55 protein-coding genes, 1 other RNA gene and 1 pseudogene (2 of these 57 cut by a window edge) are annotated in these 57,208 nt (G+C 48.2%); 32 read left to right on the forward strand and 25 right to left on the reverse strand.

The window, feature by feature from the left end; translation table 11 throughout:
* Positions 1-27: the 5' portion of an alpha/beta fold hydrolase gene (locus tag ABD744_RS22765; protein WP_344800919.1), read on the reverse strand. The gene continues 828 nt to the left of window position 1, outside the view; the window shows 27 of its 855 coding nt (coding positions 1-27); the start codon lies at positions 25-27; its stop codon lies off the left edge, out of view.
* A 171-nt stretch (positions 28-198) separates the two neighbouring features.
* On the opposite strand from ABD744_RS22765, the gene ABD744_RS22770 reads away from it, so the two are divergent.
* On the forward strand, positions 199-825 hold the full coding sequence (locus ABD744_RS22770) for a class II aldolase/adducin family protein (protein ID WP_344800920.1): 627 nt from the start codon (positions 199-201) through the stop codon (positions 823-825).
* A 12-nt stretch (positions 826-837) separates the two neighbouring features.
* On the opposite strand, the gene ABD744_RS22775 is transcribed toward ABD744_RS22770, so the two are convergent.
* The gene (locus tag ABD744_RS22775; protein ID WP_344800921.1) at positions 838-2,106 is read right to left on the reverse strand and encodes an FAD-dependent oxidoreductase; all 1,269 of its coding nucleotides are present in this window, start codon (positions 2,104-2,106) and stop codon (positions 838-840) included.
* Between the two features lie 212 nt (positions 2,107-2,318).
* Between ABD744_RS22775 and smrA the strand changes: the two genes are divergently transcribed.
* Positions 2,319-2,894, forward strand: coding sequence for a DNA endonuclease SmrA (gene smrA, locus ABD744_RS22780; protein WP_344800922.1), 576 nt, complete (start codon positions 2,319-2,321; stop codon positions 2,892-2,894).
* A 43-nt stretch (positions 2,895-2,937) separates the two neighbouring features.
* Here smrA and ABD744_RS22785 read toward each other — a convergent pair whose 3' ends face one another.
* Positions 2,938-4,365, reverse strand: coding sequence for a PhoH family protein (locus ABD744_RS22785; RefSeq protein ID WP_344800923.1), 1,428 nt, complete (start codon positions 4,363-4,365; stop codon positions 2,938-2,940).
* Between the two features lie 377 nt (positions 4,366-4,742).
* On the opposite strand from ABD744_RS22785, the gene ABD744_RS22790 reads away from it, so the two are divergent.
* The 3 genes from ABD744_RS22790 (at position 4,743) to ABD744_RS22800 (ending at position 8,404) form a co-directional block, all read left to right on the forward strand.
* Positions 4,743-5,351: a hypothetical protein gene (locus tag ABD744_RS22790; RefSeq protein WP_344800924.1), complete on the forward strand. Its 609-nt coding sequence runs from the start codon at positions 4,743-4,745 to the stop codon at positions 5,349-5,351.
* Positions 5,352-5,438: 87 nt separating this feature from the next.
* Complete coding sequence (locus ABD744_RS22795; protein ID WP_344800925.1) at positions 5,439-7,841, forward strand: 7TM diverse intracellular signaling domain-containing protein; 2,403 nt, start codon at positions 5,439-5,441, stop codon at positions 7,839-7,841.
* Positions 7,838-8,404: a TIGR02444 family protein gene (locus ABD744_RS22800; RefSeq protein ID WP_344800926.1), complete on the forward strand. Its 567-nt coding sequence runs from the start codon at positions 7,838-7,840 to the stop codon at positions 8,402-8,404. The genes ABD744_RS22795 and ABD744_RS22800 overlap by 4 nt, the downstream gene beginning before the upstream one ends.
* 107 nt (positions 8,405-8,511) lie before the next feature.
* Here ABD744_RS22800 and ABD744_RS22805 read toward each other — a convergent pair.
* Positions 8,512-9,090, reverse strand: a pseudogene (locus tag ABD744_RS22805) (ParA family protein); the annotation flags it as partial.
* Between the two features lie 200 nt (positions 9,091-9,290).
* On the opposite strand from ABD744_RS22805, the gene ABD744_RS22810 reads away from it, so the two are divergent.
* The 3 genes from ABD744_RS22810 (at position 9,291) to ABD744_RS22820 (ending at position 11,268) form a co-directional block, all read left to right on the forward strand.
* Positions 9,291-9,890 carry a DUF4124 domain-containing protein gene (locus ABD744_RS22810; RefSeq protein WP_344800927.1) on the forward strand — a complete coding sequence of 200 codons (600 nt, stop codon included), beginning with the start codon at positions 9,291-9,293 and terminating at the stop codon, positions 9,888-9,890.
* A gap of 21 nt (positions 9,891-9,911) precedes the next feature.
* Entirely contained in the window at positions 9,912-10,610 is a 699-nt protein-coding gene (gene bamJ, locus ABD744_RS22815; RefSeq protein WP_344800928.1) for a BamJ family beta-barrel-assembly machinery protein, read from the forward strand.
* A gap of 184 nt (positions 10,611-10,794) precedes the next feature.
* Complete coding sequence (locus ABD744_RS22820) at positions 10,795-11,268, forward strand: DUF4124 domain-containing protein (RefSeq protein WP_344800929.1); 474 nt, start codon at positions 10,795-10,797, stop codon at positions 11,266-11,268.
* Between the two features lie 13 nt (positions 11,269-11,281).
* Here the strand turns inward: ABD744_RS22820 and ABD744_RS22825 are convergent, their stop codons facing one another.
* The 3 genes from ABD744_RS22825 to ABD744_RS22835 form a co-directional block, all read right to left on the reverse strand.
* Positions 11,282-12,259, reverse strand: coding sequence for a WD40 repeat domain-containing protein (locus ABD744_RS22825; RefSeq protein WP_344800930.1), 978 nt, complete (start codon positions 12,257-12,259; stop codon positions 11,282-11,284).
* A gap of 130 nt (positions 12,260-12,389) precedes the next feature.
* Positions 12,390-12,866, reverse strand: coding sequence for a sigma D regulator (gene rsd, locus ABD744_RS22830; protein WP_344800931.1), 477 nt, complete (start codon positions 12,864-12,866; stop codon positions 12,390-12,392).
* Positions 12,867-13,014: 148 nt separating this feature from the next.
* The gene (locus tag ABD744_RS22835; protein ID WP_344800932.1) at positions 13,015-13,527 is read right to left on the reverse strand and encodes a disulfide bond formation protein B; all 513 of its coding nucleotides are present in this window, start codon (positions 13,525-13,527) and stop codon (positions 13,015-13,017) included.
* A 124-nt stretch (positions 13,528-13,651) separates the two neighbouring features.
* On the opposite strand from ABD744_RS22835, the gene ABD744_RS22840 reads away from it, so the two are divergent.
* Positions 13,652-14,041 (forward strand): flagellar basal body-associated FliL family protein, encoded by a 390-nt coding sequence (locus ABD744_RS22840; protein ID WP_344800933.1) that lies wholly within the window; start codon positions 13,652-13,654, stop codon positions 14,039-14,041.
* A gap of 75 nt (positions 14,042-14,116) precedes the next feature.
* Here ABD744_RS22840 and rmf read toward each other — a convergent pair whose 3' ends face one another.
* From rmf to ABD744_RS22860, 4 genes are all read right to left on the reverse strand, one after another.
* Positions 14,117-14,305, reverse strand: a complete 189-nt coding sequence (rmf, locus tag ABD744_RS22845) for a ribosome modulation factor (RefSeq protein ID WP_344800934.1) — start codon at positions 14,303-14,305, stop codon at positions 14,117-14,119.
* Positions 14,306-14,436: 131 nt separating this feature from the next.
* Positions 14,437-16,005, reverse strand: a complete 1,569-nt coding sequence (gene gshA, locus ABD744_RS22850; protein ID WP_344800935.1) for a glutamate--cysteine ligase — start codon at positions 16,003-16,005, stop codon at positions 14,437-14,439.
* A 143-nt stretch (positions 16,006-16,148) separates the two neighbouring features.
* Positions 16,149-18,479 (reverse strand): Tex family protein, encoded by a 2,331-nt coding sequence (locus tag ABD744_RS22855; protein ID WP_344800936.1) that lies wholly within the window; start codon positions 18,477-18,479, stop codon positions 16,149-16,151.
* A gap of 164 nt (positions 18,480-18,643) precedes the next feature.
* Positions 18,644-19,102: an EVE domain-containing protein gene (locus ABD744_RS22860; RefSeq protein ID WP_344800937.1), complete on the reverse strand. Its 459-nt coding sequence runs from the start codon at positions 19,100-19,102 to the stop codon at positions 18,644-18,646.
* Positions 19,103-19,248: 146 nt separating this feature from the next.
* Here ABD744_RS22860 and ABD744_RS22865 point away from each other — a divergent pair, with 146 nt between their 5' ends.
* Positions 19,249-19,407, forward strand: coding sequence for a hypothetical protein (locus ABD744_RS22865; protein ID WP_344800938.1), 159 nt, complete (start codon positions 19,249-19,251; stop codon positions 19,405-19,407).
* A gap of 29 nt (positions 19,408-19,436) precedes the next feature.
* On the opposite strand, the gene ABD744_RS22870 is transcribed toward ABD744_RS22865, so the two are convergent.
* The 4 genes from ABD744_RS22870 to ABD744_RS22885 all read right to left on the reverse strand — a co-directional run bounded on the left by ABD744_RS22870 (position 19,437) and on the right by ABD744_RS22885 (position 20,947).
* On the reverse strand, positions 19,437-20,105 hold the full coding sequence (locus ABD744_RS22870; protein WP_344800939.1) for a 5-formyltetrahydrofolate cyclo-ligase: 669 nt from the start codon (positions 20,103-20,105) through the stop codon (positions 19,437-19,439).
* A gap of 14 nt (positions 20,106-20,119) precedes the next feature.
* A non-coding RNA gene (gene ssrS / locus ABD744_RS22875) (6S RNA) lies at positions 20,120-20,297 on the reverse strand.
* 113 nt (positions 20,298-20,410) lie between these two features.
* The gene (locus ABD744_RS22880; protein WP_344800940.1) at positions 20,411-20,740 is read right to left on the reverse strand and encodes a cell division protein ZapA; all 330 of its coding nucleotides are present in this window, start codon (positions 20,738-20,740) and stop codon (positions 20,411-20,413) included.
* Positions 20,741-20,947 carry a TIGR02449 family protein gene (locus tag ABD744_RS22885; RefSeq protein WP_344800941.1) on the reverse strand — a complete coding sequence of 69 codons (207 nt, stop codon included), beginning with the start codon at positions 20,945-20,947 and terminating at the stop codon, positions 20,741-20,743. It abuts the gene before it with no gap.
* Between the two features lie 212 nt (positions 20,948-21,159).
* Between ABD744_RS22885 and ABD744_RS22890 the strand changes: the two genes are divergently transcribed.
* The 11 genes from ABD744_RS22890 to ABD744_RS22940 all read left to right on the forward strand — a co-directional run bounded on the left by ABD744_RS22890 (position 21,160) and on the right by ABD744_RS22940 (position 33,745).
* Positions 21,160-21,753 (forward strand): UPF0149 family protein, encoded by a 594-nt coding sequence (locus ABD744_RS22890; protein ID WP_344800942.1) that lies wholly within the window; start codon positions 21,160-21,162, stop codon positions 21,751-21,753.
* A gap of 93 nt (positions 21,754-21,846) precedes the next feature.
* Entirely contained in the window at positions 21,847-23,169 is a 1,323-nt protein-coding gene (gene pepP / locus ABD744_RS22895; protein ID WP_344800943.1) for a Xaa-Pro aminopeptidase, read from the forward strand.
* A 100-nt stretch (positions 23,170-23,269) separates the two neighbouring features.
* On the forward strand, positions 23,270-24,478 hold the full coding sequence (ubiH, locus tag ABD744_RS22900) for a 2-octaprenyl-6-methoxyphenyl hydroxylase (protein ID WP_344800945.1): 1,209 nt from the start codon (positions 23,270-23,272) through the stop codon (positions 24,476-24,478).
* Positions 24,479-24,562: 84 nt separating this feature from the next.
* Complete coding sequence (locus ABD744_RS22905) at positions 24,563-25,828, forward strand: FAD-dependent oxidoreductase (RefSeq protein ID WP_344800946.1); 1,266 nt, start codon at positions 24,563-24,565, stop codon at positions 25,826-25,828.
* Positions 25,829-25,966: 138 nt separating this feature from the next.
* Positions 25,967-27,007 (forward strand): extracellular solute-binding protein, encoded by a 1,041-nt coding sequence (locus ABD744_RS22910; RefSeq protein WP_344800947.1) that lies wholly within the window; start codon positions 25,967-25,969, stop codon positions 27,005-27,007.
* A gap of 36 nt (positions 27,008-27,043) precedes the next feature.
* A complete protein-coding gene (locus ABD744_RS22915; protein WP_344800948.1) occupies positions 27,044-28,726 on the forward strand; it encodes an ABC transporter permease in 1,683 nt (560 codons plus the stop codon).
* A 46-nt stretch (positions 28,727-28,772) separates the two neighbouring features.
* Positions 28,773-29,858 carry a glycine cleavage system aminomethyltransferase GcvT gene (gene gcvT, locus ABD744_RS22920; protein WP_344800949.1) on the forward strand — a complete coding sequence of 362 codons (1,086 nt, stop codon included), beginning with the start codon at positions 28,773-28,775 and terminating at the stop codon, positions 29,856-29,858.
* A 26-nt stretch (positions 29,859-29,884) separates the two neighbouring features.
* Positions 29,885-30,277 (forward strand): glycine cleavage system protein GcvH, encoded by a 393-nt coding sequence (gene gcvH / locus ABD744_RS22925; protein ID WP_344800950.1) that lies wholly within the window; start codon positions 29,885-29,887, stop codon positions 30,275-30,277.
* A 117-nt stretch (positions 30,278-30,394) separates the two neighbouring features.
* Positions 30,395-31,765, forward strand: coding sequence for an aminomethyl-transferring glycine dehydrogenase subunit GcvPA (gene gcvPA / locus ABD744_RS22930; protein WP_344800951.1), 1,371 nt, complete (start codon positions 30,395-30,397; stop codon positions 31,763-31,765).
* Between the two features lie 18 nt (positions 31,766-31,783).
* Positions 31,784-33,241 carry an aminomethyl-transferring glycine dehydrogenase subunit GcvPB gene (gene gcvPB / locus ABD744_RS22935; protein ID WP_344800952.1) on the forward strand — a complete coding sequence of 486 codons (1,458 nt, stop codon included), beginning with the start codon at positions 31,784-31,786 and terminating at the stop codon, positions 33,239-33,241.
* Between the two features lie 129 nt (positions 33,242-33,370).
* The gene (locus ABD744_RS22940; protein WP_344800953.1) at positions 33,371-33,745 is read left to right on the forward strand and encodes a SirB2 family protein; all 375 of its coding nucleotides are present in this window, start codon (positions 33,371-33,373) and stop codon (positions 33,743-33,745) included.
* A gap of 95 nt (positions 33,746-33,840) precedes the next feature.
* Here ABD744_RS22940 and ABD744_RS22945 read toward each other — a convergent pair whose 3' ends face one another.
* Positions 33,841-34,731, reverse strand: a complete 891-nt coding sequence (locus ABD744_RS22945; protein WP_344800955.1) for an HDOD domain-containing protein — start codon at positions 34,729-34,731, stop codon at positions 33,841-33,843.
* Between the two features lie 138 nt (positions 34,732-34,869).
* Here ABD744_RS22945 and ABD744_RS22950 point away from each other — a divergent pair, with 138 nt between their 5' ends.
* Positions 34,870-36,069 carry a class I SAM-dependent rRNA methyltransferase gene (locus ABD744_RS22950; RefSeq protein ID WP_344800956.1) on the forward strand — a complete coding sequence of 400 codons (1,200 nt, stop codon included), beginning with the start codon at positions 34,870-34,872 and terminating at the stop codon, positions 36,067-36,069.
* Positions 36,070-36,084: 15 nt separating this feature from the next.
* On the opposite strand, the gene ABD744_RS22955 is transcribed toward ABD744_RS22950, so the two are convergent.
* Positions 36,085-37,200, reverse strand: coding sequence for an imelysin family protein (locus ABD744_RS22955; RefSeq protein WP_344800957.1), 1,116 nt, complete (start codon positions 37,198-37,200; stop codon positions 36,085-36,087).
* Positions 37,201-37,221: 21 nt separating this feature from the next.
* Positions 37,222-37,878 carry a histidinol-phosphatase gene (locus ABD744_RS22960; protein ID WP_344800958.1) on the reverse strand — a complete coding sequence of 219 codons (657 nt, stop codon included), beginning with the start codon at positions 37,876-37,878 and terminating at the stop codon, positions 37,222-37,224.
* A gap of 231 nt (positions 37,879-38,109) precedes the next feature.
* Here ABD744_RS22960 and ABD744_RS22965 point away from each other — a divergent pair, with 231 nt between their 5' ends.
* Positions 38,110-38,589 (forward strand): RNA pyrophosphohydrolase, encoded by a 480-nt coding sequence (locus ABD744_RS22965; RefSeq protein ID WP_344800959.1) that lies wholly within the window; start codon positions 38,110-38,112, stop codon positions 38,587-38,589.
* Positions 38,590-38,664: 75 nt separating this feature from the next.
* Complete coding sequence (gene ptsP / locus ABD744_RS22970; RefSeq protein WP_344800960.1) at positions 38,665-40,971, forward strand: phosphoenolpyruvate--protein phosphotransferase; 2,307 nt, start codon at positions 38,665-38,667, stop codon at positions 40,969-40,971.
* An 8-nt stretch (positions 40,972-40,979) separates the two neighbouring features.
* Here the strand turns inward: ptsP and mepK are convergent, their stop codons facing one another.
* The 3 genes from mepK to ABD744_RS22985 form a co-directional block, all read right to left on the reverse strand.
* Positions 40,980-41,528, reverse strand: a complete 549-nt coding sequence (gene mepK, locus ABD744_RS22975) for a peptidoglycan L,D-endopeptidase MepK (protein ID WP_344800961.1) — start codon at positions 41,526-41,528, stop codon at positions 40,980-40,982.
* Between the two features lie 181 nt (positions 41,529-41,709).
* Positions 41,710-43,518 carry a L,D-transpeptidase family protein gene (locus ABD744_RS22980; RefSeq protein WP_344800962.1) on the reverse strand — a complete coding sequence of 603 codons (1,809 nt, stop codon included), beginning with the start codon at positions 43,516-43,518 and terminating at the stop codon, positions 41,710-41,712.
* A gap of 108 nt (positions 43,519-43,626) precedes the next feature.
* A complete protein-coding gene (locus tag ABD744_RS22985; protein ID WP_344800963.1) occupies positions 43,627-44,445 on the reverse strand; it encodes an NRDE family protein in 819 nt (272 codons plus the stop codon).
* Between the two features lie 96 nt (positions 44,446-44,541).
* Between ABD744_RS22985 and ABD744_RS22990 the strand changes: the two genes are divergently transcribed.
* The 5 genes from ABD744_RS22990 (at position 44,542) to ABD744_RS23010 (ending at position 48,377) form a co-directional block, all read left to right on the forward strand.
* A complete protein-coding gene (locus ABD744_RS22990) occupies positions 44,542-45,327 on the forward strand; it encodes a sulfite exporter TauE/SafE family protein (protein ID WP_344800964.1) in 786 nt (261 codons plus the stop codon).
* Between the two features lie 46 nt (positions 45,328-45,373).
* Positions 45,374-46,180, forward strand: coding sequence for a prolipoprotein diacylglyceryl transferase (lgt, locus tag ABD744_RS22995; protein WP_344800965.1), 807 nt, complete (start codon positions 45,374-45,376; stop codon positions 46,178-46,180).
* 10 nt (positions 46,181-46,190) lie between these two features.
* Complete coding sequence (locus ABD744_RS23000) at positions 46,191-47,042, forward strand: thymidylate synthase (RefSeq protein ID WP_344800967.1); 852 nt, start codon at positions 46,191-46,193, stop codon at positions 47,040-47,042.
* A 58-nt stretch (positions 47,043-47,100) separates the two neighbouring features.
* Positions 47,101-47,604: a dihydrofolate reductase gene (locus ABD744_RS23005; RefSeq protein ID WP_344800968.1), complete on the forward strand. Its 504-nt coding sequence runs from the start codon at positions 47,101-47,103 to the stop codon at positions 47,602-47,604.
* Between the two features lie 167 nt (positions 47,605-47,771).
* Positions 47,772-48,377, forward strand: coding sequence for a CBS domain-containing protein (locus ABD744_RS23010; RefSeq protein ID WP_344800969.1), 606 nt, complete (start codon positions 47,772-47,774; stop codon positions 48,375-48,377).
* A 7-nt stretch (positions 48,378-48,384) separates the two neighbouring features.
* On the opposite strand, the gene ABD744_RS23015 is transcribed toward ABD744_RS23010, so the two are convergent.
* A complete protein-coding gene (locus ABD744_RS23015; protein WP_344800970.1) occupies positions 48,385-49,230 on the reverse strand; it encodes an HDOD domain-containing protein in 846 nt (281 codons plus the stop codon).
* A 335-nt stretch (positions 49,231-49,565) separates the two neighbouring features.
* On the opposite strand from ABD744_RS23015, the gene ilvD reads away from it, so the two are divergent.
* Positions 49,566-51,404, forward strand: coding sequence for a dihydroxy-acid dehydratase (gene ilvD / locus ABD744_RS23020; RefSeq protein ID WP_344800971.1), 1,839 nt, complete (start codon positions 49,566-49,568; stop codon positions 51,402-51,404).
* Positions 51,405-51,519: 115 nt separating this feature from the next.
* On the opposite strand, the gene ABD744_RS23025 is transcribed toward ilvD, so the two are convergent.
* From ABD744_RS23025 to ABD744_RS23035, 3 genes are all read right to left on the reverse strand, one after another.
* Positions 51,520-51,858 carry an Hpt domain-containing protein gene (locus ABD744_RS23025; RefSeq protein WP_344800972.1) on the reverse strand — a complete coding sequence of 113 codons (339 nt, stop codon included), beginning with the start codon at positions 51,856-51,858 and terminating at the stop codon, positions 51,520-51,522.
* 249 nt (positions 51,859-52,107) lie between these two features.
* Positions 52,108-53,421: an amino-acid N-acetyltransferase gene (argA, locus tag ABD744_RS23030; protein ID WP_344800973.1), complete on the reverse strand. Its 1,314-nt coding sequence runs from the start codon at positions 53,419-53,421 to the stop codon at positions 52,108-52,110.
* A 35-nt stretch (positions 53,422-53,456) separates the two neighbouring features.
* Positions 53,457-54,479: an adenosine kinase gene (locus tag ABD744_RS23035; RefSeq protein WP_344800974.1), complete on the reverse strand. Its 1,023-nt coding sequence runs from the start codon at positions 54,477-54,479 to the stop codon at positions 53,457-53,459.
* A gap of 165 nt (positions 54,480-54,644) precedes the next feature.
* Between ABD744_RS23035 and mrcB the strand changes: the two genes are divergently transcribed.
* A complete protein-coding gene (gene mrcB, locus ABD744_RS23040) occupies positions 54,645-57,038 on the forward strand; it encodes a penicillin-binding protein 1B (protein ID WP_344800975.1) in 2,394 nt (797 codons plus the stop codon).
* A gap of 46 nt (positions 57,039-57,084) precedes the next feature.
* A protein-coding gene (locus ABD744_RS23045; RefSeq protein WP_344800976.1) for a tetratricopeptide repeat protein crosses the window boundary here: on the forward strand, positions 57,085-57,208 show its 5' portion. The gene runs 428 nt beyond the window's last position; 124 of the gene's 552 nt are visible here — the first part of the coding sequence; it begins with the start codon at positions 57,085-57,087; its stop codon lies beyond the right edge, outside the window.

A 57,208-nucleotide genomic window follows, 5' to 3' on the forward strand; every position in this document is an offset into this window, starting at 1 on the left:
GAATTTGGGTTTCGCCGATGAACTCATAATAATCCTGTTATGATGTGTGTGTTCGTGGTTGTAGCCTAAGCCATTCTGATGGGATTGCCTAGTTACTGAAAGACTGGCCGTGAACGGAAAGCGTTGTCGAATACATAGCGTTGTCTAATACAAAGAAGTGGTCAGTGATAACTCTCAAGGAAGATCGGGGAACGTAGAATGTCAGAAATCGAAGGTGTGATTAAGTTTACGATGGATCATGAACCATCCGACCCGCCGGCGTGTGATGAGATACTGAATGAGTTGATGATGTGGCGGGATCTGTGTCGTAAGCTGAATTTTTTAGGGCAGGACCCAAACCGCTATATGGGCTACGGTTATGGCAACATCAGTGCTCGCCATTCTGGCATGCAGTTTCTGATCAGTGCTTCCCAGACCAGTGGTGTGGAAGCATCGCAGCCGAAACATTTTGCGTTGGTCTCTGACGCGAGCCTGGCAGAAAATCGTTTAACGTCGACGGGAGCGATGCCGCCGTCTTCTGAGTCGATGACCCATTCGGCTATTTACCAAATGTCAGACCGTGTTCATTGGGTGGTGCATGCCCATAATCCGGAGATATGGACGCATAGCGATCGACTGGATATGCCGTTTACGGCGGCAGACATCCCCTATGGAACGCCCGAAATGGCGGATGCCGTGATGACATTGTGTCAGTCTTTTGAACGGCCAGAGCAAGGCATATTTGTGATGAAAGGCCACCAGGATGGCGTTGTCAGTTACGCCCCCACCGGCAAGCAAGCTGTGCAGCTGATGATAGAGGCTTATTTGTCTGCACTGACGGTCTAAATCGAGACTGTTCTACCAGGGCGTTTCCACGCCTAGGGCATTGGCCACGCGTAATGAGGAACGAACCCCAGCTTCCAGTAATGGTATGCCTCCTCCCAAATAAGAGCCACAGAACCAGAGTGTATTTTGGTTTTGGGTCATAGTGGTTTGGATGTTTTTGATGCGACGAATTGACTCAAAATTCATTAAAGGTCGTTCGAACGTCGCGGTTGCCAGGATCTTATCGGGGTTGATTCTGATGGTTGGGTGCCAGGTCTGGAAGACCGGCTGGCAATCTTTCACAGAAGGCATGGACTTATTCAGACACACCGTCGCCATTGGCCGTTGTTGCTGTTTGTCGATGGAGTAACAGACCGGAGACAATTTTCGCCAATGCACCGGATAAATACTCTGATCCCGGTGCACCACCATGTCGCTTTGTTCAAAGGGAATCGCTGCCAAATCCTGCGCTGTTTCGGGCAGGTCGGCCTGAATCATTTGGGCTGCGTGTTGTGGCTGGGTTGCGACTACCACCTGATCAAAACTGAATTGTTCTCCGTTGGCCAGGGTTAAGGTGGGGGTCGGGCCTGCCATGGAGATGGCCTGAATGTCTGCTTCGGTCTTTACCTGATAGCCTGTGGTTAATCGCTTTACTATGTCGGGCACGCCGTATTTGGCTTTCCAGACTCCTTCCTTGGACACGCCGCAGGTGAGGTAATCAAGAATGATTTTGGCCGGGTATTGGTAAATGCTGTTGTAATCGCAAGTGCAAATGGTGGAAAGCATTGGCATCAGAACCCAGCGTACGAAAGACGAGTGCTTGTAGCCCGCTTGCTTTAAGAAGTCACCAAAGGTTTGGTTCGCCAGGTTCCAGTGAAAACCACGATCAATACGTTTTAAAAACTCCACCGCCTCCAAGGCATGGGAAATATTGCTGCGGGTAAACCGGTTGGGACCGCTGACAAACGAGTAGCTGCGTTGGCCGAACTGATAGTTTTTGTAGTGAAAAACCTGTTCCCCTGAAGCATCAAAAAATGCGCCAGCGTGGTCGGTTCGTTCAATTTCGACCCCAATGGTCTGATAGAGTTTGAATAGCTCATGGTAGTAACCAGAGGTTATGATTCGCAAAGGAATATCAATATGAACGGGGGTGTTTTCTTCGCCAACGTTGACCGAATACGCGCCCATTCCTGGGGCTTTATGTCGTTCAAACAGAGTAACCTGAAATTTATCTTTCAGTAACCAGGCGGCGGATAAGCCCGCAATCCCACTGCCAATGACGGCTAACGTTGGCTTATTCATTGATGTTAATCCCTTTGTGCAATGTTGTGGATGCTACCACCTTTTACTTTAAGGGTAACGATCTTAGAAACAAATGCGGTAAAATTTGTCTAACGGGTATGTTAAAGCCCTTATGTTAAGACCTTAATGATAAGGCGGTGTTGTTTTAGATCAGCGGTGGCTGGCTTAAACAGCGCACTCAATAAAAACAGCAATAAAGAGGAGGCGCGTCTATGGACGATATGAGTGATTTTATGAAAGAAGTCGGGGATGTTCAGCCTCTTAAAAAACAAAATAAAGCCCAGATAAAAAAAGAGAAAGAGATGACTCCGGGTCTGCTGATCCGCAAACAAGCGGCGGTGGCGGAGACTCCGAAAGACCTCAACTTTCTGACTTCAGAGACCGAGTTCATTGATTTTGTTGAGCCACACGACCCTTTGTGGTTCAAAAAAGACGGCGTACAGGAGGGAGTCTATAAGAAACTGCGCCAAGGTAAATACACCATGGATGCACGTTTGGATTTGCACCACCACACGGTGGAGCAAGCCAGGGTTGCGGTGTTTGAGTTCATAGCGGACTGCCTTAGATACGACATTCGCACGGGCATCATTGTCCATGGCAAAGGAGAGCGGGAAGAGCCCAGGGCGTTACTGAAAAGTTACACCAATAAATGGCTGCGTGAAATTCCTGAGGTTTTGGCATTTCACAGTGCGTTGCGTCAGAACGGTGGCGTCGGCGCTGTGTATGTGTTGCTCAAGAAAAGTGAGCGGGAAAAAGATAAAAACCGGTTAAAAAACCGCCCCAAGTAAGCGGCGGTTTAGCGGCTTACTTGGGTTGGTTCTCCAGGTGGGTTTATAAGTTCTGTTCGGCAAATTCGGCCAACTGGGATCTGGGGACACCTTGCAGTTGGACGGTGCCACCCAACGGGAACTGGCGGAATCGCGCCGTCAGATACGTTAAGCCTGAACTGATCGGGTTCATGTAAGCGGTATCGATTTGAGACAAATTGCCTAAGCACACGACCTTACTGCCTGTGCCGGCACGGGTAATGATGGTCTTGATCTGATGCGGTGTCAGATTTTGAGACTCATCAATTAATATAATGCTTTGCTGAAAACTGCGGCCCCGCATGTAGTTGAGGGATTTAAACTGCAGAGGCACTTTTTGCAGCAGATAATCCAGGCTGCCGTCGGTGCATTCGTCTTCGTTGTGCAGCGCTTCCAGATTATCCGAGATGGCTCCCAGCCAGGGTTCCATTTTTTCTTCTTCTGTGCCGGGAAGAAATCCGATGTCTTCGTCCAGTCCCTGAATGGTTCGGGTGACGATGATGCGTCGGTACAACTTGGAGATCATGGTTTGTTCGATGGCGGCCGCCAGCGCGAGAATCGTTTTTCCTGATCCGGCACTGCCGGTTAAGGTGACCAGATGTATGTCCGGGTCCAATAACAGGTTCAACGATAATGCCTGGTAGATGTCTCTCGGGGTGAGCCCCCAAGCCTCTCTTGCCATCAGTTTATCTTTGGACATGTCTTCCAGCGTGATGGTTTCAGGCGTGATATTAACCACTTTACCGATGAAACCGTAGGCATCCACCAGGAACTGGTTGTAATAAATATCGTATTCCAGCGTGTCTTTCGGAATGATGTGTCTGGTGCGCTTGCCCTCCGTCAGGGTTTCGACGTTACTGATGGAGTCCCAGAAGGAACCTTCCAGCTCAACAAAACCTTGCGGCAACAAGTCGATGTCGGAGACCAGTTGATCTGTATGGTAATCCTCGGCCTGTAAGCCGCAGCCCCGTGCTTTCAGACGCATGTTGATGTCTTTGGTGACCAGAATGAACTCTTTGTGGGGGGCGTGTTGTTGAAACTGGACGATTTGATTGATGATTTTGTTGTCGTTGAGGTCGTTCGGTAGAGGCTGGCTGAGCGAGGAAATGTTGGATTCCGGGGCGGTCATGAAGATGGCGATGCTGCCTTTACTCTGATGATCCGGCCGGTGAATCGGAACGCCTCGTTCGACCTGATCGGGTGGCGCATTACCGATCAGCTCATCAATTTTTCGTATCACTTGCCGGCAGTCAGCAGAGGCTGTGTGTTTGCTGGATTTGAGTTTATCCAGTTCCTCCAGCACTGTGATGGGGATGGCCACCTGGTGTTCATCAAAGTTCATCACGGAGTTTGGGTCATGAATCAGGACATTGGTGTCCAGAACGTAGATTTTCGACTTGAGATCAGGCGTGGGCGTTCGGTTTACAGAATTAAGGCGTGTTGTTTTAGTCATAATTAACGGCCCTGTTCGTTGAGATTCCTAACTGAGTCTGAAAGGCCGATGTGACGGTTTCATTACGATTTCATACAAAGATATGTACGACAGCTCAAAAAGTGACGAAACAATGAACATCCGCCAAACCATCAAATTTAATCCTTATAAATTTGATAACTTAACTATACTTTAGTTGTTACAGAATTTCGGTCAAGTTTTACACCCGTTCAGCGGAGTGTAACAAGGACGTCGGTCATCCGCTTATAAGCTTATTGTAAGGAAACTCATTTGAATGAGTCTCGGTGATGTCCTGCGTTTTTCATGGCTTAATTATAAGTCTATGGTCACACTGAGGAGAGGTTAACAATAGTCATATGTCTGCTGCAGGAACAGTCATGGAAGAAGATATGCTTAAAAAAGTGGCCAGCCGGGTTTTAAAAGAGGCTGGTCGTATTGACTCACTGGTTGGGGAGTTTTCTGAAGTTAAAGAAGAAAGTACCCGCTCTGTGGATTCGATTGAAAGTCGTTTGCAATCCATGCTCGGTGACTTTGAAGTCTTAAAAGACCGTCTACAGACGGTGGAATCTCAGCTTGAAGAAGCCCAGCAAGAAAACTCGGTTGAAAATCTGGCAGACAGCGCAGAAGTTGAAGCGATGCGACGTGAACTGGAGATGTTGCGCAGCCAGAACGATGATTTTGCTCATAAAAATGCGGTACTGATGGCGACGGTTGAGCAGTTAAAGAAAGAAAAAGCGGAGCTGACGGAAGTGTCGGGTGAGTTAACCCGGTTTAATGCCGAAACCAACGTCGGGTCAGCGGCGGTGGTGCCGCGTGAGAACCCAAAAGGCGATTGGTGTTTGCATAAAGAGGTCGTTCCGATCATTATCTCTTATAAACGCGACATTAAACAATTGGAAGCGGATTTAGTGAAGTTGAAAGGTCGATCTGCTGTAAATGAAAAGACAGAACCAGATACTAATGGTATGAGTGCTAAGTTCAGTTAAAAGCAGGTTTACGGATGTTTGAATAATACATCGAGGTTGTTCTTGCGTAGTTTAAAAAAAATAATAATAAGTAGTTGCTCTTTCTTGATGATTTTGTGGTTTGGTCTGGTGTTTAGCCATGCGGCCCTTGCTCATGATGCGTTGCAGGCCTCTGAGAATAACGCCGAACCACTGACCATCGGAGCGAGCGATGTATATTCATTGGATGAAACGTCTCAGTACATTGAAGATCAAAACGGTTCATATGATATTGACTTAGTGAAGGCCAATCGTGAACTCTGGCAACCCGCACCGGATGGTTCCCTGAATTTTGGTTACAGTCGGTCGTCTTTCTGGGTGCGTAGCCAATTTGTCAGTGCGCTTGCAGAAACCCTGATCATCAAAGGGGAGTACGCCTTGATTGATATGGTGGATGCCTGGATATACGTGAACGGAGTGCTGCATTCCAAATATCAAACGGGTGATTCGCGACCCTTTGAAACCCGACCCATCAGCCACCCCCAATTCATTTTTCAGGTGCCTGCACAACCAGGCGACAAGATTGATGTTTATTTCCGCCTGAAATCGGATGGCTCCATTACCTGGCCTGTGAAGGTCATGTCTCAGACGACCTTTAATGAACAACAGGCGGATGTGTTGGTCGTTCGGGGCGGTTACTTTGGCATTATGCTGGTGATGGTGCTTTATAACCTGTTTATCTACAGCATCATCAAGCAGCGAGCTTATGCCCACTATGTGTTGTTTGTCAGCTCGTTCTTATTTTTTCAACTGGTGTACGAGGGTTTGGCATTTCAGTACTTCTGGCCGAACATGTCTTGGTTCAATGCTTACGCAATTCCATTGAGTTACAGTTTGAATGAAGTGGCCATGATCAGCTTTATTCGGGTTTTTATGGAGCTGCCCGGAAAAAATCCGAAACTGGATTTGTACTTTCGGACGTTAATGATTTGTGCCATTGGCTTGGTTGTTGGCGTCTCTATTATTCCGTACAAGTATTTGGTGCCTATGGTGGTGATACTGGGCCTGCTGGTGACCGTCAGTGGTTTCAGTACCGGTGCTTATCTTTGGTCTAAAGGGAACAAGTTCGCGCATTATTTTACGGTCGCCTGGGCGTTGTTATTAATTGGTTTGGTTCTGGGTAATTTGAGAGCTTTGGGGGCCATTCCGAGTAACTTTTTTACCGCCCACGCTTATCAGTTCGGGGCCGTGTTAGAAGTACTGTTGTTGTCGTTCGCGCTGGCCCGTCGAATTGACATTGCCCAGAAAGAAAAGGCCAGAGCAGAGTACGAAATGATTCGGGCGCAAAGAGAGTCCATCATGAATCTGAAGCGTTATCAGGACTTGTACGATAACGCTGTGGCCGGGATGTTTCAGAGCAATTTACAAGATCGCTTTATTCGGGTGAATGCCGCATTGGCCAATATGTTTGGTTACGAATCGCCTCAGGAAATGGTGTCTCAGGTGTCCTTGATCTCCAAGGATATGGCGGTTGATCCGCTGGACATGCGAATCATGTTTAAGCAGTTGCTGCATGAACAAACGATCATGGATCGTGAGCTTAAATTGCGTTGTAAAGATGGCAGTTTTGTCTGGGCTTCAATGACCGTCAGAACGGTATTGGACGTGGCCGGTAATGTGGATCATCTGGAAGGTTCTGTGGTCGACATTACCGAACGCAAATACGCCGAGACTTATCGGCAGGAAGAAGAGCGGCGCCGTATGGCTGCGCTCGAAGAAGTGGTGGTGGGTGTGGCTCATGAAGTGAGCACTCCTCTGGGCATTAATCTGACCAGCTTGAGCCTGATTCAGGATCGGGAGAAAGAACTCAAGCAGCAATTTGAATCGGGTAGAATGTCCAAGCAATCGTTTCTGAACTTCATTGAAGTATTGGACGACGGGGTGACGTTAATGTCCCGCAACCTGAAACGCATCGATGACTTGGTTCATAACTTTCGTCAGGTGTCAGTGCATCATTTGGGCTACTCCCAGAATGAATTTGATCTGACCAGTTTGATTAAAGGCATTGCGTTGGGGGATGGTCCTGACCTGTCGGGAATTCAGCTTGACTTAGTGCTGCCGGAACAAGTGGATGCCTGCAGTTATCCTCAGGCCTTTATTTTGATTTTGAATAAATTGTTGGAAAACTCGATACAGCATGGCTTTAAAGAGGGGCAGATCAACAAATCGGTGATGATTGAACTAATTGTTCAGCCTTCCAGAGTCCGGCTTATTTATAAAGACAACGGCAGGGGGCTTGCTGAGGTCGATAAAGAAAAAATATTCATGCCTTTTTACACCACTCAGCGTGGTGCGTTGGGGCGCAGCGGGCTGGGCATGTATATTTTGTTTAATGTTGCTACTCAGTTGTTGCAAGGGCGGATTGAAGTGCTAGACCATGATGGTTTTGCCTTGTGTCTGGATGTGCCCCGCTATTTAGAAGTGGATGCAAAGTCCAGCGTTGTCCTGAATACTGATTCGGTTCGATTATGAGTTTGTGGTCTTTTGCGTGCGCTCTGTATGCTGAGCCAGGCGTAGAGCCCGCCTTACTCCAGTTGCAGGATGAGCACGGTGTTTCGGTCAATCACCTTTTAGCCGTGAGCTGGTTGCATGCTCAGAGGCGCAGTCCGGCTGACTGGTCAACGATACTGGTTGAGGAACGCCAGCTTGCCTTGAATGAAAAGGTCATCCTGCCGATTCGGGACTTTCGACGTTCGTGCAAGGGCGGGGTCAGCGATTTGCTTTATCAGCAGCTTAAAGCGCTAGAGTTGGTGGGTGAACAAGCCCAGCTGCGTTGGCTAGAAACCCGGTTACTCTCTCAAAGAAGCACGAATGAGCCGATGCCGCACACCGGAACAGCAGAAAAAGTGACGTTATATCAGGCCGTGACTGATTATGTGGTGGCAAACGCTTCGGTATCTGATGCGGATGTCGTTGTGGTGGATTCAGCAATCCTTGCCGATGGGGAGGCTATGTCTGAAAAACTGGATGCATCGTTGACTGAGTTTGCCTGTCTGGCAGAACGAGGCATGGAATCATTGACTGACGCCAATTGAATGCTTTCCGGAAAAACCCGTTGGTCAAGCCAGTGCGTCAGTAGGTGTAGCGCACGTCTGTCTGTGGGGCTCATACGGTTAAGTTCGGTGATGCCCAGTCCCTGTTCATAAGCCTTAATAAACTGCTGGGTGTCTCGAATGATGGTGATGACGGGCAACTCCAATGAGGTTAAAAATCGGCTGAGCGTGTTGAATATTTTGGTATTTTGCCTTACCCGGTTGGCTACAATGCCCACAGGTATACGTTTTTCCCGATAAGCCCGGGTTTGCAGCAGTTTGTAGATGAATTGCTCTGCCGCTTTGATGTCTATCACCGAAGGCAGAACAGGAATAAGAATAATGTCTGAGTATTGAATCACCTCTTCTAATGCGTAATCCGGCATCGCAGCCGGGGTATCCATAAAAACCAGATCGCATTGTGGGGGTGTTCTGAGTTGCCAGCTGCGTGTCTGATTCAGCTGATTTGGCTTATATCCGGGCAGGACTTGTACCGGCTTTAAGTGCGCCCCCCGGAGCAAAGCCCAGTGGGTACTGGATTGCTGGGCATCAAAATCCATGACGACTACATTGCGTTGTTGCGCGTAGAAAGCCGCCAGGTTGGTGGTTAAAGTGGTTTTACCGCTGCCTCCTTTGGCGTTTGTAATAAGAACTCTCGGCGTTTTAATTCGTGTGTATTGCCTTGCCATAAAGTTTAAGTTCCTGTTACGAGATTCTTTTGTAACTTTTTTTGTTGAATGGTTGTTTAAAAACAAATTAAGCGTAAAATTTCGGTATCAGAACCTTTGAATTGAGAAATGCGAAACCGAACGTTTTTATTGTATAAATGTAGACTATAAAGTATACATCGTTCATTGGACTTAATTTCTTTAGACAGGATGTCGATATTATGAAAATTATGATCAAACTATTGATGTTGGCTTTGGTGGGCGCAATCGTTGCCCCTATGTTCATTAAAGGCCCGGATGGCCGACCTATGATGTCATGGCAAGACTTATTTTCATCCTCTCCTGAATCTGCATACGTCCGACCCTCACAAGGTGCTTCACAGTTAACGACCGTCTACAAATGGAAAGATGAAAATGGCCAGTGGCATTTCTCTGACAGCCAGGTTGAGGGCGATGCCCATGAAACGCTTAAATACAACCCGAAAGCCAATATCATTCAATCGTTAGCCAAAAAAGAAGAACCTCAGGACTATCAGGTGGTGGCAGCGGCGCCGGGCATGAATCGCCATCTGGCGGCAAATGTGATGACGAATAAACCTCGTGATGAAGAAGAGGAATTGGCGTCAGCGTCAGAAGAGACGATCGTACAACGTCTTCGGGCTATGGGTGGCGGCGGAAATCAGAATGGAACTAGTTCGGGCGGCGTAGGTCTCACTACTATCCCATTATCCGAGGTGCCAAAACTGATTGAACAGGCGAAACAAGTTCAGGCATTGCTGGATGAACGTAATGAGGCGCTTGAAAAAGCACTTGGAAACTAATATTTAGAAAGGTTATCACCATTGAAAAAGTTAATTGCAGTCACTGCACTGGCTTTGTCTTTTGCAGTGAATGCAGAAGTTGAAACCAAAAGTGAGCAGGTAGAACTTACTTCTGACCAACAACAACTTAGCTACGCTATTGGGGTGGTGTTTGGTAAACGGCTCGCTATGGAAGCAGAAGGGCTGGATATAGATGCGTTTGACCAAGGGTTAAGAGACAGTTATTCCCAGCAGGCGTTGAAACTGACCGATCAGCAAATTAAGCAAGCGTTTGAGCGTTTCCAGCAGGAAAAGCAGGCGGCTATGGAGCAAGAGTTTGAGCAGGTGTCGGCTGAGAACCTGCAGCGAGGTCAGCAATTTTTAATGCTGAACGCGCAAGAAGAAGGGGTTAATGAAATTGTTAAAGGCCTTCAGTATAAAGTAATCACTGCCGGTGAAGGCCAAAGCCCAAACGCTTCGGATGAAGTTGAAGTCCATTATCAGGGGCAGCTGTTGAACGGTCAGGTGTTCGACAGCTCTTATAAGCAGGATAAGCCGGTTCGCTTTAAAGTGAATGAAGTCATACCGGGCTGGACCAAAGCCTTGCAGGAAATGAAAGAAGGCGATGTATGGCAGGTTTGGATTGCTTCTGATCTGGCGTACGGTCCAGGAGGCTCAGGGCCCATTGGCCCGAATGAATTACTTGAGTTCAAGGTTGAGTTGCTTAAAGTAAACCCTTAATTCGCAATAATTCAGATCGACTCGTTTGATGCAAGCCGTAGTGATGAATCAATCACTGCGGCTTTTTCATATTTGTTTCATGGTCTTCTTCCTTCATTCTGTATTCTCTGCTGTATACTTCTGAAATCTGAACCATAATTTAGATACCTGTTTTATGATGATCCGGATGAGGCGATAGAATTTTATGAAGTTGATGATCAAGCTGCTATTACTAGGCTTAGTCGGTGCCATTGTTGCCCCTATGTTAATTAAAGGGCCGGACGGTCGGCCGTTAATGTCTTGGCAGGACTTCTTCTCTTCCTCGGATTCAGGCGCTGCCAGCGTATCTTCATTGCCCCAGTCTTCTTCTGGTGTTACGACCGTTTATAAGTGGAAAGACGCAGAAGGGCAGTGGCACTTTTCTGATAAAGCCATCGAGGGTGAAAATCACGAAACGCTGAAATACAACCCGAATGCCAATATCATTCAGTCATTGGCCAAGAAGGAAGAAGAGTCTGAGATTGAAGTTAAGCCGGTTGCCGCCCTTAAAGAAACCTCCGGTCCGTCGTTAACCACGGTTCCGCTGACGGAGGTGCCTGAGTTAATGGATCAGGCTAAACAATATCAATCACTGATTGATCAGAGAAATAAAAGTCTCGAGCAGTTTAAACGTAACTGAAGCGGCAATCAGGTTACTGTTTAAAGCGGTTTAATAAGCCGTTTGAGCCCATGGCCAGAATTACATTGCCATTGCCGAAGGTTAAATCCGTAATGTGGCTTGCTTCCCGGTACACTTGCGGTCTGATGTGCGCTTTCCAGCGTTTAATCAGAGCGCCTGTATTGGCATCGTGCAGTTGTACATGACCGTCAAACAAACCGAGTAATAATTTGCTGTCGTCCTTTGAAAACCGGGCGGCTGAAATTCGGTTCCTTTCTGTGCCTGTTGTGGCAATTTGGTTACCGTTTTCCAAATCGTAGAGGTAGCCTTCATCCAGATAGGATGAAACAAATGCCGTAGTTCCCTGATTGTTACTGACCACCAGGTCAACCGGGTATTTGTGCGTCCAGCTCAGTACTTTTTCACCAGTTCGCCAGTTCCATAAGTGAGCGTTCAGGTCTTCAGATCCGGTGAGCAAGAAGTTGCTGTTGGCCACAAAACTCGCTGAACGAACGGTATCTTGATGTGGAAAGGAACGAAGGATTTGCCCGGTGTTTATGTCTAAGATACTGGCCAGATTATCCCGTCGGCCTAAGACGGCGATACTTCCTGAAGGATTTAAACTTAATGAATGCAAAATTGCAGGTGCAGTCCAAAAACCCAGTGACTTGCCGGTTTCAGCGTTCCAGGCCACCATATTTTTCTGGTCGGAAGTCATCGCCGTTTGGCCATTGGACGACATGGCTGTCAGGGTAAGATCAGAGAATGCGCCGGATTGATGGTTCCAGTTATACAGTCGTTGATTGTCGGAAATGGTCCAAAGAGAACCGCCGTGGTTGATGGATGAAATAACCACCTTTGACCCAGTGGCGTCCATCTTTCCATCCCGAACGCCCTGAATGGCGTATTCATTCGTTTCAGCGGGTGGCTCTTCGGCACAGCCGCTGAGAAACAGAGTGGTAAACAGCAATAGAAGAATGAGCTGTGCTGTTACGGGTAGTTTTGTTTTCATCCACTCTGCTCTTGGTTATCTTGGGGCATCATACGAAAAATACAGTTAATTAAGATATTTGTCGGCAGTAATGAAAAAGGCTTTAGTTTCAGATGTATAAATACGTGACGCCGGAAGAGCCAGGTTACCTTTAGGCAACCAGCTCTTTATGACTGTTATGAAGGCACTCGATGAGTTGGTCTTCAAGTACAAAACGCTCTTCTAATGCTTCGCCAAGCAAAGACAGTTTGTCCGGTAGTTCATCCAGTAAGTTGCTGCCGTGTTCACTGTTGTCGTACTGATCATTGAAGTCGAGTGCGATTTCGGTGGTTTCCTGAATTTTCGGGAACAAGCGTTTTGCCAATTCCAAACCACCATCGTTGAACTCATCGGCCTCTTTTAACAATTGCTCGTAGACTTCAAAGTGTCCGGCGGAGACATAATCCACCAGTAATTGACATAATTTCTGGATGTTTCGTGAGCAGGGGCCTTCGCTATCCGCTTCTCGAGATACACTGCTTAATTGACAGTAGAGAACGATCAACTCTTGTCGTTCTGCAATCCAACGATCAATGATGTCACTGACACCGCCCCACCGTTCTTTGGCTGTTTTACAGTTTTCAAGCATGGTCTTTTTCCCTTGTTCATCAGTCTAAAGCTGATGTCTATTTTAATTATGGGGCTATCCATTACCTTCTGAACAGGCCATTTTGATGGTCAGCTACTTGAATAACTCACCGGATGGCTTCTTGTTTATAACCTGACTCTAATGAGTTTCAAAGAGACTTGTCAACATTTTTACTGCGCCAAAGCAACGCTGAAAAAATTCCATAGCAGATAAATACGATGATCATCCAGTTTGGCATGGTCAGTCCTAAGAAATTCCAGCTGACGTCGGTACAGGAGGCCGTACCGGATAACATCGCGGTAAGCACTTCTTGAAACGGCATGATTTCAATCATGTATTCCAGTGGCGCGCCACAGCTTGGGATGTCTTCCGGAGGGAAGGCTTGAATCCAGCTATGACGGATGGAAATGGCAATACCGGCAAGGCTGGTCAGTCCGGCCAACGATGCATAAACTTTTTTGCCGGTGAATGATTTAGGGTTATGGACTAGGGTGATCAGAGCAATCAGGCCGATGGCTAATACGACGATGCGCTGCATAATACACATTGGACATGGCTCCAGCTCCATGACCAGCTCAAAGTAATAAGCGGCACCCAGCAGAGAAACAGAGGCAATAACGGTGAGGGCGCAAAGCGCTCTTAAGTTTGTGAGCAAAAACATAGTTGGTATTTTCCTGTTGGCCTGATAGCGTTGTAAACTTTAATTAGAAAAGAGTTTACTCATTTAGTTCAATAACTTAAATGACATAAGCTATGCTTCTTGAATATAACTAGGGAGAAGAGATATGTTTAAGCGTTGTCTGCTGCTGTTAAGTGCTTTGTGTTTATTGGGTGGCGGGCCTGTTTATGCCGTGTCATACGTAACGTTTGATGAACATTTTACGACAAATTTTGGTGATCCGGAAAAGCCGAAATTAAGTTACCTGAGGGTGAATGTTTCAATGAAAGTGGCTGACGATTCAACGGCAACTCGGGTTCGTGGTCATGAGCCATTCATTCGGGATTTAATCATTCGTCATCTGGTCCGGCAGAAAGTTGAAACAGTGCGTACCGAAGAAGCAAAAACACAGCTTTTAACCGATATTAAGACGTCGGTGACTGAATTCTTAACAGAGGAAGAAGGTGAACCTTTGGTTGAGGATGTTTTATTTACTGAGTTTGTCGTTCAGGAGTAACGGATCAGGCAGGAGGGTTTTAATTTTAAGAATTGAAGCACTTCAGTGCATGAACAAGAGAGGGTTCTTCTTTGTTTATGCACTCAGGCGTTCTTGATGTTCTTCAAAGTAATCGTGGCCGTCATCACGGCCGGCTTCCCAGGCTGCAATCAACACATCCGTCGCATAAGGGCAGTTTTCACGGTTGCCGGTAACACCCGTCATGTACCCTCTTCGATAGGCCTTATCCATCGATTCCAGTGAGTAATCTTTGTCGTTTAACAAAACACAACACTCCGTTTCACTATAACTAACAATAAGTTACATTTAATTTACAGTTTGTAACTCTAGCAAAAAAAAATAGAGTGTGAAGTCAAAAACCAAATAAATGTGAAGTTTTGCAGTTTATTTTCAAGTTACCTGTTAGAAAAGTTTTCTAAGTATTTGTTAAATATGGTGTTATCTTGATTTTCTAGTTCTTTTTGTTGACCCAACGAAAGTTGGCTTTTTTGAACAGACTGTTCAATAAACGCTGGCGTCAGCGGTACGTTTCTTAATTCGGTAGCGTGTTTTTGGCTGATTTCAATGCCAAACTCTTGAAAACTGGCGTTATTTTCTATCATCCACTGAAGTTGTTTATGGGACGGAAGTTCTGCCGGGTCAGTTAACAGGCTTTGATAGTGGCGCACGCTGTCGGTGTAGGATAACTCGGTTTGATTCTGATCCAGCAGAGAAGCTATTTTCTGAATTTCTTCGAAAACCTTTAAGCCTTCTTCTTTTATGGAATAACGTTTGCCTTCCAGTTGAATTGTGTATTCCGGATCGCTGCCTTCGTAAGCCATGCCCACCAGGTTGTGCGATAGATTTTTACATTCTTCAGGGTCAACTTCAGGGCTGTCTGCCAGCAAACAGAACGTAAGAAATGAATCCATGAAGGCAATCTGGCGTGCATCAATGCCGGTAGTGATGAAGGGATTGATGTCTAGGCAGCGCACTTCAATGTACTCGACACCCCGGTTTGATAAGGCTTCCAGTGGCTTTTCCTGGTCTTGAGTGGTGCGTTTGGGGCGAATGTCGCTGTAGAACTCATTTTCAATTTGAAGAATGTTGGTGTTCAGCTGTTTGAATTGTCCCGACTCATCTTTCATACCCAGTTTTTGATAAGGAACGTACGGTGTTTTGACCGCATGGTTCAGCGTGGTGATGTAGTTCTCCAGGCTGTTATAGCAAATGGTCAAATCCGACTGGGCGCTGTTCTGGTAACCCAGATCGCTCATGCGTAGGGAAGTGCCTTTTGGGGCATACAGGGTATCTTTGGCATGGCCTGTGAGTTGGTGGTGTCTGTCATCGACGAAACTGGCCGACACGGCCGGAGAGGCACCAAATAAATAAATCAGCAACCAGGAATAACGCTTAAAGTTTCGAATCAAGGCAAAGTATCGTTCCGAACGAAACTCCTGAAGTGGCTGTTTGTCTCCTCGTAGTGCCTGATATTTTGGCCAGAAACTGTCCGGCATGGAGAAATTGTAGTGGACGCCGGCAATGCTTTGCATCAAACGGCCGTAGCGATGCCATAAACCATGACGGTAAACATGCTTAAGCTGGCCAATGTTGGAGCTGCCGTATTCGGCAATGCGGATGTCCAGTTCGTTGGCAATATGGCAGGGCATACTGCAGCCCCAAATCATTTCATTGTCCAGATTTTGCTGGGTAAACGCATGGAGTTTATACAGATAGTCTGCCACTTGGTTCGGGCTGGTCAGTGCCGGTGTAATAAATTCAAGCAATGCTTCGGAGTAATCTGTGGTGATGTCTGGATGCGTCAGTGCCGAGCCCAAAGCCTCAGGATGATTCTTTTGAGATATTTGACCAGAAAGGTTGACTCGCAAACCTTCTTTTTCCAATCCGCGACGAATTTGAGTGAATTCATTGTTGAATTCGGCGGACTGAAACTGGCTGTAATGAGTTGGGTTAATGTGTGGCAAGATGCAACTTCCTATGGCAGACATCATGAATTTTTTACTGAGGTTAGACCGGATTTTTTGATTCGGCTAACCGAGTTGGTTTACGACGCATAACTGCAAAAAAAGTTGCAATCAAAGCGAAAATCTTTGATTGCAACGTTGGGTTAAAGTCGTTTTTTACCTTTCTGGTTTTTGTTCTGAGCCTGAGCAAACAGCGCTGCCATGGTGTTATTGCCACCGTCGGACTTGGATGCGGTTTGTTGTTGGCGTGCCGCTCTGGAAGGCTTTTGCGGTGCCGCACCGCCAGGCCGTTTTTCGGACTGTTCATTCGCATCGTCAGACATTCGCATGGACAAACCGATGCGTTTTCTGGCGACGTCCACTTCCATGACTTTTACCTTAACGATATCGCCTGCTTTCACGACCTGGCGTGGGTCACTGATGAAGGTGTCTGACATGGCAGAAATGTGAACCAACCCGTCCTGATGAACGCCTACGTCCACAAAAGCCCCAAAATTGGTGACGTTTGTAACAACGCCCTCCAGGATCATGTTGTCTTTCAGATCGGAGATTTTTTCCACGCCCTCCATGAAAGTGGCTGCTTTAAATTCCGGACGGGGATCGCGTCCCGGTTTTTCCAGTTCTTTCAGAATGTCTTTGATGGTGGGTAAACCAAACTGGTCGTTGACGTAGCTTTCGGCGTTTACGGCACGCAAGGTCGACGTGTCTCCCATCAGGGATTTGATGTCTGCATTTTGCTTTGCCGAGATTTCTTTGACGACACTGTAGGCTTCAGGGTGAACACTGGAAGCATCAAGAGGATTGCTGCCGTTCATGATTCTTAAGAAACCAGCGGCCTGCTCAAATGCTTTCGGCCCAAGCCTTGCAACGTCCTTTAATTGGCTGCGGGATGCAAATTGGCCGTTGTTGTCTCGGTGCGCAACAATGTTGTTGGCGATGGTGGTGTTCAGACCAGAAACCCGGCTGAGTAATGGCGCGGAAGCCGTGTTCAGGTCGACGCCGACGCCGTTTACACAGTCTTCAATAACCGTGTCCAGGCTGCGAGCCAACTCCACCTGACTCACGTCGTGTTGATACTGACCTACACCGATGGACTTAGGTTCGATTTTTACCAGCTCGGCCAACGGGTCTTGCAAGCGACGGGCGATGGATACCGCGCCACGAATGGTCACGTCCAGGTCCGGGAATTCTTTCGCGGCAAACTCGGAAGCCGAGTAAACGGAAGCGCCTGCTTCACTGACCACGATTTTGGTCAGTTTCAATTCTGGGTGCTTCTTCATTAATTCGCCCGCGAGCTTGTCGGTTTCCCGTGATGCGGTGCCGTTGCCGATGCTGATCAGTTCAATGGCGTGTTTTTTACACAGTGCGGCCAGAATCTGAATGGCCTGATCCCATTTTCGTTGCGGTTCATGAGGAAAAATAGCGCCGTGATCGACGACTTTGCCGGTAGCGTCGATGGCCGCGACTTTGACTCCGGTACGGAAACCCGGGTCAAGCCCTAAGGTTGCTCTTGGGCCGGCCGGGGCGGCTAATAACAAATCTTTCAGGTTTTGTGAGAAAACTTTGATGGCTTCGTTTTCAGCCGTTTCCCGGATTTTACCCATCAGCTCGGTTTCTAAGTGGGTGAGCAATTTTACACGCCAGGTCCAGCGAACGACTTCTTGCAGCCAGGTATCGGCAGCTCGACCTTTGTCTTCGATCAACCAAAAGTCGGCAATCATTTGTTCGCAAGGCGAACGCTTGATCTCTGGGTTGCCTGCAACAATGTTGAAATTGAGGATGCCTTCGTTACGACCGCGTAAGATGGCCAGTGCTCGGTGGCTTGGGACGGATTTTAACGGTTCGTCGTGTTCAAAATAATCCCGGAATTTGGCACCTTCGTTTTCTTTGCCCTCGATCACCCGGACGCTCAAAGTGCCTTCTTGCCATAAGAAGTGGCGCAATTTTTCCAATAGGTTGGCATTTTCGCTGAACCGTTCCATGAGAATGTACTTGGCACCATCCAGCGCAGCCTTGGTGTCTGCAATGCTGTTTTCCGGATCAACATACTTGGTGGCTTCTTTTTCCGGGTCGCTGGCTGGGATTTCATAAAGTACGTCGGCCAAAGGCTCCAAACCCGCTTCACGTGCAATCTGGGCCTTGGTGCGGCGCTTTTTCTTATAAGGTAAGTAGAGGTCTTCAAGGCGGTTTTTGGTGTCGGCGGCTTCAATGTCTTTGATCAGCTCGTCGGTCAGCTTACCTTGCTCTTCAATGCTTTTAAGAATAGTAATCCGGCGGTCTTCCAGTTCTCGTAAGTAGCGAAGACGGTCTTCCAGGTTACGAAGTTGGCTGTCGTCGAGTGCGCCGGTGACTTCTTTACGGTAACGGGCAATGAATGGAACGGTTGCACCTTCATCTAACAAAGCAACGGCGGCTTCTACTTGTTGCTGTCGGATGTTCAGTTCGTTGGCTATTGCTTTGTATATGCGATCCATAGGTGTCCTGTAGGTCTGGTCGTTCCAACTTGGTGTTTGATTCGGTTAATGACGGCAATAAAATGACTACCGAAGTCTGGTCGGTTTTCTGTGTTAACCGATAATAATGGGTTCGGTTTACTCATATTCAAGTGTTGATGGTCAGTCATTGCCATTTTTTGTGCTTATTTTGCGCTTTCCATAATAAAATGCCAATGATTCGAATCAATGGGCATGACGCTGAGTCTTGAACCTTTACTGATCAGGGATATGTCGGCCAGCGCTTTTTGCTGCTTGATCCAGGATAGAGTTATTGGTTGATTGAACTTTTGTTTGAATTTCAGATCCACTACAAACCACCTGGGGCTTTCTGGGCTGTGCTTGGGGTCGTAACCTGAGTGTTGCGGGTTTTCCGCTGTCGGGTCTGGATAGTGACTGGTGACGACTTCGGATACGCCAACAATGGCCGGTTGTTTACAGCTGGAGTGATAGAAAAAGACCAGATCACCGGTTTGCATTAATTTTAAATTATTTCGTGCTTGGTAGTTTCGGACGCCATCCCACATTTCGGTACCGTTGGTTTGGTTGATCAAATCATCAATGCTGAAGCTGTCCGGTTCGGATTTTACAAGCCAGTAGTTCATGTCGTTTCCTGTGTAAAGGGGATATCTCTGTAACGGTATGTGCGAACTTGTGAAGGTATGTATATGAGTGATTTAGATCACAATAATTTGACGCTCATAATATATTCTTATATAACATCCTCAAAAATTGAACTCATTGACACAAAATGCGCAAAAAACCCGATTTAATTGTTACTTTAATCTCTTTGTTTGTTATTGGCCTTTTAGTGAGTGGTCTTGCTAAAACAGCCTCTATCGAGCATGAGACCCCTGGATTAATGGTAACGTCGCCGGATGTCAGTCTTGAGTTTCCTGAAGACTTTTAATCGTTGCCTGTTTGAATCATCCGTTTTTTCTAGATCAGAATGCACTGACTTGGGGTTATGATGGCGTTGAGCTGTATATCCCAGGGTTCCTGGGGCAGTTCTGATGCTTGTTGACAGTCGTGGGCAATACCAATCCGTTTTGGTGACTTTAGCCATCGACAGTTAACCACCCGTTCCAGTGACGTATCGTAAAAGCCGCCGCCCATACCCAATCTGTGTCCCTGTTTGTCGAAGCCGACTAATGGCATGAAAATGATGTCCAGTTGGCTTGGGTCCAATAATCGACTGCGGGCAAGGCGGGGTTCCTTGATGCCGAAACGGTTAAAACGCATAGGTGTGTGTTGGTCGTAGCGTACAAACAGCAGTTGTCGGTGATTGATCGGATGAAGAACCGGCAGGAAAACCTGCTTATTGTTTTGCAAAAGCGTCCGTATGACGTGAGCGCAGCTCAGTTCACTGTCGTTTGCCAAATATAAAGCCACTTTTTGACTGTTGTTGAACCAGGTTTGATGGTTCAGTTGAATGAGCAGTTTTTTGGCGGCCGAGTGTTGTTCAAATCGGGTGAGTTGCTGACGCTTGTTTCTTAGTTGCGTTCTGAGTTGTTTTTTTTGTGTTATGAGCTTTTTTTGGTCAGATCGTAAGGTTGGCGTTGAAGTCGCCATTGCGGCTATTTTGGATTGGGATTGGAAGTTCAGCATGAAAGTAACTCTGGATAGGCTCCGAAGTATCGCTGCCGACTTGCCCCTGAACCCGACGGTTCAAGGTGGTGGTTGTCGAAATGCCTAAGGCTTTCCGTCAAGCGGACATGCGCAACAACATTCACGGGCAACCTCCTAAAATAGGATTATCGGCTCGAGGAACGCGTCAGCTGGCGAATACTTCAGAACTTGGTTGCCATTATAACGTGTTCAAATTATTTGTCAGCGTTATGTTGTAAACAAGTGTTTAAGTCAGATATTTTTATGTGCAATTTATTCGTTCAGATGTTGAGAACAGAGGGCTTTTACAAGCTCCCCTGGTCTGAATTGTCTGTTTCCAGTGGCAATTGGTGATTCTGGGTTAGGGCTGAATCCAGGCGATCGGCCAACTGTTTCAGCTGATCCTGACTAACGCCTTGGCTTTTTTCTCGTTCCAGAGATTCGTGAGTGATGTTCAATGCCGCCATAACTGCGATGCGCTCCAGGCCAATGACTTTGCCTGTGGAACGAATTTCTCGCATTTTGTGGTCAAGGTGACGGGCTGATTGTTCGAGGGATGCGCGTGCATCTGTAGGGCAGTTAACCAGATATTCCTTATCCAGTATGCTGACTTTAACCGGTTCCACGTCTGTCATTTATTCTTGCTCCAATGCCTTGAGGCGTGAAATCATAGCTTCGACTTTGGTTCGAGCCAAATCATTTTTACGCAGAAGTGTGGTCCTTTCGGAATTCCAGGCTTCTTGGTGTTCTCGTAACTTGCGGTTGTCTTCGAGCAGGCTCTCATATTTACCAATTAACTCGACGACTTTTTTTTCTAGATCGGGGAAGCTCAAATTGTCCATTTTGTTTCTTCTTACTTCAAGGCTAAATCTACTATAGAACCGTGACAGTTTATGGTCAATTGCTAAGCGCCTTTGCGCTGTAATTTTTGGTGTCGTTGGGTCTGGGTTTCTTCTTTGAATGTGCCAGGGTTGGCGCAAATTCTCTCTGTCCTTTTATGGTGCGACAGGGCCAGTAATGCTAGGATAACGCTATTGAATACTAGAGGCAGTTTATGACAAATCAAGAGCAACCAAAAGACGACTTCGAGCAATTGTTTGAAGAAATGGCGGACGTATTTCTGGATTTGAAAATCCATCAGGAGCCGTCGGAAGTGCATGGCGTGCTGGTTGGTATGCTGGTACGAACTCAGTCGAAAGGGTTGGACGAGTGGATCGGCTTGCTTGAAATGATTGATTTGGACACCAGTGTGCTGGATGAAAACGCGAAAGGCGTGATGCAGAACGTGTATCTGAAAACTCGGGACGGCCTGCAGTCGGATGATTATAACTTTCAGTTGCTGATGCCTGCAGATGATTATGACCTGGGCGAACGAGCGAATGCGCTGGCGGTTTGGTGCAGTGGGTTTATTACCGGGTTTGGTATGGCCTCCGAGCATAAAGTTTCGCTGGACAATGAACTGGTTGAGTTGCTGAACCACCTGCACTCCATCTCCCAGTTAGACGATCAGCTTTCGGAATCCGAAGACAACGAAAAAGACCTGTATGAGTTGTACGAGTACGTTCGTCTTGGCGCTTTAATGCTGTTGCAGGCGAACAAAGACGAAACGACTCAAGCCAGTCCGGACACTAAAAAAACCATTCACTGATCGACAACTTTGACGCAGGCCGGATGACCTGAGGCCTGCTTTTATTGAACAGTAACAATACGCTTTATTCCATTGAAACAGGTATTTGAAGGTATGACGACGCTCTCCATTTCATCGAAAGAATATGTTCAACGACGACAAACTCTGATGGAAATGATGGCTCCTAACAGCATTGCCATTCTTCCCGCTGCGTCGGTCAAAATGCGCAACCGGGATGCGGAGTTTAATTTTCGGCAGGATAGCGATTTTCAATACCTGACCGGATTCGATGAGCCGGAAGCGGTGGCGGTGCTGATACCGGGCCGGGAACATGGTGAGTACATTGTTTTTTGTCGTGAGCGTAAACGTGAAGAAGAGATCTGGACGGGTTATCGTTCCGGGCCGGAAGGGGCCATTGAAAAATACGGTGCGCATGATGCGTTCCCGATCATTGACATTGATGAAATATTGCCGGGGATGATTGAAGGCCGTGATCGCGTTTATTACTCCATGGGTTGCGACACTCAATTTGATCAGCAGGTCATGGAATGGGTCAATGCGATTAAAGCCAAAGCGCGCAGTGGGGCACACCCGCCGGGAGAGTTTGCGGCGTTGGATCATTTGTTACATGACATGCGGCTGTATAAGTCCGCAGGTGAATTGAATTTGATGCGAAAATCCTCAGAAATTGCCGCGCAAGCACACATTCGGGCGATGAAAATCTGTCAGCCGGGCATGATGGAATATCAGCTTGAGGCTGAGTTTCTGCATGAGTTTATGAAGAACGGAGCCCGGTCACCGGCTTATACCACCATTGTGGGTGGCGGTGCCAACGGTTGTATTCTGCATTATGTGGATAATAACCAGGTTTTGACAGATGGAGACCTGGTGTTAATTGACGCCGGTTGTGAACTGGATTTTTATGCGTCTGATATCACCCGAACGTTCCCAGTTTCCGGTAAGTACTCTGAACCCCAAAAGCAACTCTACCAGTTGGTGTTGGATGCTCAAATGGCGGCCATTGATGAAGTTAAGCCAGGCAATCATTGGAATGACCCGCACGTGGCGGCCGTAAAAGTATTGACCGAAGGTTTGGTGGCGCTGGGCTTGCTGAGCGGTGAAGTGAATACTCTCATTACAGAAGAGGCTTATAAGCCATTTTATATGCACCGAACCGGTCATTGGTTGGGCATGGACGTGCATGATGTGGGTGAATATAAAGTGGGTGACGAATGGCGGGTGCTGGAACCGGGTATGGTGATGACGGTTGAGCCTGGCCTTTACATTGCGCCTGATTGTGAAGAAGTGGACGCTAAGTGGCGGGGCATCGGCATTCGTATTGAGGATGATGTCATTGTGACCAAAGAGGGTTGTGAAGTGATGACCGATGGTGCACCTAAGACGGTGGAAGCCATTGAAGCCTTGATGGCCTCTTAACATCTGATTAGTTTTCAAAACTTTATGACGCTTTCTAAGATACCTGAAAGTAACCAAACTTTTCAGAAAGTATTCAATCGTTTGATTTCGAGAGACGCAAATGACCGCCAAATCGTATGACTTTGCAATTGTTGGGGGTGGTATGGCCGGATTGACGATGGCTCTGCTGTTGGCTCCGGTTTTAACTCGGTTTAAAAAAACGTTGGTCTTGATTGAAGCGTTCAACCCGAACGCAGGGCAGTATCAACCGAGCTTTGACGCCAGGTCGACCGCCTTATCGGAAGGCACTCGTCAGATTCTCGAGGAAATGGGCATCTGGCCTTCGATTGCACAACAAGTGTGCCCGATCAATAAAATACATGTGTCTCAAAAAGGGGGCTTTGGTGCCACCCGTATCTATGCTGACGACGTTGATGTGGATGCTTTAGGCTATGTGGTTGAAAATGGCTGGCTGGGTCATCAACTGATGGCGGCGGTCAGCGATTTGGATTGCATTTCCTGGTTGGCTCCGGCTCGGGTTCAAGCTGTGGCAACCATTGCTCAGGGTTCACGACTGACGCTGGAAGATGGCGCAGAGATTGAGACGGGGTTTCTGATGGTCGCCGATGGTGCTCAATCGTCTCTCCGCGCAATGCTTGGCATTCATGCCGAAAAAACGCCATATCATCAGCATGCTTTGGTTTGTAACGTTGAAACCCGGTTGCCTCATCAGAATGTGGCGTATGAACGTTTTACACCGAATGGGCCGTTGGCCTTGCTGCCGTTAACGGAGCATCGCAGTGCGCTTATCTGGAGTGTGCCGGAAGCTCAGGTAGAAGGTCGCATGGCCATGTCGGAGCGGGAGTTTAAGTCCTTGCTGGAACTTGAGTTTGGTACTCGGCTCGGCCCTATTGTGAAGGTTGGTGAACGCGCTTCTTACCCTTTAAACTTGATGCTGGTGTCAGATCAGGTACAGCCGGGAGTCGTGTTGCTGGGCAATTCAGCCCACGCTTTGCACCCGGTGGCCGGCCAGGGGTTTAATTTGATCATCCGGGATTTGGTGTGTTTGAGTCAGTCCATTGAAACACGTCTGGAGAGCCAGCTCTCGTTGTTGAAGCTTGAATGGCTGACCGACTATCAACAACACAGATACATGGATCAGTGGCTAACTACGTCTTTTTCTCACTGGTTGATTGAGTTGTTTTCGAATGATCATAAGTGGCTGACCCGAATGAGGGAGCTTGGCCTGATCGCGCTGGATTGTGTTGCGCCTGCCAAATCCACCTTTGCCCGTCAGGCAATGGGGATGGGGCTTGGCTCTGCGAATTAAGGGCCGTGTTTGGCAGTCAAGTAGTCGGCAGTAGATTGAAATAAAACGCCTAATTGGAAAATATCTCAGGGATCAAGGTGAGTCATGGACGCAGTTTCTGAAAGTTATGATGTCGCAATCGTAGGCGGTGGCTTAGTCGGTGCAACTCTGGCCTTGCTGTTGGCGGAAAAAGGCCACTCGATTGCTTTAATTGAAGCGGGTGCATTTGACAGCGAAGTGCCTGAAACGGCGAATGACCAAGACGGTCACTTCGATCCAAGAGTGGTGGCGCTCACCCAAGCCTCTGAAATCCTGTTCAAAAACCTCGGTATATGGGCATCCGTTGCTCAGAACCGTGTTTGTCCGTACCAGACGATGGCGGTTTGGGATGGCGACGGCACGGGCGAGATTGTCTTTCATGCTCATGAAGCAAACGCCGATCACCTGGGGGTGATTGTTGAAAACTCGTTGTTATTGGCGCACCTTCGGCAAGCATTGATGAAGTCCGGGACGGTGAAGCTCCTTTCGAATACCAAAGTCAGTCAGCTTGGTCCTATGGCGGAGCATCAGGGGCAGGGCGTCCGCTTCCTGGGGCTAAATGATGGCCGGGTGATTGCTACTAAAGTGTTGGTTGCTGCAGACGGCGCGTTATCGGCGGTGCGTTCGATGGCTTCCTTTGCAATGCGGGAGTGGAGTTACAACCACCAAGCCATAGTGACCACTGTTCGCACAGAACAGCCTCATCAGTTCACGGCCAGACAAGTGTTTATGAAAGAGGGGCCGTTGGCGTATTTGCCTCTGCAAACCCATCAGGGTGACGATCACTACTGCTCCATTGTTTGGTCACAGGAACCTGAACGCGCGGAAGCCTTAATGGCGTTGTCTGATCAGGCGTTTTGTGAGGAAATCGGTAAGGCGCTGGAGTATCGATTGGGGCATGTGACTCAGGTGGATCAGCGCTTTTCTATCCCTTTACGCCAACGACATGCGAAGCAATACACCAAAGAGCGCATTGCGTTGATCGGAGATGCGGCGCACACCATTCACCCTTTGGCCGGTCAAGGGGTGAATCTTGGCTTGCTGGATGCGGCGGTTTTGGCGGAAGAATTACTGAGGTCGTTAGATGCAGGCCTTGATCCTGGTAGCGATCGAACGTTGAAGCGTTATCAGCGTCGCCGGATGGGCCATAACTTATCCATGATGGCGGTGATGGAAAGTTTTAAGCAGCTGTTTGCCGAATCTGCGCCGCCTGTGCGTTTTTTCAGGAATGCAGGTATGTCTCTGTTGAATCAACACCCATTGCTTAAACGATCGATTCTGACTCGGGCGATGGGGTTGGAAGGGGATCTTCCTGCTATGGCTAAAGCTTAATCTAATGATTATTAATGCTCTTTTAATTTTTTAGTCTACGATGAATAACAAAATCGTGATTTATATCAAAGTCGTAATTTAATTGCCTTAGATAATAGAAATCATTATTATTTGCGTTCAAATCGACTTGGGGGACTTATGCGTAAAATTATCTCAGCAGTTGCCGTTGCAACTTTGATCACTGGTTGTGGAAACCAAACGGGTGAACCAGAACAGAAAGCGGCTGAAGCAAAACCTGCAGAACCGGTTACATTGACGGTTTATTCTGCACGTAAAGAACATCTGATTAAGCCATTGTTTGATATGTATACCGAGAAGACAGGTACACAGATTCAATACATCACCGATAAAGCTTCACCATTGTTGAGCCGTCTGAAAAGTGAAGGCGAAAACACCCCTGCGGATATGTTGATTACGGTGGATGCCGGCAATCTTTGGAAAGCCGCTCAAGACGGTGTGCTTCGCTCTGTTGATTCGGATGCACTGGAGCAGAACGTACCTGCAAATCTTCAGGATGAAAATAACCAGTGGTTTGGCTTGTCTATTCGTGCCAGAACCATTGTTTATGCCAAAGACCGTGTGAAAGAAGGCGATCTGTCTACTTATGAAGGTTTGGCGGACGCAAACTGGAAAGGTCGCTTGTGCCTTCGTACATCGAAGAAAGTATATAACCAGTCGTTGGTTGCCAGCATGATCAGCAACCTGGGCGAAGAGAACACAGAAAAAGTCGTTGCTGGTTGGGTGGATAATCTGGCGACAGATGTATTCTCGAACGATACCAAAGCAATGAATGCTGTTCAGGCGGGTCAGTGTGACGCAACCATCGTGAACACCTATTACTTCGGACGTTTGCAGAACAAAACGCCAGACGCAAACTTGGCGATCTTCTGGCCAAACCAGGAAGACCGTGGTGTACACATCAATATCTCTGGTGCGGGTGTGACCAAACACGCGAAAAACCCGGAAGAAGCCACTGCGCTATTGGCATGGTTGTCATCTGAAGAAGCTCAGCAGCAGTTTGCTCAGTTGAATCACGAATATCCGGTGAATGCTAAGGTTTCTGCAACGGAAGAAGTTAAGTCTTGGGGCGACTTTAAGCGCGATGCTTTGAACGTTTCTGAAGCAGGTCGTTTGCAACCTGATGCAGTAAAATTGATGGATCGTGTTAAATACAGATAAAATAGACGCCTTTCTTAATAAGGCGAGTTGAATCTGGTGGATAACCTATCCCAAAAGATGTCCGGTCAGCCTCAGGTTGAGCGGACTTCTTCGTATATGGCCTTGGTAAATTGGGTCATTCAAAAACGCTGGTGGTTGCTGGTTTCAGTCATCACGTTAAGTGTTTTTATGCCGGTGGCTGTGATTGGCTTGTCTTGGTTAAGTCCACAGACGGAAGATTGGCAGCACCTGATGGACACCGTTCTTAATGAACTGATGGTCAATACTCTGGTTCTGGCCGTTGGTGTTGCCTTGGGTGTGTTTGTTCTGGGCGTTTCTTTGGCGTGGCTGACGGCCATGTGTCAGTTTCCTGGCCGAAATCTGTTTGACTGGGCACTTATGCTGCCTTTTTCTGTTCCGGCTTATGTCATGGCCTTCTGTTTCTTAGGGTTGTTGGACTACAGCGGCCCGATTCAAACCTGGATTCGATCCCACCTTTCCGCAGACTTTGATTTGCCGGTAAGAAATGCGGCGGGGGTGATCTGTGTGTTTGTGCTGGCCTTTTATCCCTACGTTTATATGTTGGCGCGAACGGCGTTTACCAATCAGGGTCGGGGCCAGATGGATGCGGCACGCGGTTTGGGTTGCAACAGTTGGCAGGCTTTCTGGCGTGTGATGTTGCCTATGGCCCGGCCCGCTATCGCGGCAGGTATGGCCTTGGCGCTTATGGAAACGCTCGCTGACTTCGGGGCGGTTTCTGTATTTAACTTCGATACTTTCACTACAGCGATTTATAAATCCTGGTACGGTTTATTTAATATCTATGCCGCTGCGCAATTGGCTTCGCTGTTGTTGGTGTTCGTTATTTTCTGTTTGTGGTTAGAGCAAACGGCCCGAGGTCGTGCCAGATACGACCAGAGTGAGCGTCAGCAAAAACAAAATCTGTATCGTTTAACCGGTTGGCAGGCATCGGCGGCCAGCCTGTACTGCTTGTTGATTTTACTGTTGGCATTTATTTTACCGGTCAGCCAATTGGTATGGTGGGTGGTAGAAACTCAGTTTGAGGATTTCAATGCCCGGTTTGTGCAATTGATGGTCAATACGTTAGGGTTGGGGTCAACGGCGGCGGTGATGACTGTAATCATTGCGCTGGTGATGGCGTTTGCTCAACGGGTGGAAAAGAATCCGGTGTTGGATCGCATGGCGCGTTTCTCAACTTTGGGTTATGCCCTGCCAGGCACGGTGTTAGCGGTGGGCCTGATGGTTTGGTTCAGCTGGTTGGACAACAGTTTGATCGAAATTGTGCGCAATATTTTCGGTATAAATGTCGGACAATTATTTTTAGGTAGTGTTTTTGCGTTGCTAGTGTCTTATAGTGTGCGCTTTTTGGCGGTGGCCTATGGGCCGGTTCAGTCAAGATTGCAGGCAATTCGGCCCAGTTTGCACGAAGCGGCTCAGTCGCTAGGTGCGTCTCAGCGACAAATTTTGTGGCGCGTATATTTGCCGATGTTACGGCCGGGTATTTTAGTGGCCGGGCTGCTGGTGTTGGTCGATGTGATGAAAGAAATGCCTGCTACACTGTTGATGCGTCCTTTTGGCTGGGACACATTGGCGGTACGAATTTATGAAATGACGTCAGAAGGTGAGTGGGAACGCGCCGCGTTACCGGCGCTGACGTTAGTGATTGTAGGCTTGGCGCCGATCATCGTTTTGATGTCTAAGAGTCGTAAAGACCACTAGTTTTTCGATGAAGGCTTAATGTATAAACGCTCGTTCCGGAGGAACCATGGGAAATAAAACAGCTCTGTATCAGTCGCACGTTGATATGAATGCAAAGATCGTCGATTTTGGTGGCTGGGATATGCCAATTCATTATGGTTCTCAAATTGAAGAACACAATGCGGTTCGTCAGGACGCAGGCATGTTCGATGTCTCACACATGACCGTCGTTGATGTCACTGGCGCTGACAGCCAGGCTTATTTACAGTTTTTATTGGCCAATGATGTGGCGCGTTTGACTGAAAAAGGCAAAGCCTTATACAGTGGTATGTTGAACGAAGATGGACAAGTGTTAGACGATTTGATCGTTTATAACATGGAAGGTTGGTATCGTGTCGTTGTAAACTGCGCGACACGTGAAAAAGACTTGGCTTGGATGGCCAAACAGGCAGAGCGTTTTCAGGTCGAACTGACGGAACAATCTTCGCTGGCGATGGTTGCCGTGCAAGGCCCGGCTGCGATTGAGAAAGCTCTGACGGTATTTGATGCTGGTCAACAAGCGGTGACTAAAGAATTAAAAGTGTTCCAAGGTCTGGAAGCCGGTGATTATTTCATTGGCCGTACCGGTTATACCGGTGAAGATGGCCTGGAAGTGATGGTTCCTGAAAGCGATGTAGCTGCTTTCTGGAGCAAGTTGGCGGAAGCGGGTGTTCGCCCCTGCGGTTTGGGTGCGCGCGATACCTTGCGTTTAGAAGCCGGTATGAATTTGTACGGTTCGGACATGGATGAAAGCGTGTCTCCGCTGGTCTCCAATATGGCTTGGACGGTGGCCTGGAAGCCGGAAGACAGAGATTTCATTGGCCGTGCTGCATTAGAAGCAGAGAAAGCGGATGGGCCTAAAACTAAACTGGTTGGTTTAGTGCTTGAAGAAAAAGGTGTGTTACGTGGCCACCAAAAAGTCATTGTTGATGGTGTTGGTGAAGGTGAAACCACCAGTGGTACATTTTCCCCTACCTTGGGGCACGCGATTGCATTGGCCCGGGTACCTGCTGAAACCGGTGAACATGCTGTGGTTGAAGTTCGTAAGAAATTATTAAACGTACGTGTTGTAAGACCGCCATTTGTACGTAACGGAAAGAAAGTATTCGAATAAAATTTTACTGCTGAGGACGATAAAAAATGAGCCAAATCCCTGCTGATTTAAAATACGTTGATACCCACGAGTGGTTGCGTCTAGAAACAGATGGCACTGTTACAGTTGGCATTACAGATCATGCACAATCGCTTTTGGGAGACGTTGTTTACGTTGAACATCCTGAAGTTGACAGTGAACTTGAAACCGGCGAAGAAGCCGGTGTGGTTGAGTCTGTAAAAGCTGCATCTGACATTTATATGCCGATTTCGGGTACTGTTGTTGCGGTGAACGAAGCGCTGGAAGACGCGCCAGAGACGGTAAACTCTGACCCTTATCATGAAGGCTGGTTCTTCAAGATCAAACCTTCCAGTCCGGAAGAGTTGGATCAATTGCTGGATGCTGAGGCTTACGCAGAAAAGTGCGAAGCGGAAGATTAAGCATTGTATGAATTAAAACGGGGCATTTGCCCCGTTTTGTGTTTCTGAAGCAAGACAAAAATTGTCTACGTGGTTAGCTTTTTAGTCTCTGATTATTCTATTTATTTGAGGTAACTCATGCCATTTATTCCTCACACTGAACAAGATGTTCAGGAAATGCTGGAAACCATTGGTGTTTCATCCATTGAAGATTTATTTGATGAAATTCCTCCGCAACTCAGAGCGGGTGAATTAACTCAGGTGCCAGAGGCGCTGAGTGAAATGGATATGATGCGCAGGATGCGAGAGCGAGCAGCTCAGGACGACGGTGCATTATGCTTCATTGGTGCCGGTGCGTATGAGCATCACATTCCTGCAGCGGTTTGGGATGTAGCAACACGGGGTGAGTTTATGACTGCGTACACGCCGTATCAGGCGGAAGCAAGTCAGGGAACGCTTCAATTAATTTATGAATACCAGTCGATGATGGCTACCTTGATGGCGATGGATGTTTCCAATGCGTCTTTGTATGACGGCGCATCTGGCCTGGCGGAAGCGGTTCTGATGGCGGTTCGTGCCAACCGTAAATCCAAGAGCCGTAAAATACTGGTGCCTGGCACGGTTCATCCAAGCTATCGTTCTGCACTGGAAGCCATCGTTGAAGCGCAAAATATTGAAATTGTTGAAGTTGAGTGGGATCAGCAGTCAGGCACCACTTTGTTGGATGCATTGGGGCCGTTTACCGGTGAAGACATCACCGGGATGGTCATTGCTCAACCTAACTTCTTTGGTCAGTTGGAAGACGTAAACGCATTGACCGATTGGGCGCATGCTCAGAAAGCGTTAGTGATCGGGTTAGTGAACCCAATGGCGATGGCGGTACTTGAAGCGCCGGGCAACTGGGGCGAAAAAGGGGCTGACATTGCAGTGGGTGACGGTCAGCCATTAGGCGTGCCTATGGCATCCGGTGGCCCGTATTATGGCTTCATGTGTTGTACGTCTGCGATTGTTCGTCAGATGCCTGGCCGCTTGATTGGCCGAACGGTGGATCTGGATGGCAAGCCGGGTTACGCACTGACCTTGCAGGCGCGTGAACAACACATTCGTCGCTCAAAAGCGACCTCAAATATCTGTACCAACCAGGGGTTGGCGGTAACGGCGTCCACGATTTACATGAGCATGCAGGGGCCGGATGGTTTGGCCAATACTGCTGGTGCGTGTTATCAGAATACACAAGCTCTGGTGGAAAAACTGACCAGCATCGAAGGCGTGGAAAAGGCGTTTTCCGGTCATAACTTCCACGAAGTTGCTTTGACCTTGCCTGCGAAAGCGTCGGCAGTGCTTGAGAAACTGGCCGAACGTGAAGTTCTGGGTGGTTTTGATCTTGGGTTGTCTTATTCCTCGCTTGAGAACACGGTGTTGGTGTGTGTTACAGAGACCAAGACTGACAGTGATCTCGAAGTTTATAAGTTGGCGTTGGCTGACGTGTTAACTGAACTAAACGGCTAATCTGCGGAGTCCTATATTATGTTGATTTTTGAACAAAGCCGATCTGGACGTAAAGCGACCGCTCAATCGCCGGCCGCTGCTGCCGATTTATCCGGGTTACCTGAGGCATTTATTCGTAAAGAAAAGCCTGCGTTGCCTGAAGTGTCCGAATTGCAGGCCATTCGTCACTATACCAATCTGTCTCGTAAGAACTTCTCCATTGATACTCAGTTTTATCCATTGGGTTCATGTACGATGAAGTACAACCCTCGTGGTGCACTGGCTGCGGCCACCTTACCGGGCATTTTGAATCGCCATCCGCTGGCACCTGAAAGCCACTCGCAAGGCTTTTTAAGCTGCATGTATGAGCTTCAGGAAATGCTGAAAGACGTGACGGGAATGAAAGGCGTGTCGCTTACCCCAATGGCTGGTGCCCAGGGTGAGTTCGCCGGTGTTGCTATGATTCGAGCCTATCATCAGGCGCGTAATGATGATGCCCGTACTGAGATTCTTGTCCCTTCGGCGGCCCACGGTACCAATCCGGCAACGGCGGTGATGTGCGGTTTTAAGGTACGTGAAGTGCCGGTGAACAGTGATGGCGATGTGGACGTTGATGCCCTGAAAACTTTGGTCGGCCCTCAAACTGCGGGCATCATGATGACCAACCCTTCAACCTGTGGTGTATTCGAACGCCAGATTGAAGAGATTGCTCAGGTGATTCACGATGTGGGCGGTTTGTTGTATTACGATGGTGCTAACCTGAATGCAATTTTAGGCAAGGTGAAGCCTGGTGATATGGGCTTTGATGTAATGCATATGAATCTGCATAAAACCTTTGCTACGCCACACGGCGGCGGTGGCCCGGGTGCCGGCCCTGTTGCGGTTGGTGAACGCTTACTGCCTTATTTGCCTACACCAATCGTAGGGAAAGAGGGTTCGGATGATGCTCCGAGCTACCGCTGGCTGACGGATAAGGACATACCGGAAACCATTGGTAATTTGTCTGCATTCATGGGGAATGCCGGTATTTTGATTCGTGCCTATGTTTACGCGGTGATGTTGGGTAAAGGCGGTATGCACCGAGTGGGTGAATACGCGACCTTAAATGCCAACTATATGGCGAAGCAGCTTGAAAAGGCCGGCTTCCAGTTAGCGTACCCGGATCGTCGTGCTACTCACGAGTTCATCATTACGCTGAGCAAGCAAACCAAGGATTATGGCGTTAATGCGATGGATGTGGCGAAGCGTTTGCTGGATTACAACTTACATGCTCCGACAACCTACTTCCCATTATTGGTGCCTGAATGTCATTTGATCGAGCCGACGGAAACGGAATCCAAAGAAGCGATGGACGAATACATTGCGGCGATGGCCAGTATTCTGAAAGAAGCTGAGACGGATGCGGATATGGTTCGTGGCGCGCCTTATACACAACCGGTGAAACGCCTGGATGATGTGAAGGCCGCGCGAGAGCTGGATTTAGCCTGGAAGGCTTAATATAGCTCATTAACTGGCTCAGTCTGGTTTTGTGTTATAAGAGTAAAGCCCGACCTTTTCAGGTTGGGCTTTTTTTATTGTTCAAGAGGCTTTAATCTTGACGATTATTTTGAATGAAGAGAATAGGTTATGTGGTTAAAACACGCACACATGTTGTTTGCTGTGATTTCTGTTTTAGGGTTCAGTCTACGTGGTGTTCTGAAATTGTTTATGCATCGAAGCCTGGATCATAAACTTTGGAAAATCTTACCGCACGTCAATGATACTTTGTTGCTGGCTGCGGCAATCGGCTTGTTGGTGGTCTATCAATGGAATCCACTTGAGGTTCCATGGGTGTTGGCGAAGATTCTTGCGTTGTTTGCTTACATTGGCTTCGGCATGATGGCGCTGAAATTTGGTAAGAGTCTGGCACAGCAGCGCGTGTTTTTTGTGGCCGCATTAATGACGTTCGGCTACATCGTTGCAACGGCGGTGACCAAGCAGCCTTTGTGGTTCATCGGTTGATTGATCGATGGTAACTTGGGAAGAACGTTCCGGTCGGTGTGTATTGCCGTTTAGGTTGGGCCGACCGGCTTTGAAATGATTGGTTTATTGATGGATTAATCGATGAACGAATCACCCACAGAAATGCCCATTTCGCTGAATCGAGCGGCCATATCTTCGATATCGTAGGTTCCTAACCCTATGTGTTCTAAAATTTTACTGCCATAACGATTCCACTCATGATCGGTGCTTTGCCCTCCCAGAACTTTGCAGCTGGCGCAGATGTGATCCGCCAGTTTCAGGATCGCAATGAGGTTTTTCTTTTCGCTGTCGATGCCTTCCGGATCAATAAACAGCTGCTTTAAATTGTGATGTTCAGCAATGGCTGCGCATAAGTGTGTCGGCATATTCCAGGCCTTGGCGGTGTAATAACCGACGACAGCGTGGTTGGTGTTGTATTTGTCATTTTCGATGTCGATGATGCGTTCTGAGTCAGCACCGTAAGCTGCAGTCATGGTATTGGAGTAGTCTTCCACGCCAAAGCGTTTCATCATCAAAGGGATGCCGCAGTTATGGAACAGCCCTAGCAGGTAGGCTTCGTCATGATGCTTGTAGCCAATTTCTTTGGCAATGGTGGCCGCCACCATGGAGATATCATTGGCGGAATCCCAGAATCGGTTCAGGGCGACAATGTCTTCGTCGGACATTTCGCTGCGTATCGTTAAGCCGTTCACTATGTTGATAACGGAATTAAAGCTCAACAGGTTGACGGCCTGGCCAACCGAAGTGATTTTATTGCTCAGGCCAAAAAACGGCGAGTTAACGATTTTCAGAATGGTTCCGGCTAAGCCCACGTCTTTGCTGATGAGGTCTGCAATACGGCTGATGTCAGGGTCAGGCATTGCTTGCTCCATCTGAAGGTCGACCATGATCTGCGGCTGCGGAGGAATGCGAATTCCTTGCAGAACGTGTTTGATCTGGTCTTCAGAGAGTTCCTTGCTGGGCATAGCTTCCTCAATTTTTTGTAAACTCATGCATTATAGTAAAGCAGAAATGGGTGATCTGTTATAGATGTGTAAATCTTTTTCTGGATGTTCTTTTGATATAACGCATAATAGCCATCGAATTCAACTGGAGCCTCCATCATGCAGCTATCAAGCCTGAAATTAAACCCTAAATCCGATGCCAGAATCCGCGCAGGTCATATGTGGATTTACAGCAATGAAATAGATACCAAGGTGACTCCTCTGAAGGGGTTTGAGCCGGGTGAGCAGGTGGAGGTGTTTGCGGCGGACGGTAAGTCGATGGGGGTGGCGATCGTGAGCCCTCAGGCCTTGATTTGTGCTCGAATGATTTCCCGTTCAAGTAACGTGTATCTCAATCGTAAGTTTTTAAAGTATCGGATTGAGAGCGCTTTACAACTGCGTGAGCAGCATTATGCGGATCAGAGCTACCGACTGTGCTTTGGTGACAGCGATGGCTTACCAGGCTTGGTGGTGGATCGTTTCAGTGAAACTTTAGTGGTGCAGATTTCCAATCCGGCGATGGAATTGGTGAAGGATGATATCGTTTCTGTGTTGGACGAGCTGATCGCTCCGGCCACTATCGTGTTGAAAAACGATGGCAAAATGCGGGCGGTTGAAGGTTTGCCTGTGTACGTGGAAGTCGTTAAAGGTGAGTTAAATGAGGGCTTTGCCCGATTCACCGAAAACGGCGTGTTGTTTGATGCTCCGGTTTTACAAGGCCAAAAAACAGGTTGGTTTTATGATCACAGGGACAGCCGTAATCACCTGAAACGTTATGTGGAAGGGAAACGCGTTCTTGATGTATTCAGCTACATCGGTGGCTGGGGTGTTCAGGCTGCAGCGTTCGGTGCCGATCAGGTAGTTTGTCTGGATAGCTCGGCGTTTGCGTTGGAGTGTGTTTCCCGAAATGCACACCTGAACCAGGTGGAAGGTCGAATGGCGACCATGCAGGCGGATGCCTTTGAAGGTCTTAAAACCTTGGCGCAGGACAAAGAAAAGTTCGATGTGGTGGTGCTTGATCCGCCCGCGTTGATTGCCCGCCGTAAGGACATTAAAGTGGGCGAGCGAGCTTATCAAAAGCTCAATCAACTGGCGCTGCGACTGGTTGAAACCAATGGGGTGTTGGTGACAGCATCTTGCTCCATGCATCTTGAGCGAAATCGTTTGGTCAATATTTTACAAGCCAGTGCTCGTCAGGTGGATCGCACGGTTCAGTTGTTAGAGCAAGGTCATCAGGCGCTGGATCATCCGATTCATCCGGCCATTGCTGAAACAGAATACATTAAATGTTTGTTTGCCCGCTCACTGAAGAGTTGGTAAGCGGGCCGGAATAAGTTATTCCGGCTGAAAGACCAGATCGTGTGAGAGTTCGAGGAGTTGGTTGCATCGATTGCTGGCCAGCTCCAGCAACAGGCTGTTTGACGGCTCTTGCTGATATTGCTGTATCAATTCACTGAGGGAGTTCAGTACGGCGGTGAATTCTTCTTTTTCCGGCTGCGGAAACACGGCCCAGATGGAAGATAAATTTTGGTGGTAGCCCGTCAAAGTTTCAATCCCGACGTTCAATAACTCTGTCTCTGCTCTTGAAAAATGAGCCCGGCCTAATAGCAAAGGTTTTTCCTGAATGCTGTTTAGGGCATCCAACACCAACCAAGTAGCTTTTTGGTAGCTTTTGGATAATGTCAGATTCAGGTTTTTGCTGATCAGGGCATTGAACTTTTTAGTGTCTTCGCCGTTCGGCAACTGCCATCGTTTATGCAACTCAGACGTATCTTCAACCAGTTGTTCAACCTGTAATTTCAGCAGGCTTCTGCGTCGGTTGTTGGGTAATTGCTCGATCAGAATTTCCTGGCTGGCTTCTTCCTCTGGCAATTCGTTTTGAATCAGGAACTGTTGATAGTGGTCGCTCTGGAAATGGTCGAATAACAGGAACTCTATGGCTGATAAACCAAAAATGACTTGTTCGTCGTTGTCCAGAGTGTGCAAGCGTTTGAGCGATTCTGGCTGGATTGGGAGCATGATGTCGTGCACGAGCCCGCTGTAAGGGTAATCAGGCAGTTCATCCAGATAGCCAGGTAACATTGGAAGCTTTTCGATGCGGTTTACCAGGGGGGCGCCTTGGGTCGTCAGGGCTGTCATGTAAATATAAGGCAAGGATTGCGCCCACTGACTGAGCAGCAGGTTGTACGTGTTTTGAGCGTCTTTTAATTTTTCCGGCGAAGGTTGTTCTAAAAAGCCGGTGGTGGCGATATGCAACTGGTGACTGAGGTGCAGTAACTCGGTGGTGTGTTGGAAGGTGTTGGCAGATAACGTTGTTAGCAGTCCATCGGGCAGGAACGTTTTGGCAAGCTGAGGCTCAGAGGTTTTTTGCTCTGGGGGGGCGGATTTGTCACAACCGTTTAACAGTACGGTTGCGACAAGTACAGCGATCAGAAAAGCACAGTGCTTCATAGTTAAATAGTGTGTCTCGATTTAATTACGCAGACTGATGCGCTCCCATCCTCGTTCTTCGGCGGTTTGAAGAAGTCGGTCATCACCGTCCACAATAATGGGGTTATCTACCAGCTCCAATAATGGCAAATCATTGTGGGAGTCACTGTAGAAGTAGCTGTCATCCAGTGAATGGTTGGTGCTTGCTAACCACTCTTTAAGACGTGTGACTTTTCCTTCCTGAAAGCTTGGTGTTCCACTTACTTTGCCAGTATAGCGGTTATCTTTAAACTCTGGGACAGGGGCAATGATATCATCAATTTCGAGTAACTGTTTAGCGGGTTCCGTCACAAATAAGTTAGTGGCGGTGATAATAAGCAGATAGTCACCTTGTGCCCGGTGTTTGGCAATCAGGTCAGCGGCTTTGGGTTGCATCATGTTGATGAATACCTGGTCATAAAAGCGTTGACGCCACTCTGTGATTTCCTGGTAGCTGTATTGGGTCAACACGGCAAGGCTGAACTCAAGGTATTCAAATATGTCGAGGGTACCTTCGACGTATTGGCGATAAAACTCGTCGTTCTTTGACTTATAAAGTGCTTCATTGACCAGCTGGTTTTCTACAAGAAATTCACCCCAGGCATGGTCGCTGTCACCGTGAATCAGGGTGTTGTCCAGATCAAAAATTGCTAAAGCCACAGTTGCTCCAATTAACTCGCTAATATTACTGTATAGATGTCGGTATTGTGCATTAAATCCTATTGTTGCTGCAAACAGATGACAGACTACATTCGAGTTTATTGGTTGTGAGTGGTTTGAAGATACGGTATTTTAAGAAGATTATGGGTTCATCTGTCTGTTGGTTAAATGTAAAAAGGGTGATTGGCTGATAGGTGGATTGGGACTAGACTTTTTCCATGGGTTTGTTTTGTGATTGATTCGGATGGGTTCCGTCCTAATGTAGGAATTATTTTGACCAATGATGTTGGCCAGGTGTTATGGGCCAGGCGCATTGGCCAGGATGCTTGGCAGTTTCCTCAAGGTGGGATAAAACATGATGAAAGTGCTGAAGAAGCGCTGTATCGTGAATTGAAGGAAGAAGTTGGGCTAAGGGCCAGCGACGTGGAAGTACTTGCCTGCACCAGAGGCTGGTTACGCTATCGTTTACCGAAACGAATGGTGCGTTATAACAGTCAGCCAATTTGCATCGGGCAAAAACAGAAATGGTTCTTGTTGCAGATGAAAAGCGACGATACCAGTGTTGATCTGGCTCGCTCTGATAACCCTGAGTTTGATGGATGGCGATGGGTCAGCTATTGGTACCCGTTGGATCAGGTTGTACCTTTTAAACGAGACGTGTATCGCAAAGCATTAAAAGAGTTGGCCCCAAAAATTCGGCTGTTAGGGTAATACTGCTGTTATATAGTTTATCTTATCTTTAACAGGATATATCAACGAACGTATTAGGACATCAATAAACGACCAATGCTCAAAACGTTACGTGGCATAGTACAAGAAGTGAATACTGCAGGGGATTTAAAATCTGCCCTGGACATTATTGTACATCGTGTACGCGAAGCCATGGCCACTCAGGTGTGTTCCGTTTATTTATGGGAACCGGAGAGCAGCCAATATGTTTTGATGGCAACCGAAGGTCTCAAGCAAGATGCCATTGGTCGTGTGCGAATGGGGTCGGCGCAAGGACTGGTCGGACTGGTCGGTGTTCGTGAAGAGCCAATCAATCTGGACGATGCGCCAGAGCATTCGAATTATCAGTATTTCCCTGAAACCGGAGAAGAGCAGTTTCATTCGTTTTTAGGCGTGCCAATCATTCATCATCGTCGGGTATTGGGTGTCTTGGTTGTTCAACAGCAAGACCGGCGTCGCTTTGATGAAGGCGAGGAAGCCTTCCTTGTGACGATGTCCGCTCAGCTGGCGGGTGTGATCATCCATGCGGAAGCCACCGGCAAAATTAATGAGCTGAACAAAGCCGAAAAAGGCAAACCTTCCAAAGTTAAAAAAGATCAGCAGTTCAAAGGAAGTGCCGGTGCGCCGGGCATTGCAATCGGTCAGGCGGTTGTGATGATTCGAACCGCTGATCTGGATTCTGTACCGAGCAAAACCATCAACGATATTGACGCTGAGAAACGGGTGTTCCAGCAAGCCGTTGATGCGGTCAGGCACGACATTCGTTCGGCCGGTGAAAAACTGGCTGATCAGCTTCGGCCTGAAGAACAGGCGTTGTTTGATGTGTACCTGAGCATGTTGGACGACGAAGCCCTGGGTGCAGAAGTGAATACCTTGATTGACGGCGGGGAGTGGGCACAAGGTGCGCTTTCTAAAGTGATCAAGCAGTACGAACAGCACTTTAGTATGATGGACGATCCTTATCTCAGGGAAAGGGTCACTGACATTCGTGATATGGGCATACGCCTGCTGGAACGGATGCAGTCGGTTAAGATTGACCCGATTGAGTACCCGAATGACGTGATTCTGGTGGGTGAAGAGATTACGCCGACCATGTTGGCAGAAGTGCCAAAAGGCAAGTTGCAAGGGATAGTGTCAGTAGAAGGTTCCAGTAATTCACACGTAGCTATCTTGGCGCGTGCGATGGGCATTCCGACCATCATGGGTGTTCAGGGTTTACCTTACGCTAAGCTGGATGGTAAAAAAATCATCATTGACGGTTACCGAGGCAAAGTATTCACTCTGTTTCCGGATAGCTTACTTACCCAGTACCAAAGCATTGTTGAAGAAGAAAAAGAACTGGTTCGTGAGCTGGATACGCTCAAAAACCTGCCTTGTGAGACTAAAGATCATCACCGGATGAAGTTGTGGGTAAATACCGGCTTGATGGCTGATGTCTTCCGTTCTTTGGATCGGGGCGCGGAAGGTGTCGGGCTGTACCGGACGGAAGTGCCTTTCATGATAAAGGATCGCTTCCCCACTGAAAAAGAACAAATGCACACCTATCGGGAGCAACTCAAAGCTTTTGCACCTAGCCCGGTTACGATGCGAACTCTGGACATTGGCGGCGATAAAGAGCTGAGCTATTTTCCGATCAAGGAAGATAACCCGTTTTTGGGTTGGCGGGGTATCCGAATCACTCTGGATCACCCGGAAATCTTTTTGGTGCAGGTTCGTGCCATGATGAAGGCTTCCGAAGGGCTTAATAACCTGCGAATCATGTTACCCATGATCAGCGGCACCGGCGAAGTCGAAGAGGCCATGCGTTTAATTCACCGGGCCTTTTATGAGGTTTGCGAAGAAGGCTTTCATGTGGCGATGCCTGAAGTCGGGGTTATGATCGAGGTTCCTGCGGCTGTTTATCAGACCCGAGAGTTGGCGCAGATGGTCGACTTTATTTCTGTGGGCAGTAACGATCTTACGCAATACATTCTGGCGGTGGATCGAAACAATGCCCGAGTTGCGGATTTGTATCACTCCTATCATCCGGCGGTATTACAAGCGCTGAAAAAAATTGCCGAAGACGCATTGATGGAAGACGTATCCCTCAGTATATGCGGCGAGTTGGCGGGAGATCCGATTGCGGCCCCCATTTTGTTGGCCATGGGCTATGAAATACTGAGTATGAACTCGGCAAGTTTACCGAAAGTGAAATACGTGGTGAGAAACATCACCTACGCGTGGGCACAAGCACTGCTTGCCAGGGTGATGATTTCAGATTCACCAGAGGTCATTCACAGCATCATTGAGCTGGCGTTGGAAGAGGCCGGTATTTTGTCTTTCATCCGTCCGCAAACCGGTATTATGTCGACCAAAGCCAATTAGAGGCCGGATCACGACCAATAACGTACCCGACCAACGTCGAGGTGAATGAAACCGCTTTTGGGGTAAAAGCCCACGCCCCCGGCTTTAAGTTTTGCTGCAGACTTCCTCAACTCTTCAATGTCTATTCCCGGTATGCGGATATCTGCTGCTTGGCCGGTCATGTGTAAACTGCGTTTAGCGACGCCTTGACTGTTGGACCGTAGGTGTTCATTCGACTTGGGTGAGCGGTAGCCGGAGATGATGTGCATTTCTTTATTGGCGCCACAAGACGCCTGCAACAAACTTAAAGTATCCAGCAATCCCAGCGACATTTGATGGCTGTCATTGGTTCTGTGATCTCTCAACACCTGATTTATGTCGTATAAGGCACCGGAATCGTACTGGCCATTGCGGCAGTAAGTTACCGTCAAAGATTCATTGGTGTGCAGGTTGCGAAGGCTCAGGTGTCTGTCTTTGGTTCCAGCCAAATCTGCCCAAACGCCTGTGGTTAATAGCGAGCCAGATAAGCCGAGGCCTAAATGCGACAGAAAAGTTCGTCGGTTTATAGAATGATTCATACGGTGTGGAATGCTCTTTTTGACCTGTTTTCGTTAGTTGATCAATAATCGTGCCTAAATTGTGATCAATTATCTTGATGGTGTGGAAATAAGAAAGATCAAAAAAGAAACAAATGTGATTTGTGTCACACTGAAAGTGTCGATTCAGACGAGCGGTTGTTCTGGATAGGGGGGATTTGGATTACATAGAAATGCTGGCAGGGTTTGGGCTTAATAAATCGCGTTGATAGATGTCATCTCTGAATTGTAAGGTGCCTTGTTCATCCACCCAAGCGGTCCAATACATTAAATACACAGGGGTTTCTCGTTTCAGGCCAATGTACATGGTTTTTTTTCGTCTGTGGACTTTAGATATGCGTCTTTTGTCCCAACCAGGGTTGTATTTTAGAAGTTCTTCGGTGAGTTGGTGGGGCTTTTCAAGGCGTACGCAGCCGGAGCTGAGCGCTTTGACAGGTTTATTGAATAAATGTGGCTTGGATGTGTCGTGCAAAAAAATGGCGAAGTCGTTGTTGAGCGGAAATTTCACTTGGCCCAGTGAATTCCGTGCGCCGGGTTTTTGCTCTAGGCGGTATGGAAATTTCTTAATGTCGATGTTTTCCCAATCCAGCTCAAATGGATCAATGATGGTTCGTTTTCGGCCAAAACCCTGCACAATTTCTATGTTCTGTTTTTGCAAATACGCCGGGCTCTTGATCGCTTTGGGCAGGTAAGTGGTTCTGGCGATGCGTGGCGGAATGTTCCATGAGGGGTTCAGTACCAATGTTTTGAGTGTTTGAACCAGAATGGGGGTGCGTCGGCTTTGTCTGCCTACAATGATGTCCATATCGAGGGTGGTTTTACCATGGTCGATGACCCGCAACCGGTAATCTGCCATGTTGGCCATAATGTACCTTTGCCCGAGGTTAGCGGGCAGATAACGCCAGCGCTTCATATTCATAGCAATTTGTCTGATGCGACTCTGCGGCGGTACATTTAACTGGGCTCGGGTGGCATCATTAAGCTTACCGTTGGCTTCAAGATTATGTCGACGCTGAAAATGTTTTAAGGCTGTGGACAGTGTCAGATCAAAATATTCCGAAAACTCTGTCGGGGCGTTTGCCGGGTGGTTCAATGGCGCATTAAAATCTCTGAGAGCCTGGTTTGATTGTTGGATCATCAAGGCGCTTGAGTCGCTGACGGGGCGTTTATAAATATCGTAATCGCCGAGCTGAGATAGTCTGGCTTTTACTTCGCTGACCTGAGGGTGACTGTCGCCCATTTTCAGTTCAGCGCCAGGGGTTAAGGGGTACCAAGTGCCCGTTTGAGCGAGTTGTAAGTAGTGCTCCAATGCCCTTCTGAGTCCTAAATATCCAGGGTGTGCGGGGGTTAAATCCTGACTGATGAGTGTTTCAAGCTCCTGTGGGGATAGTTTGCTGTCCAGTATGGAAAGCAATTGCTCGCGAGTCTGGCGGTTACTTCGTCTGTCGGCGGACTCGGTGGCGGATGTCCGCCAAATGACGGGGTGGTCGGGTTCATTCTGGTTGGGCAGTATTTTACCGGTTAACACATCTTTGGCGTAACTCAGGAAACCATCGGACAGTAAAATATCCAGCGCTATGATGGCGTCGGGCTGGGTTCGGAGGGTATGTCGCTGATATAAAATGTCATAGGCGTGATAAGGCAGTTGTGGTGCCCGAACCACCGCAGTTTCCTTGATGGCCTGTATTAAAGCCTGCCCGGCGGGCGTCAGTTTTGAGCGCTTAAACCAAACGAGCTGAAAGCCAAAGCGTTGGTACAGTTGGAGTACCTGACTTTTTTGTTTCAGCGTTGCGCTTAGCTCGGTATTTTCCAGTTGGTTGAGGATCTGCTTTTTCAGAGGGGTTTGGCTCTGCATGGCATGTTCCTCTGCCATGACCGGCAGAGTCGTTATTGCTGCGACTGTGGCAATGAGCAGCCACAAATGAATGGCAGCTGCCTTGGTTGGGAGTTTATAAAATCTGTGTTCAGCCATAATTCCATTATGGACGTTTTGATTCAGGTTGCGATGTCATTACAGTTGCAGAGTGACCTGCCGATTGGCAGTGCGCTGACATGTTCTGGCAAGTGCGACTGTCATTGCTCACAAAATCAAAGGGGAGCTTTGAGCGTTGGGTGACGATAATTGTTTGAAAGGCTTGGGGTTCCAGGAAAACTCTTGTTGGGAGGCGAGCGCCCCGGAAGCAAACCAGTTGCTCTCTCTGAAATAACACTTATTTTTCTGATCCTGCCAAAAAACACTGGTACAGCGTGTTCCGTAACTCGGACTGGTAATAAACGCCGATGATAATAAATGTTCATGCTGTTGTGGGATGCCGGTATCCGGCAGCAGCTCATAAGCGTAAGGCGTTCGGTCGGATAAGGTTTCAGTTAACGTATCCGGGTTGATTTGGTCTTCCACAATCGCTCGCTGAAGATGCGACTTTGCGGCCTGAAGTTTTGGCCAGGGGGTGTCCAGGAATGCGTTGCTCAAACCATAAATCCCAGGCGGAAGCGCGTTGAACCCCTGGTTTAAACTGCTGCAATAAAACATTTTTTGATTTTCGTAAATCAACAGATTGAAAGGTCTGAAAATATGGCAACGATCGCTTAAATGAGAAAGGTATTGGCTCGCCGGCGTTTGCTGAACGATGTAGTCGGCCACAATTTTTCCACGGGACAGCGCGTTTTCTGGCTGAGCAGCCCGGCCGATACGGATATTGGTTAATGCGATCAGACGGCCATAGTGGTCTGCGGCCATCCAGCTGCCCCCTTCGCTTAAATCTTTGCCTGCAACCACAGAGGGTGCGTCTGGCCACCAGTGGGCCGGGTGCGCTTGTCGGTGATGGAACTCATCCCGGTTGGCCACCATGATCAGGGGATATTCCGGGTGAACCTTGTACGCAAAAGTAATCAAACACATAACGTCGCCAAATTATTGTTGTATTTGTTCGTTCTATCTTAGAAAGATCGGTGCGATAATAGCCAGCTTTTTTGTTAGCGTCATAGAGTCTTATTGATGATCTTATTAATATATCTGATTGTTGGTGCGGTTGCAGGTTTATTAGCCGGTTTGTTTGGCATTGGTGGCGGGATGATTATTGTTCCTGCTTTGGTGATTGCCTTTGAAGCTCAGAGCGTAGACCCTGCGGTATTAACGCACTTGGCGGTAGGCACTTCGTTAGCAACCATTGTGTTTACCTCGATCAGCTCGATTCGTACCCACCATTCGAAAGGCGGTGTGGTTTGGCCGACCTTTAAACACATTGCGGTTGGTATTGTGCTCGGGTCTGCATTGGGTGTGGTAACCGCCAGTCAGATCTCCGGAGCTGCGTTGCAAAAAATCATTGGTTGTTTTGCTTTGTTTGCAGCCGCTCAGATGGCTTTTCAGTTGAGCCCCAAACCATCCCGGGCGTTACCGGGCCGATTCGGGTTGGGCGTTGCCGGTACGTTTATTGGCTGGGCGTCGGCCATTTTTGGAATCGGCGGGGGGACTTTATCGGTGCCTTTCCTGACGTGGTGTAATGTACAGGTCAGACAAGCGGTGGGAACTGCGGCGGCCATTGGTTTTCCAATTGCGGTGATTGCTGCTGTTACCAACGTTGTTGTAGGCTGGGGACAAACGGGTTTGCCGGACTGGACGACAGGTTACATTTATTGGCCTGCCTTTTTCGGCATTGTGGTAACCAGCGTCTTTTTTGCTCAGCAAGGGGCAAAGCTGGCGCATAAACTGCCGCCTTTGGTGCTCAAACGATGTTTTGCAGTGTTGTTAGTGATTGTAGGTACGCGCTTTATTTTGGCGTAATCCGGTTGGAATTTTTTAAACACATTTAAATACAGGCAGGAACGGAATGATTGCTTATCCTTCGATTGACCCGGTTGCGTTGGAGCTGGGCCCATTAAAAGTCCACTGGTACGGCATTATGTATCTGGTTGGGTTTGCGGGTGCTTATTGGCTGTTGAATTTAAGAGCGAAAAAAAGTGGTTCGTGGACATCAGAACAAGTGTCTGACTTGGTGTTCTGGGGCGCGATGGGCGTAATTCTGGGTGGCCGAATCGGTTACGTTTTATTTTATAACTTCAGTCATTTTCTATCAGACCCTCTTTCGTTGTTTTACATTTGGGAGGGCGGCATGTCGTTCCATGGCGGTTTGATTGGCGTGATGTCATCGCTCTACATTTATGGTCGCCGGATCAATAAAACCTTTTTTGAAATGATGGATTTTGTCGCGCCTGTGGTGCCCGTTGGCTTGGGTGCGGGTCGTATCGGTAATTTTATTGGTGGAGAACTTTGGGGGCGTGTCTCCGATGTGCCTTGGGCGATGGTGTTTCCAAGAGGCGGTGATTTGCCTCGTCACCCATCCCAGTTGTATCAGTTTGCGCTCGAAGGGGTGGCGCTGTTTGTGATTCTTTGGTGGTTCTCGGCCAAGCCAAGGCCTCGTATGGCGGTATCCGGTTTGTTTTTGGCGTTTTACGGTTTGTTCCGGTTCATTGTCGAATTTGCCCGCCAGCCGGATGAACATCTCGGCTTCATTTATGGCGGTTGGTTAACCATGGGTCAGTTGTTGTCGACGCCTATGATTCTGTTAGGTGTGGCCGTTGTTTGGTTCGCTTATCACTCGGAATCGTCCATACAGAACAAAAGCACATCAAGGTAGGAGGGTTAGCATGCAACAGTATCTCGATTTATGTCACCGGATTGTGGATGAAGGCGTTTGGGTGGAAAACGAACGTACCGGTAAACGCTGTTTAACCGTCATCAATGCGGACTTAACTTACGATGTGGCCGCGAATGAATTTCCGTTGGTGACCACGCGTAAAAGTTTTTGGAAATCGGCCATAGCAGAAATTATCGGTTACCTGCGAGGCTATGATAATGCCGAAGATTTTCGGAAATTGGGTACTAAAACCTGGGACGCCAATGCCAACCAAAATCAGGTTTGGTTAAATAACCCGTACCGCAAGGGTGAAGACGACATGGGGTTGGTGTACGGCGCGATTGGCCGTAATTTCCCGAAGCCGGACGGGGGCCAGATTGATCTGTTGAGAAAAATCATTGATGACCTGAAAGCCGGTAAAGACGATCGTGGTGAAATTCTGACGTTTTATCATCCCGGGGCGTTTCATATGGGGTGTTTGCGCCCTTGTATGTACAGCCATCACTTTTCGTTATTGGGTGATACCTTGTATCTGAACAGCACACAGCGTTCTTGTGATGTGCCGTTGGGGCTGAACTTTAATATGGTGCAGGTGTATGTGTTATTGGCGCTGGTGGCGCAAATTACCGGGCATCAGCCGGGTCAAGCGTACCATAAGATAGTGAATGCGCATATCTATGAAGACCAGTTGGCGTTGATGCGTGATGTGCAGCTGAAACGTAAACCGTTTGCCTCGCCTCAGTTGAAAATCAATCCGGACATTAAGACCTTAGAAGACATTGAAACCTGGGTGACGTTGGATGACTTTGAAGTCACGGGTTATGAGTGTCATGAAGCCATTCAATACCCGTTCAGTGTATAGGTAATTCAGGGTATTGATCATCAGTGTGTAGCTTAATTTAAGAGTTGTTGGACAGTAAATGAAACTTTCTATGATAGTGGCCATGGCAGAAAATCGCGTGATTGGTCGAAATAACAAATTACCCTGGTACCTGCCTGAAGACCTGAAATACTTTAAACGGGTTACGATGGGCAAGCCGATCATTATGGGTCGCAAGACTTACGAATCGATTGGCCGGCCTTTGCCGGGTCGACCGAACATCATTTTAAGTCGTGCCGGTTTTGAAGCTCCGGAAGGGGTACATGTGGTGGAAACCATCGAGGCGGCGAAAGAGCTGGCCGAGAGCCTGGCCTTCATTGATGGCCACGATGAAGCCATGATCATTGGGGGTTCGCAAATCTATCAAATGGCGTTGGACGCGTGTGATCGTTTGTATCTGACGTTGGTGCACGCCGAGGTGGAAGGCGATGCGTATTTCCCAACGTTCGATCGCTCGCAATGGCAGGAAGTGGGCCGGGAAGATTATGCTGCGGAAGGCCCGAACCCTTACGACTACAGCTTTACGGTGTTAGACCGTTTGTAATTCGCCGGTACGTTTGGCGGCGGTAAGCCGACTCCTTTGGTCGGCATTTGTCTTTTGTTTTCTGTGTTGAGCATGCCGGTGGTCTATTCTGAAAGAGTAGAGAACACCGGATGGACACGCCTTGATGGGTCATCGAAGACCGTTAGAATCAATGTAGGAGACGCCCAATGACTCAATACCAGCCGCTTAAGCTCGTTTCGCTGAACGCTTCAGTACCTTCCAATGCCGCCAAAGCCAATTTTTCAAATTTAAAACTCTCGCTTACCAGCCCGGCTTCCATTTTGGTGGATGCTTATTCCGATCAGAAACCGGTCACCGTCCATGGAGACGATGGCGTTCAGGAAACGCTGCACGTGATGCAGGCAATGAGAGTGTCTGTGTGTGTGGTAGAAAACAGCCAGGGCGCTGTTGTTGGCATTGTTACTAAACGAGATCTGATGGGCCAGCGGTCGGTGGCTTTTTGTACGTCAACCGGCATTCCCAGGTCTGACTTATCGGTTCGGGATGTAATGATTCCCCGGTCTTCATTGTATTGTATTTCCAAAGAAGAGGCTCGCAGTGCAGATATTGGTGATGTGGTCGAAACGCTGAAACGAATCGGTGATGGTTATATTTTGATCACCGACAATCAGGCGCTCAGTTCGGTAATTTATTGTGTGGTGTCCACTCAAGAACTGAACAGTATGCTGGATACCCATTTGCAGTTAGGTTATCGGGCGCTGAATATGATGGACATGCATTTTTCGTTATCCGGCCTGTCATCCGATTTTTGATGGGATTTTACATGCACAACATGCGCTTAATGGCGCGGATTTTTTCTCTGGCGGAGTCGATCCACTGCATGCTCATTTCTGCCGTGAAATCTAACTTTTCCAGATGACGGAATGCAGGGATTTCGCTGGTGGGAGGGCACTCTTCAAGGTGCTGTTTCTCCTTTAAATAATGATAACGTGCAATGGTGATCAGGTCGGTGGTGTCCAGATAAGGCGTGGATTCAAATTTCCAATTGTTGCGGGCTTTGACTGCGTCTTCGAAGGTTTTTCCTAATCCCCAGAGCTTGATGAGTGCTAAGCCGGCTTTGGTCGCGTTTTCTTCCACCAGGAGTTCAACGTCTTGTTCTTCCAGTTCGGGAAAGTGTTGCAAATGATTGATCAGCGGCAGTGCCCCGATATTCTGCAACATGGCGGCTACCATGCAGTGTTCACTTTCCATGTCCGGTAGGTAGTCGGCAAGCACCGCCACGATAGCGGCTAATTCGGTGGCTTCATTCCACTGATGAATCAGTACCTTTTTCCAAGCCCCTTCGGTACTGACAAACATGGTTCGCATGGTGTATGTCAGGGCCATGTTTAATACGGACTCGATGCCAATTAAGCCAATGGCGTCGGGCAGAGCATTGACCCGATTCTGAGTTCGGTACAATGGGCTGTTGGCTACTTTTAAGAAATGCGCAGTTAAACCCGGGTCGAGAAAAATGACTTTCGCGACAGAGCTGGCGGTGGAGGATTTCTTTTTAACTTCTTGCTGAATCGTCATGGCGACTTCAGGCAGGCTGGGCAGAATTAACTCCCCGGCTTCAAGGTCCTTTTTCAGCGAGGCTGATATTTGTTTTTTTAATTCAGTCATATAAGTAACTTTGTTAATTTTACTTCTCGTCCATCCGAATAATCATAGCCGGATTTCTGTAAATTTCAGTGTAATTCGTGTTATTTACGACCAGTGACTGGAATTCGTGTCCAAAGCCATGCCGTCGTCCGGATGCGACGCTTGGGGAGAGTTAAATGGGCGTTGGTCTAGCCGTCGCTACTACTGGGCGACAGTGGTTGGGTCTGGTATCCTAGCGGATTAATTACATTGTGCCCTGATTGCATGATTAAGGGCGGCTGACCGGAAGAGCCTTAGTGGTATAATAATCGGGTCGGCCTTTATACGTTGATATACAAAAAAGATGAGGAAAGTTCATGCCTGAGTATCGCTCTAAAACATCCACGCATGGTCGTAACATGGCTGGCGCTCGTGCCCTATGGCGTGCCACGGGCATGACAGATGAAGACTTCCATAAACCGATCATTGCCGTTGCGAACAGTTTTACCCAATTTGTACCTGGTCACGTGCATTTGAAAGACATGGGTCAGCTGGTTGCTCGTGAAATTGAAAAAGCCGGTGGCGTTGCCAAAGAGTTTAATACCATTGCTGTTGATGATGGCATTGCCATGGGTCATGACGGCATGCTGTACAGCTTGCCAAGCCGTGAGCTGATTGCTGACTCGGTTGAATACATGGTGAATGCTCACTGTGCGGACGCCATTGTGTGTATTTCAAACTGCGACAAAATCACACCGGGAATGTTGTTGGCTTCATTGCGTTTGAATATTCCGGTGATCTTTGTTTCCGGTGGCCCAATGGAGGCCGGTAAGACTAAGTTGTCTGAGCATAAACTGGATCTTGTTGATGCTATGGTCATTGCCGCTGATGACAGCGCCAGTGATGAAAAAGTCGCTGAGTATGAGCGCAGTGCCTGCCCTACTTGCGGGTCGTGTTCAGGCATGTTTACTGCCAACTCAATGAACTGTCTGACCGAAGCTTTGGGTCTGGCATTGCCAGGCAACGGTTCTACGCTGGCCACTCACGCTGATCGTGAACAGTTGTTTTTGGAAGCGGGTCGCCTGATTGTTCAAAACGCCAAACGCTATTATGAGCAGGATGACGAATCGGTATTGCCTCGTTCCATCGCCAACTTTAAGGCGTTTGAGAATGCGATGACGCTGGATATTGTCATGGGTGGTTCCACCAACACCATTTTGCACTTGTTGGCGGCAGCTCAAGAAGCTGAACTGGACTTTGACCTGAAAGACATTGATCGTTTGTCTCGGGTTGTGCCTCAGCTGTGTAAAGTGGCTCCGAACTCTCCAAAATATCACATGGAAGACGTGCACCGGGCGGGTGGCATCATGGGCATTTTGGGTGAAATTGACCGTGCCGGTCTTTTGCATAATGAACTGCCGACGGTACACAGTAACACCATGACCGAAGCCTTGGACAAGTGGGACATCATGCGTAACCCGAGTGCTGAGGTAATTAACTTCTTCAAAGCAGGCCCGGCGGGCATTCCAACTCAAACGGCGTTCAGCCAAAGTACTCGTTGGCCGACACTGGATGGTGACCGTAAAGAAGGTTGCATTCGCAGCATCGAAAATGCGTATTCGCAAGAAGGTGGCTTGGCGGTATTGTATGGCAACATCGCCTTGGACGGTTGTGTGGTGAAAACTGCGGGTGTGGATGAATCCATTTTGGTTTTCCACGGCAAAGCGAAGATTTTCGAATCACAAGACGCTGCAGTGACTGGCATTTTGAATGATGAAGTGAAAGAAGGCGATGTGGTAATTATTCGCTACGAAGGGCCAAAAGGTGGGCCGGGTATGCAGGAAATGCTGTATCCAACGTCTTATCTGAAGTCGAAAGGCTTAGGCAAAGCTTGTGCTCTGTTGACCGATGGCCGTTTCTCGGGCGGGACATCAGGACTGTCCATTGGTCACTGTTCCCCGGAAGCCGCTTCAGGCGGTGCGATTGGTTTATTGAAAGACGGCGACTCGATCGTGATTGATATTCCAAACCGTAGCATTAACGTTGAATTGAGCGATGAAGAGTTTGCTGCGCGTCGTGCGGATCAGGATGCCAAAGGTTGGAAACCTGCTGAAGACCGACCGCGTCGCGTGACCACTGCGCTGAAAGCGTACGCTAAGTTTGCAACCAGTGCGGATAAAGGTGCGGTTCGTGATAAGGCAATGCTGGACGAATAATCGCCAGCGGTTGCTGAGTAGTGACACAAAAAAGGCCATCGATAGTGATGGCCTTTTTTGATGGTGTTTGTTGGTTACGAATAGTCCGGCGGCGCTGACTATTTGGGCAATTAACTTACAGGTATTCATCCAATTCTGCTAATACCTGCTGAACCATTGCCTCGATTTCCGGGATTTCGGTCTCCGCCTGATCTAACAGGTTGTCTTTATAACGTAGTTCTAATTCTTCTGCTTTTTGGGAAACCTTGATCGCGCCGTAATTACCCACCGAAGATTTAATGCTGTGAACGGCCCTGCGCATGGTTTCATGGTCTTGCTCTTGGTAGGCGTTTTTTAATTCGGTGACGATGCTCTCAAGCGATGCTCGGGAACTGGACAGAATGATGGAAAATTTTTCGTCTCCAATGAGGCCTTTTAAATTTGAAACCGCATCAGGATCATGAAGTTTGGACATTATGAAGTGAACCCTTGTCTTGTTGAATAATTTCCTTTGGGATTCAGTTTAGTCGATAGATTCTAAGTTGGGTAATTTCTTGAGCAGTAAATTGTTTTAAAACAGCAGTATATAAAATGTTTTTGAAATGCAACGGGATCGATCCTGGGCGTCATTAAGAGGAGAACCGTCAGCTCCCTGTATTATTGAAACGGAACAAGGAGCGGAGAAGCCTGGCTTTCAGAGGAGAAATCAGCAGCGCTAGATGTGTTATATGTCTTTGACCAAAATACGTGAGTTTCTTTGCCAGTTATACAGTTGTTGTCGCGCGGGAGGCAGTTGTTCGGGTTCGGCTTTTTGAAAGCCTTGTTCGATAAACCAGTGGCCGGTGCGGGTGGTTAACACAAACAGCTTTTTGAAGTTACGGGCCCGGCACTTTTGCTCAATGTAGGCGAGTAGCTTTTCGCCGCGCGCGTCACCACGGTATTCAGGGTGTACCACCACACAAGCCAGTTCTGCCCAGGTGATGTTGGTGTCCGGGTCATGATACGGATACAAGGCGGAGCAGCCCACAATCATGCCCTCCCAGTCCATTACCGTAAATTGTTCAATTTCTTGTTCCAGTAACTCACGTGACCGTTTGACCAGTACGCCTTTTTGCTCCAAGGGTTGGATTAAATCAAGAATACCGGCGGTATCAGCAATCGATGCCTGACGAAGTACTTCGGTCGGTTCGCGGGTTAGCAAGGTACCGCAACCGTCCAGCGTATACAGTTCTTGCAGTAAAGCACCATCGGACTGGTAGCTCACCAGATGAACCCGTGAAAGGTAGTTTAACGCCACCAAACTGGATCTGAGATTGACTTCAATCAGAGGATCAAGCGGATTCGTTTTCAGCAGTTGTCTGATTTTGCCGGGGGTTAGCTCCCGAACCAGCTTGCCGTTTTGCATGACGCCAGGGCTGTCTTGAAATAAAACCAGTTTGTCGGCCTGAATGGCTTTCGCCACGTCGGTGGCTAACGCTTCTGAAGGCAGGTTGAACACTTCGCCCATAGGCGAAAACCCCAATGGCGGAATGATGACAATCCGGCCTTGACCCAAGTCGTCCAGAATGGCTTGGTGATCAACCCGGCGGACTTCTCCGGTATTGCCAAAATCAACGCCGTCTTTCACCCCTATCGGTTGTGCTGTAATGTAATTGCCGCTGCTGATCCGAATGTCGGCACCGTGCATAGGGGAGTTTGGCAGTCCCATGGAAAGCATGGACTCCAGCTGAATTCTTAAACTTCCGACGGCGTCTTTGACGTAAGGTAGCGCGTGTTCAGAGGTCACTCGTAATCGTTGTTCAATCACTGAATCAATATTATGATCGGCCAGTTTTTGATCAATTTGAGGGCGGGCACCAAACACGATGCATAAGCGAGCGCCCAAACTGCTGAGCGTGGCGATGTCGTGAATGATGTTCGGCAGGTTGTCATCAGCCAGACTTTCCCCATTAAGCAGCAGCACCAGCGTTTTTCCGCGATGGGCATTGATATACGGTGAAGTATTTCTAAACCACTGAACGTACTGCTTTTGATCCACGAGCTTTTCCTTCATAGGTACTTTGGTGTGACGGCTTAAGCCGTCACTGATTCTTCCAGAATTTCTTGTTTTAGCGTGTCATGGGTTTCCGCAGGCAGACGAGCACCGAAGTGTGTTACCAGTTCTGACGCTGCTCGGCTGGCCAAGCGTCCGGCCAAGTCTGGGGTATGACCGTGGGTAATGGCGTATAAATATGCGCCTGCAAACATGTCACCGGCGCCATTGGTGTCAATTGCTTTGACAGGGAAGGCCGGAATTTCATAACGTTCGCCATCTTTAATTACGAGCGCGCCGTTCTTACCGAGGGTGACTACCAGATGTGAGGTCAGCTGAGTCAGAGCTTCAACGGCGTCTTCCACCGATTCTTTACCGGTGAATAATTGCGCTTCCTGATCGTTACAGAACAATAGGTCAACGCGGTCGCCCAGCATTTCAGCCAATCCGTCTTTGAAGAACTGGGTCATGGCCGGGTCGGAGAATGTCATCGCGATTTTAGTGCCGGCTTTACGCGCCACTTCTCTGGCTTCAATGGCTGCGCTGCGACCTGAGTCGGACGTAACCAGGTAACCCTCAATGTATAGATATTCGGAGTCGGAGATGGCGTCGGTCACAATGTTACTTTGGTCGAACAGCTCGGATACGCCCAGATAGGTGTTCATGGTGCGTTCGGCATCCGGTGTGACCATGACCAGACACTTGCCGGTCACGCCCGTTTCGCGATTGCCGTTCATGTTGGTATCAACGCCGGCGGCCATCAAATCTTTCACATAAAAATCACCGGTTTCATCATCGGATACCCGGCAAGAATAGAAATTGGAGGCACCAAAGTAATTCGCTGCAATGATGGTGTTCGCTGCAGAACCGCCGGAGGCTTGTTTAACGACACCAAAACGTTCTTTTAAATCATCAAACAAAACGTGGTGCTGTTCTTCGTCGATGAGGGTCATCATTCCTTTGTCGATGCCTTTGTCGGCCAGGAACTGATCGCTGATTTCGAACTCCATATCAACCAAGGCATTACCTAGGCCATACACATGATATTTTTTATTGTTGGTCATAATGATCTCTTATCGTGTTTCGTTTTAATGGCTGGCTGGTGGAGCAACACGCCGTTTGAACAGTATTTTAATGAAACTGTTTAATAAAAACCTTAAAGGCCTTTGAAAGAACTCTATATAATATGCGACTTTAATGACAGGTAACAGGGATAGTCACCAACGCCCATGACAGAACGCAAAAAAAAGCCCACTCAAAAGCGCCCCGCGACCAAGAAAAAGGCCTCCGGTTCCCGATCCCAAACGTCTCATTCTGATAAGCAACGGAAAAAAGCGCAAGTGACGCATGAGCGGGTACGCTTAGTGCCAAACTGGTTTCGCTGGTTTGTGAAGTTATCGCTGGTGGGTTTGGTGTGTATGTTGGTGTTTTTTGTGTATTTGGATGCCAACCTCCGTAAAGACCTGGATGCCGTGCAATGGGAATTACCTGCTCAGGTTTATGCCCGGCCGCTGGAAATTTATCCGGGTAAATCTTTGACCCTTGGTTCGTTGGTGGAGGAATTAAAAGCACTTGGGTATCGCTTTCAGCCGCATCGACGCACCGGTTATGCACAGACCAGCAGCAACAGTGTGACTATTTTTGCTCGAAAGTTCCGGTTTGAAGATGAATTACGGGAACGCGCACGGGTAACGGTGGAGTTCCAGAACGAGCGGGTTTTTCGTTTATTAGTGGACGGTCAGGAGCGGGATATATTTCGGTTGGAACCGCTATTAGTGGGCAGCCTTTTCCCCAGTCATCATGAAGATCGGCAACTGGTTAAAATAGATGAAGTACCTCAAGCGCTGAAACAAGCGCTGATTGCTACTGAGGATCGTGAGTTCTATGATCATCATGGTGTTTCTCCGAAATCCATTGTTCGCGCGATGTTGGCGAACTTTCAGGCCGGAAGTGTGGTGCAGGGGGGCAGCACGTTAACGCAGCAATTAATTAAAAACCTGTACTTAACCCGCGAACGAACCTACACCCGAAAGATTATGGAAGCTTCCATGTCGTTGCTGGTGGACTTCAGATACTCCAAAGAAAAAATTTTGGAAACGTACCTGAACGAGGTGTATCTCGGACAAGATGGGCCGAGGGCGCTGCACGGGGTGATGGCGGCCAGTTATTTCTATTTCGGGGTGCCGATTCGAGAACTGAAACTTCACCAGATTGCTCTGATGGTGGCTGTGGTGAAAGGCCCGGCCTATTACAACCCGAAACGTTTTCCGGAACGGGCACTGACCCGAAGGAATTTAGTGCTCGAGCTGATGGTGAAGGAAGGGTACATCAAACCTAAAGTGGCGGATTGGTCTAAGCGCCAGCCCATTGATGTGGTTAAACACCCGACCCGTTCTGCCAATCGTTTTCCGGCTTATTTGAGTTTGGTGCATCGGCAGTTAAAACAAGATTATTCACCCGAGGAATTGTCCGAAGAGGGCCTCCGAATCTTTACAACGCTGGACCCGCACGTTCAGTGGACGCTGGAAAAAAGTGCTGTGGCCAGTGTCGAGCGTTTGGCCCGCAAGCATAAAAGCGAAGGCGAGCATTACCAGTTAGCCACTGTGGTGACTTCCGTGGATAACGGTGAGGTCGTGGCGATGATCGGAGATCGCAAAGTGGGCTTTTCCGGTTTTAATCGGGCGTTGGATGCCAAACGGCCAATCGGCTCATTGGCGAAGCCAGCGGTGTATTTGTCGGCCTTGCAACGGCCGGAACAATACACTTTGGCGTCTGTGGTGAAAGATCAGGCGTTTATGATCAAAACGGAAGATGGGCAAGAGTGGGCGCCAAGAAACTTTGATAAAAAAAGCCATGGCGATGTGCTCATGTATCAGGCCTTTGCCAAATCTTACAATCAGGCGACTGCCAGGCTGGGTTTGGAAGTCGGGTTGTCTGAGGTGGTTTCGACCTTTCGTAAATTTGGTTTTGACCAACATGTGCCAATGTTACCGGCCATCATGTTGGGGTCACTTTCACTGAGCCCTTATGACGTGACCAGAATGTATCAGGTGTTGGCGGCGGAGGGGTTTAAAACGCCGCTGAAAGTTATCCGCTCTGTCACCGATGCCGAGGGCGCGTTGCTGGAAAGCTATCCATTGGACATCGAGCAAGTGTTTGATCAGAAAGCGGTGTACCTGACGGATTATGCGATGCAAATTGCTGCCCGTGAAGGCACCGGGCGTTGGTTGAATTCTGTGATTCGTCAAGATCAGGTGGTGTACGGTAAAACCGGTACGTCCAACCAACAAAGAGACAGTTGGTTTGCCGGTGTTAAGGGGGATTATTTGGCTGTCACTTGGTTGGGTCGGGATGATAATGCGCCCACGCAGCTGACGGGCAGTAGTGGGGCTCTACGAATTTGGGGTGAGTTTATGGCGCAGCTGCCGAACGAGCCAGAGACCCGGTTAGTGCCGGAAGGCGTTGGCTTTGTTTGGGTGGATGAACGCACGGGATTACTGACGGGTGAGCATTGCCCTTCGGCCCGGTTGATTCCATTTATCGAAGGCAGTGAACCGACTGACTCGGTGTCGTGTGCCGGAAAAACACAGAAAGGTTTGTTAGATCGATTGATGGATTGGTAAACTGCCAAGCTCGATCAGAGTCATTTTATAGTGTTAGGTATTTTACATGAACCGTATTTTATTTTTAGCGATCTCAGCTTTGTATCTGGCGGGATGCACCACCACCCATAAAGCACCCGTTGTTGGCGGTGGCCAGCAGGAACCTGTTTATCAACCTCAATTGGACGATA

Origin of the sequence: Litoribacillus peritrichatus (genome assembly GCF_039537985.1) — a bacterium.
Classification (GTDB): domain Bacteria; phylum Pseudomonadota; class Gammaproteobacteria; order Pseudomonadales; family Litoribrevibacteraceae; genus Litoribacillus; species Litoribacillus peritrichatus.

Coding starts and splice junctions, on each gene's coding strand:
- ABD744_RS22770 (WP_344800920.1), top strand. CDS start 199: ATGTCAGAAATCGAAGGTGTGATTAAGTTTACGATGGATCATGAACCA.
- ABD744_RS22775 (WP_344800921.1), bottom strand. CDS start 2,106: ATGAATAAGCCAACGTTAGCCGTCATTGGCAGTGGGATTGCGGGCTTA.
- smrA (WP_344800922.1), top strand. CDS start 2,319: ATGGACGATATGAGTGATTTTATGAAAGAAGTCGGGGATGTTCAGCCT.
- ABD744_RS22785 (WP_344800923.1), bottom strand. CDS start 4,365: ATGACTAAAACAACACGCCTTAATTCTGTAAACCGAACGCCCACGCCT.
- ABD744_RS22790 (WP_344800924.1), top strand. CDS start 4,743: ATGGAAGAAGATATGCTTAAAAAAGTGGCCAGCCGGGTTTTAAAAGAG.
- ABD744_RS22795 (WP_344800925.1), top strand. CDS start 5,439: ATGATTTTGTGGTTTGGTCTGGTGTTTAGCCATGCGGCCCTTGCTCAT.
- ABD744_RS22800 (WP_344800926.1), top strand. CDS start 7,838: ATGAGTTTGTGGTCTTTTGCGTGCGCTCTGTATGCTGAGCCAGGCGTA.
- ABD744_RS22810 (WP_344800927.1), top strand. CDS start 9,291: ATGAAAATTATGATCAAACTATTGATGTTGGCTTTGGTGGGCGCAATC.
- ABD744_RS22820 (WP_344800929.1), top strand. CDS start 10,795: ATGAAGTTGATGATCAAGCTGCTATTACTAGGCTTAGTCGGTGCCATT.
- ABD744_RS22825 (WP_344800930.1), bottom strand. CDS start 12,259: ATGAAAACAAAACTACCCGTAACAGCACAGCTCATTCTTCTATTGCTG.
- rsd (WP_344800931.1), bottom strand. CDS start 12,866: ATGCTTGAAAACTGTAAAACAGCCAAAGAACGGTGGGGCGGTGTCAGT.
- ABD744_RS22835 (WP_344800932.1), bottom strand. CDS start 13,527: ATGTTTTTGCTCACAAACTTAAGAGCGCTTTGCGCCCTCACCGTTATT.
- ABD744_RS22840 (WP_344800933.1), top strand. CDS start 13,652: ATGTTTAAGCGTTGTCTGCTGCTGTTAAGTGCTTTGTGTTTATTGGGT.
- ABD744_RS22855 (WP_344800936.1), bottom strand. CDS start 18,479: ATGGATCGCATATACAAAGCAATAGCCAACGAACTGAACATCCGACAG.
- ABD744_RS22860 (WP_344800937.1), bottom strand. CDS start 19,102: ATGAACTACTGGCTTGTAAAATCCGAACCGGACAGCTTCAGCATTGAT.
- ABD744_RS22865 (WP_344800938.1), top strand. CDS start 19,249: ATGCGCAAAAAACCCGATTTAATTGTTACTTTAATCTCTTTGTTTGTT.
- ABD744_RS22870 (WP_344800939.1), bottom strand. CDS start 20,105: ATGCTGAACTTCCAATCCCAATCCAAAATAGCCGCAATGGCGACTTCA.
- ABD744_RS22880 (WP_344800940.1), bottom strand. CDS start 20,740: ATGACAGACGTGGAACCGGTTAAAGTCAGCATACTGGATAAGGAATAT.
- ABD744_RS22885 (WP_344800941.1), bottom strand. CDS start 20,947: ATGGACAATTTGAGCTTCCCCGATCTAGAAAAAAAAGTCGTCGAGTTA.
- ABD744_RS22890 (WP_344800942.1), top strand. CDS start 21,160: ATGACAAATCAAGAGCAACCAAAAGACGACTTCGAGCAATTGTTTGAA.
- pepP (WP_344800943.1), top strand. CDS start 21,847: ATGACGACGCTCTCCATTTCATCGAAAGAATATGTTCAACGACGACAA.
- ubiH (WP_344800945.1), top strand. CDS start 23,270: ATGACCGCCAAATCGTATGACTTTGCAATTGTTGGGGGTGGTATGGCC.
- ABD744_RS22905 (WP_344800946.1), top strand. CDS start 24,563: ATGGACGCAGTTTCTGAAAGTTATGATGTCGCAATCGTAGGCGGTGGC.
- ABD744_RS22910 (WP_344800947.1), top strand. CDS start 25,967: ATGCGTAAAATTATCTCAGCAGTTGCCGTTGCAACTTTGATCACTGGT.
- gcvT (WP_344800949.1), top strand. CDS start 28,773: ATGGGAAATAAAACAGCTCTGTATCAGTCGCACGTTGATATGAATGCA.
- gcvH (WP_344800950.1), top strand. CDS start 29,885: ATGAGCCAAATCCCTGCTGATTTAAAATACGTTGATACCCACGAGTGG.
- gcvPA (WP_344800951.1), top strand. CDS start 30,395: ATGCCATTTATTCCTCACACTGAACAAGATGTTCAGGAAATGCTGGAA.
- gcvPB (WP_344800952.1), top strand. CDS start 31,784: ATGTTGATTTTTGAACAAAGCCGATCTGGACGTAAAGCGACCGCTCAA.
- ABD744_RS22940 (WP_344800953.1), top strand. CDS start 33,371: ATGTGGTTAAAACACGCACACATGTTGTTTGCTGTGATTTCTGTTTTA.
- ABD744_RS22945 (WP_344800955.1), bottom strand. CDS start 34,731: ATGCCCAGCAAGGAACTCTCTGAAGACCAGATCAAACACGTTCTGCAA.
- ABD744_RS22950 (WP_344800956.1), top strand. CDS start 34,870: ATGCAGCTATCAAGCCTGAAATTAAACCCTAAATCCGATGCCAGAATC.
- ABD744_RS22955 (WP_344800957.1), bottom strand. CDS start 37,200: ATGAAGCACTGTGCTTTTCTGATCGCTGTACTTGTCGCAACCGTACTG.
- ptsP (WP_344800960.1), top strand. CDS start 38,665: ATGCTCAAAACGTTACGTGGCATAGTACAAGAAGTGAATACTGCAGGG.
- mepK (WP_344800961.1), bottom strand. CDS start 41,528: ATGAATCATTCTATAAACCGACGAACTTTTCTGTCGCATTTAGGCCTC.
- ABD744_RS22980 (WP_344800962.1), bottom strand. CDS start 43,518: ATGGCTGAACACAGATTTTATAAACTCCCAACCAAGGCAGCTGCCATT.
- ABD744_RS22985 (WP_344800963.1), bottom strand. CDS start 44,445: ATGTGTTTGATTACTTTTGCGTACAAGGTTCACCCGGAATATCCCCTG.
- ABD744_RS22990 (WP_344800964.1), top strand. CDS start 44,542: ATGATCTTATTAATATATCTGATTGTTGGTGCGGTTGCAGGTTTATTA.
- lgt (WP_344800965.1), top strand. CDS start 45,374: ATGATTGCTTATCCTTCGATTGACCCGGTTGCGTTGGAGCTGGGCCCA.
- ABD744_RS23000 (WP_344800967.1), top strand. CDS start 46,191: ATGCAACAGTATCTCGATTTATGTCACCGGATTGTGGATGAAGGCGTT.
- ABD744_RS23005 (WP_344800968.1), top strand. CDS start 47,101: ATGAAACTTTCTATGATAGTGGCCATGGCAGAAAATCGCGTGATTGGT.
- ABD744_RS23010 (WP_344800969.1), top strand. CDS start 47,772: ATGACTCAATACCAGCCGCTTAAGCTCGTTTCGCTGAACGCTTCAGTA.
- ABD744_RS23015 (WP_344800970.1), bottom strand. CDS start 49,230: ATGACTGAATTAAAAAAACAAATATCAGCCTCGCTGAAAAAGGACCTT.
- ilvD (WP_344800971.1), top strand. CDS start 49,566: ATGCCTGAGTATCGCTCTAAAACATCCACGCATGGTCGTAACATGGCT.
- ABD744_RS23025 (WP_344800972.1), bottom strand. CDS start 51,858: ATGTCCAAACTTCATGATCCTGATGCGGTTTCAAATTTAAAAGGCCTC.
- ABD744_RS23035 (WP_344800974.1), bottom strand. CDS start 54,479: ATGACCAACAATAAAAAATATCATGTGTATGGCCTAGGTAATGCCTTG.
- mrcB (WP_344800975.1), top strand. CDS start 54,645: ATGACAGAACGCAAAAAAAAGCCCACTCAAAAGCGCCCCGCGACCAAG.